Source organism: uncultured Fibrobacter sp. (assembly GCF_947305105.1).
Lineage (GTDB): Bacteria > Fibrobacterota > Fibrobacteria > Fibrobacterales > Fibrobacteraceae > Fibrobacter.
This window is the reverse complement of the sequence record NZ_CAMZCS010000025.1, coordinates 1-49,285: the sequence shown is the minus strand read 5'-3', so window position 1 is coordinate 49,285 and position 49,285 is coordinate 1. Positions and strand designations below refer to the sequence as shown.

The following is a 49,285-nucleotide window of genomic DNA, read 5'->3' as shown; positions in this document are numbered from 1 at the left end:
GCGGAGGCCTGCGAGACCGTAGATCTTGCTGAACGTACGGCAGCAGATGATGTTCCTGCCTTCGGCGATACGGCTGTTGAAATCCGGGACGAGTTCCGGCGTGTCTTCGATGAATTCGGTATAGGCTTCGTCCATCACGAGCACGCAGGTTTCCGGGAGGCTGTCGGCGAAGTCGATGATTTCCTTGGCGGTGAGGTCGGAACCGGTCGGGTTGTTCGGGTTCGCGAGGAACACGATGCGGGTCTTCTCGTTCACGGCGGCGCGCATGGCCTTGAGGTCGTAGTTGTAGGCCGGGGCCGGCATGTCGACTTCGATAATCTTCGCGTTCATCGCCATGGTGGCGAGCTTGTAGACGGCAAAACTGTGCTTGCCCATCACGGCTTCGGTGCCGGGGCCGAGGAACACCTGGGCAATCATGTCCAGGAGCTCGTTGCTGCCGTTACCCACAGCAATCTGTTCGCGCTTCACGCCACGGAACTCAGCAATCTTTCCGATGAGGTCGTAGCTGCCGCCATCCGGGTAGAGGTTCACTTCTTCCAAAGCCTTGCGGGCCTCTTCCATGCCCTTCGGGCTCGGGCCGAACGGGTTCTCGTTGCTCGCGAGCTTGTCGATTTCTTTCGGGTCGAGGCCGAATTCGCGGGCGGTGTAGGCGATGGGCTTGCCGGTCACGTAGAGCGGCTGGTTCAAGATGTGCTTTTGAGCGAGTTCGTTAATATCCATGATAAAAAGTGGTTAGTGGTTGGTAAATAGTGGTTAGGGATTGAAGAATCCCACTGATACGCTGAAAACTTAGAAAAATTCCGTAGGAAATTCGCTGCGTTGTGATATTGAGCATCGATGATTCATATAATTCGTTGAAATAAGGATTATTTATGTTGGAAAAAATGGTTTACATTGTCTATTGGGGTTCAAAGAGATTATATTTATAAACCAAATGTGAGGATATTGGCATGCGTGTATTCGTTACGGGCGGTACAGGATTCATTGGACACTATGTAGTCAAGGCGTTGCTTGAAAAAGGCCACGATGTCGTCATTGCGACTCGTCACCCCAACAAGATGCCTTCGCTGCGCTCCAATGAAAAGGTCTCTTTTGTAGAGTCGTCCCTTACGGATTTTGACAAGCTCGGCGAGGGCTTGGCAGGGTGCGACGCCTGCATCCATATTGCGCTTGGCTGGGGCGATACCCCGGGCGCCATCCTCATGAACGATACGCGTGCTACGGTGGCCCTCCTCGAAATGGCTGCCAGCGCGGGTTGCGAAAAATTTATCTTCACGAGCAGTACGGCGGCAATGGGCCGCATGCGCCCTGTGATGCGCGAAATGACCAGCAACTTGCCGATGGACCTCTACGGGGCGACCAAGGCGGCGGGCGAGGCTTTCGTGATTGGCTTTACGCATGGCTATGGCCGCTATTTCCCCGATGTCAAGATGAAACGCAATATCATCCGTCCGGGGTACACGTTCGGCAATCCGGCGTACATTGATGGTTGTTCCCAGCCCGACAGGCGCTTTTTCGACATGGCGCGTGCCGTCAAGGACAATCAGGACATCAATATCATCAAGAACGATGGAACGCAGTTCATCCATGCGAGCCAGCAAGCCGAACTCTACATGAAGGTTCTGGAATCCGACAAGAACGAGGAAATTTTCCTCGGGCTCGGCGAAGTATGGATTAGCTGGAAGGAAATTGCCGAGATGATGATTTCCCTGAAGCCTGGCTGCAAGTCCAAAATCGTGGAAACGGATCTCGGCTGGTCCGACGACCCGATGCTCTTTGATGTCAGCAAAATCAAGGACCAGTTTGGCTTGGCCTTTGATGCGCATGACTTCATGATGGACCACGTCAAGTGGACCTTTGATCAAGTTTAATCAAAACGAAGGATTTAGCCTTCGTTTCTTTTACCCACAGCGAGTTTTGTTCGTGTCTGTCCCGATGTAGTCGGGGTAGTCGTTGTCGAAGCAGGCGGCGCAGTAGTTCTCGCCTTCGCCGGTACATTCCTTCATCCCTTCCACGCTCAGGTAGCCGAGGCTTTCGACTCCCAGCATTTTCGCAATTTCGGGGGGTGTCATGGAACTGGCGGCAAGCTCGCCCTGGCTCGGGAAATCCATCCCGAAAAAGCACGGATGCGCAACAGGAGGCGATGCGATGCGGATATGGACTTCGAGGGCGCCTGCGTCGCGGAGCATCCTCGACAAAATCTTGAGAGTGGTGCCGCGCACAATGGAGTCTTCGACAACGCACACGCGCTTGTTCTTGAGCACCCCTTCGATGGGGTTGAATTTGAGCTTCACTTTTTGTTCGCGCACGTTCTGTGTGGGGTCGATGAAGGTGCGGCCCACATAGTGGTTGCGGAGGAGCCCGATTTCAAAACGGATTCCGCTGGCCTGCGAGTATCCGAGTGCTGCGGTTGTGGCGCTGTCGGGCACGGAAATCACGATGTCTGCGTCTACAGGGCATTCCTTGGCGAGCTGCTTGCCCATCTTGCGGCGGATTTTATCGCAACTTTGTTCAAAAATCTTGGAATCGGGGCGGCTGAAGTAGATATATTCAAAAATGCAGTGGGCGAGGCGGTCTTTGTGGGTGAACCGCTCGGAATGGAGACCGTTGTTTGATATGGTCAAAAATTCGCCCGGCTGGATATCGCGAATGTAGTGGGCGCCCAGCAAATCGAAGGCGCAAGTCTCGCTGGCTACGCACCAGGCTTTCCCCATGCGGGCGATGGAGAGCGGGCGGAACCCGAAGCCGTCGCGGGCCACAAACATCGTGTCTTTGCAGATGAAAACGAGGCAGAAACTGCCGGTAAATTTGGAAATGGCCTTCTTGATGGCATCTCCCAAGGTGTCGGCCTCGGTGCGTGCGATTTCGTGCAGGAGAATTTCGGAATCGGATGTCGTCTGGAAGATGTGCCCCTCGGCTTCCATCTCGGCGCGGAGCTCGTTCGCGTTCGTGATATTGCCGTTGTGGGCGACAGCGATCTGCCCCCATTTGCAACTCACGAGAATCGGCTGCGCATTGGCGAGCGTCGATGCCCCGGTGGTGCTGTAGCGTACGTGGCCAATGCCTGCAAAACCTTGCAGTTCATCGACATTGTGTTCGCGGAGCAGGGTGGATACAAGCCCCATGGACTTGCGGACGCGTACCTTGTCTCCATCGGTGACTGCGAATCCGGCACTTTCCTGGCCGCGGTGCTGCAGGGCATAAAGCCCCATGGTGATATTCCGTACAACGTTGTCGCCATTGTAAATGCCGATAACGCCGCATTCTTCGTGCAATTCGTCGAGCATAACGCCTCTTTGAAATGTTTGCTCCCCCTACCTCGAAGGTCACAGCCCACCCGGACGGGTGCAAGCAGGGAAGCGGTCGCGCGAAAATATAGGAATTGGGCATGGGCTCGGCTCGTGGGTTCCTTATACTTTTTTCTTGGACTGGAACCGCTGGATCCCTTTATTTATGCGGGTTTGAGGCGATTTTGGTATTACAATAAATGTAAGGGAGCCTGTATTCCCGCTTGGCTTTTTTGGCTCCGTTTGGGCTCTTGTTCGGTAAATATTGGGCTCTGGAAACGCTCATTTTGCCCCGAAAGGTGTATTACAAAATATGTAATACGTCCATATTGTCCCATGGCAGGGTCTCTTTTTTGACCGTTCGAATGTAAAAAGTCGAAAACATGAGAAAAAAATCACGGATTCCTTCATTTTTTTGGAGACGTTGACTTTGTTTAAAAAAAAGAGGTAAACTTATACTGAAATTTTGCAATAACTTGTCTTTGCAGAATTCACAATAGGGGGATGTACAATGAAAATGACATATATGTCAATTGCAGCCATTGCGACTGTTCTGTCTACGGCTGCGGCATTTGGGGGGACAACCATTAACTTATCGTTGGTTACGTCAGATACGGTAGCCCTGAGTGGCGATACGCTGACGGACACTTTGAGCGGCAATTTTAAAATATCGATTGCCGACAGCGCCACAGTGACGCTTAATGGTGTGACCATCAATGGGGTGAATGATAGTGTTTATTCGTGGGCCGGAATCACTTGCGAGGGATCCTGCACGATCATCCTAGAAGGCGAAAACAAGGTTACGGGGTTCTATGAAGGGTTCCCTGGAATCTTTGTGCCTGAGGATGATAGCCTCTATATTGAGGGTGAGGGTTCGTTGGAAGCTCGCAGTAACGGTTACGCGGCCGGTATCGGTGGCGGTCACAATATAAATGGTGGTAATATTGTGATAGAGGACGGGATGATCACTGCTTTGGGTGGCTTCGGTGGCGCTGGCATAGGCGGCGGTTACGAGGGAGCAATAAGCTCCATCGAAATTGTCGGCGGCACCGTCATGGCTACAGGTGGTGATTCAGCTGCCGGTATCGGTGGTGGTTTAGGTGGATCAGTCGGATTGATCTCTTTTGGCAAAAATGTGCCCAAAGTTACAGCGAAAGCTGGGGAAAATGCCCCGTACAGTATTGGACTCGGCGCAAATGCTCCCGAAGATACTAATGAAGTCAGTCTTGTAAATCTAGCGGGGGTCGAGTTCGAAAAAGGTGTTGCCGATAGCGTTTATTTATTCCAGACATATCTGGTGTATTTTGATGCCAACGGCGGTTTTCGCCTAGCGGGTAGCCAGATTGGTCCCCAGTATTTCTTTTACGATGCGCCCAAGGTAGAGCTTTTGCCGAATCCTTACTTCCGTAACGGATACACGTTTAACGGGTGGAATACGAAGGAAAATGGCAAAGGCGATGCTTATGCCGATAGAGATTCTGTCCAGAATCTCACGGATTCGGCCGGTGGTCGTGTGTGCCTCCATGCGCAGTGGCTTGCTAATAAGTATGTGATTCGCTTTGATGCTAACGGTGGCACCGGTACCATGGACAGTATGTCGGTTGCTTATGACAAAGAAGCGGAACTCTTAAAGAATAAATTTGTTCGCAAGGATTTCGTGTTCAACGGATGGAATACGATGCGAAATGGCAAAGGTGACCAATTCCAAAACAACGCCAAGGTGAAAAATCTGACCGATAAAGCCGATGCTACGGTGAAGCTTTATGCGCAGTGGGTTAAAAAGTTGAGCCATAGCGACATTATCGTTCTCTATGATTCTTTGCAGACTTACACGGGCGCGCCTCTTAACCCCGAGGTGGTTGTGATTGATGGTAAGACGGTACTTACCAAGGGGAAGGACTATAGCGTGAACTATTCCAGAAACAAGAATGCGGGTGTGATGACTGCGACCATCGTGGGCAAAAATGATTATGCTGGCGAAGTCACCGTGGCGTTCAAAATTGCCAAGGCCGATTCAAAGCTCGTGCTTGCTCCTAGAGCCTTTGACGACCTTGTCTATACAGGTAAGGATCAGACGCTTGTGAGGGCTGGCACGGCCAAAAACGGAACTGTCCTCTATAAGCTTGGGCTTGACGGCAATTATTCGGAAGATATCCCGACTGCTAGGTATGCAGGCAAGTACGTTGTTTACTATAAAGTGGTGGGTGACAAAAATTATAACGATGTAAGCGAAAACTTCTTGGTTGTGAAAATCGAAAAGCGTGCGTCGAAACTCGCAGTTATGCCTAGCGCCGTCAAGGATCTTGTCTATACGGGTGAAGAACAGTTCCTCGTGAATGCGGGTGCAGCTGAAAACGGCACCGTACTCTATAAACTGGGTAAGGACGGCGAGTACTCTGAAAAACGGCCGAAAGCGACTGAGCCGGGGACGTACACGGTTTACTTCATGGTTCAGGGCGATAGGAATTACAGCGATGTATCGGAAATGCGCTTGACTGTTGAAATTGCCGAGAAACCGACTTCGATTGGCCAGGCTAGAGTGTTTGCTGAACAATACGAAATGGAACGCAATTTCGATTTGAAGGGCCGCAAACTGCAAGGCCAGTCTATGGCTCGTGGTGCTTATGTCGGCAGGATGAAACTTGTAAAATAATTCCAAGGAAGGGTAAAAAGAAAGAACGGGAAAGAATTTCTTTCCCAGTTCTTTTCCGCCCTCATGTTTTTTCCTTTGAAAAAAATTAAACTTGAAGTGGGATTTTTTATAAAAATTCTTGTAAAATAAAAAAGGTTAAATTATGAAATTAATGAATTTGCCGATGGCTGTCGCAACAATCGCCCTCTCTGCTGCTGCGACATTTGCGGGAAATGCCTTGGACTTATCATTGGTTACGTCTAATACGGTTGTCCAGGATGGCGACACGTTGACAGACTCGCTAACCGGCAATTTCAAGATATCCGTTGCCGACAGTGCGACGGTGACGCTTAATGGTGCAATCATTGTGGGCGAGGATGACGAAGCCTATCCATGGGCTGGGATCACTTGCGAGGGCAATTGCACGATTGTGCTGAATGGCGATAATAAGGTACGTGGCTTCTACAATTCTTATCCCGGCATTTATGTGCCGAGTGGTAGTACGCTCACTATCAAGGGCGATGGCTCACTTGATGTAGGCAGTAATGGGAAAGGTGCCGGTATTGGTTGCGGCAAGGATATAGATTGTGGAAACATTGAAATCGAAGGGGGCTCTATTGTTGCCAAGGGGGCTTGGCAAGGAGCCGCTATCGGAGGTGCTCCTGGTGGCTCTGTCGGCAACATCACGATTAGTGGGGGTGTAATCGAAACCCGAAGCGATAGTTCGTTTGCTGCGGGGATAGGTTGTGGTGCTTTGGCGACTGCTGGTAATATTTCGATTGTCGGTGGTACGGTGAAGGCCGTGGGTTCCCATGCTGCAGCGGGTATCGGTGGCATTTATTGTTCTATTGAACGTGTCTTGATTAGTGGCGATGAAACTCATGTCGAAGCTGTGGCGGGGGCGCAGGCCACTTACAGTATCGGCATTGTTGATTCTTATTCTGAGAATGATATTATTAATCATGTCTTCATCGCTGGTGTAGAAACGGGCGAAATTACAGACAACAGGTTAGAATACCCCTTTACTGAAACTTATACGATTCATTTTGATAAAAACGGTGGTGAAGGGACAATGGAAGACCAAAGCGCTTTTTGCAAGCTTCAACAAGTGCTTACAGAAAACGCATTTACCAAGAATGGTTCTTTATTTGCTGGTTGGAATACAGAGGCCGATGGCAGCGGCACTCACTATGTTGATATGGCTTCTGTGCGGAATCTTGCGGCATCTGAGGGCGAAATTACGTTATATGCCCAGTGGTTCGGCGGAAATCTCGCAGAATTGAAGGGGGATTACAGGGCTCATGATGGTGACACGTTGACGGATTCGCTTGCTGGCTATTACAAGATATCCATCGCTGATGGTGCTACGGTGACTCTTGACAGCGTAATTATCGAGGGTGTGAATAACGATGCTTATAAATGGGCGGGAATTTCTTGTGAAGGCAACTGCACGATTGTTCTCATGGGTGCGAACAGAGTGAAGGGCTTCTATCAATCTTATCCTGGCATTCATGTGCCGATTAATGATACGTTGACCATCAAGGGAACTGGTTCGCTTGATGCCAGCGGCATTGCGGGTGCTGGAATTGGTGGCGGTCTAGAAATAGATTGTGGCAATATCGTAATCGAAAGTGGCATTATTACGGCATCGAGCCGTTATACGTCTGCCGGTATTGGTTCCGGTCAATCGGCTTCTTGCCAGGATATTACGATTAGCGGCGGAATCGTTTCTGTTAAGGCTGGTACATCTAGTGCGGGTATTGGAGGGGGTCTTCAGGGCAGTGTCGGTAATATCACAATCAGTGGTGGTACGGTAACTGCTGTTGGTAGCGAGAACGGTAATGGCGGAGGCGCTATTGGTGGTGGCTATAGGGGGAGTGCTGGATATATCTTGATTACGGATGGTGTGACTAAGGTAATCGCAAAAATATCTAATAAAACGTCGCGCACTATTGGCACCAGTGAAGGTAGTTGCGGTACAATAAGGGTTGCTGATATTGAATATCCCGATGGTGTTTCAGATACGCTCTTTATTTTCGAGACTTACGATGTGGTGTTCAATTCTAATGGTGGCGCTGGTTCTATGGATGGGCAACGCTTAATTTATGGAAGATATTTTGTTCTTACGGAAAATAAGTTTACTCGTAGTGGTTATGTGTTTGATGGGTGGAATACTGAAGTTGATGGTACAGGGCTTGCTTACGATGATAAAACTTCTGTCAAGAACCTCACAGATGTCGCTGGTGATATTGTGACGCTTTATGCGCAGTGGGCTGTTATTGTCAAACAACCAGCAAAACTTGTGACGGCTCCCAGCGCAATCAAAGATCTCGCCTATACGGGTAAGGCTCAGACGCTCATTGTGGCAGGCGATGCCGAGCATGGCAAAATTATGTACAAGCTAGATAAAGAGGGCAAATTTACTGAACAACTGCCAAAGGCGACAAAGGCGGGCGTGTACACGATTTATTACAAGGTGAAAGGCGACGAGAATTACGAAGATCTCGGTGTAGATAGCTTGTCTGTGAAAATTAACAGGCTTGAGTCAAAACTCGTGGCGGCACCGTCCCCTGTCAAAAATCTTGTCTATACGGGCCAGGAGCAGGATCTTGTTGTTGCAGGCAGGGTTGAACATGGCAAGATTCTTTATAAACTCGGAAAGAATGGCCAATACATGAATGTACTCCCGGCGGCTACGGATGCTGGTGAATATACGGTTTATTACCAAGTAAAGGGTGACGAAAATTATTATGGCATAGGCGAGAAGAGCTTTACTGTAGAAATCAAGAAGGCTCCTGCGAAACTCTTGGTGGCGCCAACTCCCAACAAAGAACTCTATGATCCGGACCGGGAAATGCAGCTTGTTTGGGAGGGAAAGGCTGAAAATGGTACGTTGCTCTATAAGGTGGGCGTGAATGGTACATATTCATCGGAACTCCCGACTGTCAGGAAATCGGGTGAATACAAGGTCTTTTACAAAGTAAAAGGGAACAAGAATTACAGCGATGTCGAAGAGGCATACGTGATTGTAAGGTTCAACGAATATAAATCGGCGCTTGCTCGCACGAGGCTGCCTGCCGAGCAATACAAGATGGCTCGCGACTTCGACCTGAAGGGCCGCAAGTTGCAGGGTAAGCCCACGGCCCGTGGCGCCTACTGTGGCCGGATGAAACTCGCTGAATAATCTAGCAGCACACAATAAGGGCGATGAGCCCGGCAAACATCGCAATCTTCACAGCGGATTGCGATTTTCTGTATTGTGCTTTGTGCGCCTGCACAAGCACATAGGCAAATATCGGTGTGAGCGCTATGCCCGTAATAATCAGGAACAGCGGTGGGTAGTTGTGCCCGAACACCTTGTCCATGTAGAATACCGGAATCGGTAACGAAATCCATGTGAAAACGATAATCGCGCCGGCAAGCTTCCGCGCCGTCGCCGAGCCCGCGATAAGCGGGAAGGTCATGATGCCCGCCTTCAAATCGCCCGTTTCGTCTTCCAGGTCCTTGTAGATTTCGCGAGCGGTCGTGAGTAGGAATGCGAATGGAATCGCGGGGATGATCGCCCAAAGGAATTCTGTATGGACGCAACTTGTATTGAACTGGAAAAAATGCTGTACGGCAAAAAGCAGGGGAGTCGTACACAGGAAGGCGACTATCATGTTTTTCAAAAGAGGAATATGCTTGAGCCACTTATTGTAGGCGATGAGGAGTAAGCCGAGAAACAGGAAAAACCATAGCGGGAAAGAAAGGTAGCATATTGCGGTCGGACGCTTCCAAAAGAAAAGCCCGTTGTCGCTGAAGGCTTGGATGAGGCTGTCTCCGCCGCCGCAAAGGAGCATCAGGACGAACAAGACAATCCACGCCCTGCGAGCGGCCTTCACCGAAACCTTTCCGGTCACGAGCGGGCGTTCGGGGCGGTTCATCTTGTCGCTTTCTAGGTCCAAAATGTCGTTCTGGATGTTTGCAAACCCGATGGCGAATGCAAATCCGAGCGATTGCAATACGAGGCTAAATATAGACGGATAATTTTTTAGCAAAGCATACCCAACTACAAGCGTGATTACGGCAATCACGATGTTCTTGGGGCGGGTCATCTTGAAAAGGGCGGCGAGCATCTTCTATTTCCCTGAATTTAAAATTCTAAGGTAGCTTTCGTAGCGGGCGCGGCTGAGTGTCCCGTTCTCGACGGCTTCTTTTACGGCGCATCCGGGTTCCTTGAGGTGCATGCAGTTGCTGTACTTGCATGTGAAAAGGTCGCCTTCGAAAAATCCGGGGAAAATCTTTGCGAGGGTCTCTGCTTCCATGTCCATGAGGCCGATGCTGCGTATGCCCGGGGTGTCGATGACGTAGCCTCCGCCGGGGAAATCCAGCAGGCTCGACGATGTAGTTGTGTGGCGGCCCTTGCCGTCGCGTTCGCGTACGTCACCTGTGCGGAGTTCTGCATCTGGGACGAGCGCGTTGATGAGTGTCGACTTGCCGACTCCGCTCTGCCCGCTGAAAACGGAGGATTTCCCTTCGAGGACTTTGCGCAAATCGTCGAGGCCTTCGCCGGTCTTGACGCTCACCGGGATAAACTTGTCCACGATGCTGATGAAGTCCTGGATGGCTTCGGGCATCGGCGCGTCCCCCAGCAGGTCCATCTTGGTCAGCACCATGACGAAGGGGAGGTTGTTCAGGTTTGCGGCAAGCAGGAACCTGTCGGCAAATCCGTAGTTGAATTCGGGTTGGACGACGCTTGCGACGATGATGACTTGGTCAATGTTTGCAGCGAGAGTCTGTTGCTTGTAAAAGCTGTCGCGCGGGCCGGGGCGGCGGAGTTCGCTTTTGCGGGGGAAAACGCGGACGACACAGTATTTCTGGGAGCCGACTCCCGAACCGTCGTCTTCGCCGTCGTTGACCTGGCCCAAAAGGATGCGGTCCCCGACGGTGGGGAATTCGCCCAGTTCCTTGGTCGTTGTCGCACGGTACATGGCCGTGACGACCGTGTAGGGGTCGTTTTCTAGGCGGACTTCGCAGGTGCGGCGGTGGACTTCCACCACGAGGCCCTTTTCGCAGTTTTCTTCGCCGATGTTTTCGATGGGATTCTTGATCCGCTTGATTTTGGGTTTCTTGAATTCTCTGCTGAAACGCTCCTTGACCGGGCGCTCGTCGACGACTCCGGTGTTCCATTCGCGCATAGCGTCAATGCGACGGGACCGGTGGTCACGTCTGGATGGCTTTGACGTGTGCTTTGCCTGGGCTCCTTCGAATTCGTCGTCTTCTAACATTCGGCTACAATGTAGCATTTTTAATGCTCCGATGTAATTTGCCGCCATCTAAAAAATTATATTGGGTGTATTCAGGTGCAATAAATGGATATCGTCATCAAAATCGCAATCGTCGCTGCCGTTATTCTGGTGGGGTACAATATGTCCCAGGCTATCACCGCATACGCCTCCATTTGCGACAAAGTGGACGAATTCCGCCACCTGATGGCGCAGAGCGAGTCTTCGGGCGCATCGATCCGCTATTCCAATTTCGGGCTCTCGTTAGCCATTTCTGTTGCTGTCGTGCTTCTCTCCTTTTTCTCGGGCCTTGTCTGGTGGATAACGCTGATTGTCGCGTGCAAGGCGGCGGTTTCGCTTTTCTGTAGCGACGCCATGGTGACGCGGATTATCCGCGAAGGGAGAATATCAAAGAATTTCTTTATCTTGGCCAGGGTGGACTCTGTTTTTAACGTGGTTGTTGGCCTTGCGTTCGCCATTATCTTGGTAATGTGACATGAAACGATTTCTTGCGATTATAGCTGTTTGCGCGGCCGTGGCCTTTGGGCAGACGGCCCCGTCAACGGATTTGGGGTCCTCGTCTACGACGACCGTCAATATCCATGTGCCCATATTCGTGGGGGGCGCCCTCGGCTTTGGTAGCGGTACGGGCGTGGGGAAGGAGCGCGGTCTTGGACTTCGCCAGATTGAACCGATGATTGGTTTCTGGTATCCCGGTTTCGGTTTCTTGCGCGCCGGTTACGGGTTCTTTGACTATTCCGAAAAACCGGACAATGGCAAGGAAACGGATATCGAGCATTCCGACTTCGATATCGAACTCGGTGTTCACCTTTTGAGTCAACTTTATATGATGGGTGGCTATTCCCGGTCTAAGGAATTGAGCGACCTCGGTGACGTGGCGTGGAACGAATGGGCTGCCGGTGTAGGTTCTATCCTGTCTCTTTTCGGCAAGGCGATGCTTTTTGCGGAAATCAGTTACCGCTGGGTGTCGGATCATTACGATCCGTTCCTGAACGAGTCTGTCGAAGGGACTCGTCTGCAGTTCAATATTGGCTTTGCCACGTATGTTTACTAGGCGGTTGTGTTTGTGATTGAACATGTCATGAAGAATGTGGCTGTTATGGGTGGTGCGTTCGACCCGGTACATAAGGATCATGTTTCTGTGGCGCGCCATTGCCTCCGTCGGGGCCTTTGCGACGAAGTCTGGTTTATCCCGAGTCCCGATCGCTGGGACAAGACGCTCTGTGCTTCCCCGGAAGACCGTTTTGCGATGCTTGAGTTGGTAACAGGAGATGACCCGCGCCTTGTTTTGTCGGACGAAGAAATCCAGCAGGGGGATTTTCGCGGGACGTATGTCTTTTTGCAGGGGCTTCAGGCTAAGTTCCCCGATGTGAATTTCCGTTTGCTTGTGGGGGCCGACAGCTACCAGGGCATCCCTCATTGGCGTGACCCGCTGAATTTTTACGGCACGAACTACAACGGCCATTTGCTCTTGCGCGATTTCGAACTGATTGTTTTTTCGCGTCGAGGTTACCCCAAGCCCGATCTTGCGGTACACGAGGCGAACGGTTATGCGCCGCTCTACTGGCTCGGCCCGGAAAACGGTTTTGACGGCATCTATTCTAGCACGGCTATCCGGAAGGCGTTGCTTTGCAGCAGCGACAAGCCGGAAGGTCTGGAACAGTGTGTGTACGACTATATTCGTGAACACGACTTATATAGGGTTTGATTTTTAAGGGGTAATCATGCAATTCGTTGATAACCTGCGACAGAAACCTTTTGTACAGAAGGCGGAAAAGTTCTTCCCGGCAATCGCTTTCCTGGGCGGATTCTTCTGGGATTCCGTGACGCTCGGGCAGATGGTCGAGAACAGTGACCTTATCTTCTTGCTTGCATACTATTCGGGTGCGCTCATCCTTGTGATTCTCCTGTCGGCGCACATGGAACACCCCGAAGGCTGGACCAGGGATCGTATCATGGCGGCCCGTGCGGCCGCGCCGCGCCCGCAAGCGAAGGCGGCTCCCAAACCCGCTCCTGTTCCGCCCAAGTCGGCACCTGCGGCAGTTGCGAAGGCCCCGTCTCGTACAGGCTTTGTTTCCCGTCTGAATCCCTTTACAAGGAAGGACGGGGATAGCCGTCCAATCATTCCTGGGCAGGTAAAGTCCGCCGTTTCCAAGGTGTCGAACCTCGCGAAGCCGGCGACCGGGATTGCTTCTGAAAAGCTCAAGACGGTCACGGATGCCGCCTCCGAAAAATTGAAAACGGCCTCTAGCCAGGCGAAAAATGTTGCCCAGAAAATTGCGAACGACGTTGGTTACGAATCTACGGCGATACCCGAAAACGCCATTGTCGTGGAACACCGTTTTTTGGACCGTGAATGGAGTGAAACTTGGAAGAACCGCTTCAGTTGGGCGGTGCAATTCTGCTTCGGTAGCTTGTTCAGTGCGCTTGTGGTATGCTATTTCAAGAGTAGCGGTTCCATCGCTTCGCTTATCTTGGTGATTTTGCTTGCGATCCTCCTTGTGGGTAACGAATTCTTGCAGAAGAAGTACGAAAGTTTCGGCGTGAGCCTTGCGTTCCTCTGTTTGCTCGGCACCATGTTTCTGAACTTCACCATCCCTTACCTTGTCCATAGAATCGGGCTTATTCTGTTCGTGTTCAGCACGCTCCTTTCGCTAGGGATATGCGTGTTTATCCAGAAGGTGTCCCGCCGTAGCAAGAAGGTGCTGATTGCGCCTATTGCCATCAGTGCTGCATTGATTACGGCTTATGTGATGAACTGGGTTCCCCCGGTGCCGCTCGTGCTCAAGCAACAGGTGGCCTGCATCAACTTCGACAAGACGGATTACAGTTGCGATGTCGATGCGCCGAGCTTTTTGCAGAAACTCGGTTTGAAGTCATCGTCGGTACACCGCGATGCCGACATGCCGCTTTACTACTTGAGTTCTGTGTACGCCCCGGCCGATTTGAAGGCCGAAATCGAGTACCGCTGGTATTACAAGGGCCCAAACGATGCGACATACAAGTTGACGGACAGGGTGTCTTCTGGGCGTATGCGTATCAATGGTGGTCGCGAGATGGGCTACCGCAGCTACAGCAAAAAGACGAACGCCCCGGCAGGCAAGTACCGCGTGGAAACGGCGTTCAAGGATGGCGCCGTGATCGGTGCGCTTGCCTTTGAAGTCAAAGAAGGAGCCCGCGATTCTTCGGGATACGTTCGAACCAAGCTTGAATGATTGGGTTGCTTTAGGACGATAGGATTATGCAGTACGAGAAAGCCCCATCGGATATGTTCTTCGAAAGCGAAATTCGCCCTGAACAGGACGGACGTTTTTTGCTGGATTCCCTGTGCGAGCGTTTTACCTATCATAGTCGCGAAGACTGGTTTGACCGCCTGACACGCGGGCTCGTGACGCTGAACGGCGAGGTGGCCACAGTAGAGTCCATCGCGCATCGCGGCGACAAAGTGGTCTACCACGTGGAGAATTATACCGAACCTGAGGTCCCGACCCACTTCACGACGGTTTTCGAGGATGACGAGTTTTTGCTGGTGGCAAAACCGGCGGGCGTTCCGGTTCACCATACGGGCCGTATTTTCTACAATACCTTTGCTGCGATTATCCGCAGGGCCTTTGACTGCGAGTCGGCCACCCCGATGCACCGGCTCGACCGCGATACCGGCGGGCTCATGCTATTTGCGAAGGATGCCTCTACGGCGTCCCGTTTCCAAAAGAATCTAGACCGGATTTTGTTGCGCAAGTTCTACTTGGCCGTCGTGCCTGCGGGCTTCCCCGACGGGCCTGTTCCTGAAGAACATTTTTTTGCGAAACTCGGTCGGCGTGTTTCGGTGGATAAGGATGGCGTCGTGGATTGCGAAATGCCGCTGCGCGAAGACCCTACCGACCCGATTCGGCTGCGCATGCACCATTTTTATGACGGCAAGCCTTGCCATACGCGCTTCCGCAAGCTATTCTCGGTAGAACACCCGGACTTGGGAATGCTTGACGTGGTCGAGGCTGAACTTTTGACCGGGCGCAAACACCAGATTCGTGCGCATCTACTGGAATTGGGTTTCCCCATCGTGGGCGACCGCCTTTATAGCCATGGGGGCGTCTATTACGACAAGATGACCCGCGGAGAGCTGACTGAAGAAGATTACCGGGTTTTGGGGGCGCACCACCAGATGCTTTATGCGTACAAAGTGCAGATTTTGCTCCCGTATTGGGACGAACCCCGTGAATTTGAAAATCACGACTTCCCGCCAGACATGGCAAAATTATTAGGAACAAAGCTGAGCTAACAGCAAGTGCAAAGCATTAAAAAAAAGCCCCTGTGCAGGGCCTTTGAAGATTAATGGATTGATTTAGTAGACGGGTGGCGGAACGAATTCGTACTTGCCGTCTCTGCATTGGAATTCACAACCGTCCTTGGTAATCCATGAGTTCTCTCTGTCTTTTTCATCGCAGGCGGTACCGATGATATCATTCGTTCTGCACTCGGCTTTGCTTGTCCCACCGCAATTTTTGCCTGTGCTGCACTCGTAAAGGCTGAAACGGTCCACCCATTTGCCGTCGACGCAGATATAGTTGATGAATCCATTGGTTTCTGCACCGGTGGAGTCCCGTCTGTGGAGATCTCGACTTCCGTCTTCTTCGGAGCAAGGCTCGTTAAGCCACTTGTCGTTGCAGAACTCATCGATGCCGAATTTCGTGCAGAGCTTGTAGTCGTCAAACCCGCACCTTTCTTTGGTGGTGTCGCAGTCTTGGGCCGGCTCCCAGAAACCCTTTGCGCAGAGGTAGGCCTCGTGCGTGAAGCAGTCCACGGCGTGTTGGCCTTCTTGGTTGAAACACCAAGGGTCAGAATCGCTGTCGGCAGGAATGTCGCTCATGTGGATGCACGTTTCGCCGGAGTTTGACGAATTGGGCTTTACTACCGATGACGAACTTTCGACGTTTTCGATGCTGGAACTGGACAACACGATGGACGAGGAACTTGCGGCATCAGACGATGTAATTCCTGCATCGGAAGAATTATCTACTACCGGAGAAGAACTGCTTTCGTAAGGCACGCCACATTCAGGAGTAAGTGCGGTACATGAGGGTGTGTTAGAAATGGGGTTGGAACTCGAGTCATCGCCGCAGGCAATCAGCCCGAATGAGACGATTAGGGTTACGCAATCGAATGTCTTGAACAAAATATTCTTTTTCATGTTTTTATCCTCCATTCGTATTACATTGTCGGGGGTGCCATAAATTCGTACTTGCCGTTCACGCACATAAAGTCACAGTCGTCCTTGTGAATCCACGTGGTGTCCTTGTTCTTGTCATCGCAGGCTGTACCGATAATGTCGCTTTCATAGCAATGCTGGAAACCGCCCGAACCGCAACCCCTGCCTTCGGAGCAGTAATAGTTCATGCGGTTCTCCCATCTTCCGTCTACACACATGTAGTCGATGTTGCTATAGCTCGTGGAATTCTCGTTGTCATATACCCTCAAAGCGCGAGAATCGCCGCCTTGGCAGGGCTCGTTGAGCCAGTCGTCTTTGCAGTATTCCCTGAGGTTAAAATCGTTGCAGAGCTTGTAGTCTGTGAACCCGCATTTTTCCTTGGTTGTATCGCATCCCGTCGCATTGAGCCAGATTCCGCCTGCGCACATCATGTAGAAGTTCTTGGTGCAATCCATCGCGACGTCGAATGCGGTTTCGCAGGGGTGCGGCTTTTTCGTGTCGCCAACGTCGGTAATGTGGCGACAGGTTTCGGTCTGGATATTGGTCCAGCGGCTATCTAGGCAAACATACACATCGTCGGTTTCGCAGTCGGGCTGTGTCGTGCCTTCTTGTTCTGGGGTGCATATCGGAATCTGGTAGGCGATTCCTTCGGCATCTCCAAGGTGCGGCATAGGCACGCACTGTTCTTTGGATCGCGACGAACTTGAATTCGCTGTCGAAGAGGAACTCCCCGTGCAATAGCTCGTATGGCCCATTGCGCATAGTTCTTCGAGCGTATAGCCACATTCCGGTGCCAAGGCATCGCATTGCACTCCAGCGGAGCTAGAATTTTCGTTAACGGTGCCACTGGATGCCGGTTGCTCATTCCCAGATGAAGCCGGTTGTGTGCTTTCGGAACTCGTCGTTTTCGAATCGGAAGAGTGTATCGTTTCGGACGATGCAGGAGTGGTCTCCGAAGTATTTATTTCATTGGAAACAATCGGCCCGCTGGAACTGTCGTCGCCACAAGCGACCAATCCGAACGCAGCAATTAATGTCGCGGCTCCGAACCGCGATAAAAGCATTTTGTTTTTCATTGTGGAACTCCTTTTTTTACTCTTTTATTCGTCGGCCAATTTTGGCACAAACTCGTACACGCCATTGCGGCATTGGTAATCGCAGTCGCCTTGGTGTATCCATTCGTTCGCCGCATCGTTTACGTCGCATGGCGTACGGACGATGGATACGTCTACACAACTGAATGATTGGAAACTGCCACGGTATTTTTCCCATTTGCCTTCGTAGCACATGAATATTGTAAAGTCTCTCGTGCTGTCGGATTTTTCTATGTAACCTTCCACGATGCTGCCTTCGACCAGGCAAGTATCTCCTATGGTGGGGTTGATTTCTTGCCAATACCCTCCGAGCTGGCATTCGTATTCGATGTTTCTTGCGCAATCGATGGTTCTTGTTCCCGCTTCACTTCTATTACAGCGAATGGATTCATATCTATCCCCGGCACCGATAATAACGGTACAGGATTCCGTTTTTTTCATGAGCGTCCAGTAGGATCCGGCGCACACGTACTCGTCGCCGCTTTCGCAGTCTGTCATTGTCCAGGGGGCGTTCGAGTTGCAAATCTTGCGTCCGCATTTCGTGGAATCGTTCTTGCATGGAATCTGTGCGACATTCATGCACTGGGTTTCTTGTGTCAGATACCAGGACTCGTTTTCACACTTGTACACGCCACCAGTCACACAGTCTTCTGCCATCATTCCTTCTTCACGGCATTCGTTGCAGGGCCTATAGGGGAGTGGGCAAAATGGCCCTTCGCAATTTCTGCACATGCTTGAGAAATCCATACATTTTTCCAAGAATCCTGCAGAACTTGAACTTACCGAAGCGGAACTGGACTCGTTGATGGATGAGGAACTTCTGACCAGCGAAGAAGAACTTTTGGTGTCGTCGGAGGAACTTTCGGGCAGTGTCGAGGAACTGCTCTCTATTCCGGCAGAAGAGCTTTCAATCACGGACGAAGACGAAGGGACTGTATCGACAGGCGTAAAGTCGCTAGACGATTTTGCTTCGGGTATATTGTTGGATGCCCCCTCCTGGCAAGAGGCGTTGACCGGTTCGCAGGAGCAATCGCTGTCGCAGGCTGCAAAAAAGACAAGGGTTGAAAGGCTAAGGATAGCGAAAACGGATTTCATGTTGTTTCTCCTCGTTATCTTTCGTTATACCATTCCGCATCCTGTTTCTGGACCGGGCATTTGTCTTCGGGAATATGGGCGTCGAGAGTGATGTGTACGATTTCAGGATGGGACTTGAATTCGCCGCAGTAGCGGAACAGGAACCGGATTCTCTTGTCCTGTGTTGTTTCGGTGCAGTTGCCTGCGGCGATGTCGTACACAATGACGGTATCGCGGGTAACAGCCCCAAGGAAATGCCCGATAGAATGCGAATTGCCCCATGTGTTCTGCATGTAGAGTTTGCAGCTGTCGCTTGCGGTGCCTTTTGCGATGGAATCTATTAAAGCGGCATTTTCCTTGGCGAAGGCGGGGAAGTAATACTCCAAGGCGTATATGTTCTGCTTGACGAATACGGCTGGCCACGGGACGTCGAATTCTGTCGTCTGGGCGGTCGGAGGAGTGCTCTGCGTGTTCGAATCATTGCCTTGTGGGGGCGGGACTGATTTCTCGTAGGCGATTCGGCTCGCAAGAACGCTGTTGTTCAGTTCCGGGTCCACTAATCCGAATTGGGCGATGTAGTATTCAAGCGAGGTGGTGTCCATGGCGGGGGTCTTTTGAGGATCTTCCGATGCGCTGGAATTGAATGCGAAATCGTCAGGATCTTTCGATGAACTTGATTGCGGTTCTGGTTTGGAACTGCTGGAGGAAATCGAAGAACTGGACGGGATTACGGAACTGCTGGATTTCGCGTCCGAAGAAGTTGCGCTGGAAGCTGGAGTCTTGATGGAAGACGACGATTCTGGAACAGACGAACTGGATTCGCTGGAACTGGACGATCTCAGATCGATGTCGTTTTTGGCGAGTTCGTTCGGCTCTTCGGCCGTGCCTGCAAGGCTCGAGGTGTCGGAACAGCCCGTGTAAAAACAGGCCGCAACCATGATTGCAAAAGCGAAAGGAACGGAAGACTTAAGCATTTTCATTTTCGCACTCCTTTACGTTTTTGGTCAGCGGGAACAGTTGTAAATTTAAGCGGTAAACTTGCTCGATGTTCTTGTCTTCGGCGGCGATGGAGATGATTTTTTGGCGGCATTCGTCCAGAACGGTCTCGATTTTGTTGTAGGATTCGCGAGAAAGGCCCATCGTGACTCCGCTGAAGTTGCGCTCGTTCACAGGGAGGTCGATTGCGGGGGTCGCGAGCTTGGACATCATCCGGTGCATTCCGCGGAGCGCAAGGCGCGTGGCATCGGGTGTTCCCTTGATGGATGTTTCGGCCAACACAAAGGCGTTGTTGCCGGATTTTTTCAGGAGCCCTGCTTTCGTAAGGAAATTCAGGCTTTGCTGTACCTCGGCTGCCGAAATGTCGGGGTAGCATTGCTTGGCGATTTCACCGGGGGTGGCTCCCGGCATCAGCGGGGCGAGTTCGCGCACCACCGGGTTTTGCCAGGAATCATAGAATTCGAACAGGTCTCCTTCCATCACGCGCACCTTGTGGACCTTGGCGATGGAAAGCATGCGTTCGTAGGCGGCCTTCTTCTTTTCTTCGGTGGGGGCCTGGCCAAATTCGACCATGGCGCGGAAATATTCCATTTCGAAGCCCACGAGACCCATGGCGCTGCCCGTGCGTTCCACCCCGATGCGGCTCAGCTTGCTTTTGCCTTCGCAGACCACCTTCATGTACGACGACGAGGAGAACCCCGCTATTTTCGAGAATTCACGCCACGAGAACGCGGAGCGATGCTTGCGGTCCTCGTAGTAGTCCAGCATGAACTGGCGAAAATCAGAATATTCAATAATCGGTTTCATCATTCAAAAATGTACATAGATATTTTCAAAAAGTCAATATGTTTATGCAACAAAAATTTAGAAATTTGAGAAAAATCACAATTTTTTAGCCTTGTCTGTGAAAATATTTTCTATATGCAACACTTGGGGCGTATATGCAACAACGCCCCGACTGGGTCGGGGCGCGTCGATGTAGTTTTTGAAGTTTTTTCGAAAATTATTCGCCGAGGCAGGAATCCATCGCGGCGATAATCTTCTTCTTGTCCATGTGCTGGCCGATGAATACGAGGCGGATGATGCGGTCGCCGTACTTATCGTCCCACACTTTTACGAGGTCCGGGTTTTCGCGGAGAATGCGCTTTTGCATTTCTTCGTTTTCGGAAGCGAACCAGGGGCCGAAATTCTGGGCAGAAGCCTGCTTGCCGGCCTGTTCGAACAAGAAACTGTTGTCGCGGTCGTCTTCGAACCACACAAGTCCTTTGGTGCGTATGATGCTTGTGGGGTAGTCGTCCAGCAAAACTTCGAAACGTTCGCGGATGAGCGGGCGGCGGCGTTCGTAAACGAACGTGCTGATGCCATATTCGTCGCCATGCGGATGGTCCTTGTCGTGGTGGTGGCCGCAGTGGCACACGCCGTGTTCATGGTCGCAATGGCTGTGGTCCTCGTGATCATGGTCATGGTGATGATGATGTCCTTCGGTCCCTGAGCTTGTCGAAGGGTCGTCGTGGTCATGATGATGGTGATGCTCGTGCTCGTCGTGGTCATCGTCGTCGTCATCGATGTCTTCGGGAGCCGTTTCCTTCATGAGTTCCTTGGCCCAGGCGGCAGAATTCCCGACCTTTTCGAAGTCGAACTGCTTGGTGTCGAGGATATCCTTCATCTCGACCTTGCCGTAGTTCGTCTCGATCATCTTGGCTTCGGGCTGCAATGCGCGCACCACGGCCTTCACGTGTTCGAGGTCGGTTTTGGACAAACTATCGACCTTGTTCATCACGATGGTGTTGCAGAATTCGATTTGCTGGATGAGGAGGTTCGCGATGTCTTCTTCTTCGAGGTCCTTGTCCAGGAGTTTCTGGCCGCCGGCGAATTCGTCGGCGAGGCGGGCGACGTCCACCACGGAGACGATGTTGTCCAGGTGGCAGGGGAGGGGGCGCCCGTCGCGGCTCCGCAGCTGGCTTCCGGCCATGCAGATGGTCTGGGCGATAGGGATGGGCTCGCAGATGCCGCTCGCTTCGATGAGGATGTAGTCGAACTTGTTCATTTCGAGGAGTTCGGCAATCTGTTCCAGGAGGTCGGTCTTGAGGGAACAGCAGATGCAGCCGTTGGAGAGCGGGACGACCTTGCCGGAATCTTCCTTGGTGATGTTTCCGCCCTTTTCGATGAGCGTCTGGTCGATGTTCACTTCGCCGATATCGTTCACGATGACGGCGACGTGGTAGCCTTGCTGGTTGTTGAGGACGAAATTGAGGAGGGTGGTTTTACCGGCTCCGAGGTAACCGGTGAGCAGTGTAATAGGTACTGACTTTTTCATGCGAGGAAATTTAACTTTTTTGCGAGGAAATTTAACTTTTTTGCGAGGGCTTGATTTGTTTGTTTTGAGAGAACGTGGGTGGGTATTGAGTATTCAGGGCTATTTTTTCTAATGTGTAATTATGAAGATTATGCGGGAGGGGACCCAGCTCGGAGTTGCGAAGGCCGCACGGTCCCCTCCCTGCACCCTCCCCTTCCTGGCGCAAACGCCAACCTTACGGTTCGGCCATAGCCATACAAGTATGGCTGCGGCGCTCACCTTAAAAGGTTGTGGCCGACGCTCCATTCTCAAGACGCTATCCCGTTATCATTATACCTAATCAGATATCTCACGATGTATAAGGTTAAGCTAGGCTGTTTTGCTTGCCGCTGCGACGCTCACTTGCTCACTTTAGCGAAGGCCGCACGGTCCCCTCCCGCATTTTAAAAAATTTTCCTTATGCTTTATAAAAGCATTTTCTGTTTTTTTCTACATTCGGGGGTATGGATATTAATGACTGGCGCGCGAAGATTGACGGGTTGACCGACGAACTGATTGCCCTCCTGAACAAGCGGGCGTCCTATGCCGAAGAGATTGGTAAAATAAAAAAGCGGCAGGGGCTCCCGGTTTTCGATGCTTCGAGGGAACAGGGCGTATTGGATGCTGTGGCAGAAAAGGCCCGCCTGGCTCATGAGTCGGGTGCTCCGCTCACTCCGGACTCGATAAAGAGAATTTTCGGAGTCATCATGGAAGAAACCCGCAAGGTGGAGGAATAGATGGCAGAAGGTCTTGCTACTCGGCTTTCGTCGGGGCGCATTGCCCTGGTCGGTTTCGGCCTGTTGGCCGGTTCCATCGCATCGGCTATCAAGCAGGCCGGTTTGCCCACGAAGATTCGTGCGGTGAGTTCTCCTTCGACTTTGAAGTGCGCCCAGGATCTCGGCTTGGTGGACGAATGTTTCGAATACGGCCAGGTAGAGGAGTGGGCCAAGGATTGCGACCTGATTTTGCTCTGTGCTCCGATTCTCCATATCCTCAAGACGCTTGATGCGCTGGGCCATGTTTCGTGGGCCGGTAACGAGAGCGCGAAGCCGTGCCTGGTGAGCGACATTGGCAGCACCAAGGTACAGATTTGCAAGGCCGGTGCAAGGCTCCCGCGGCCATTCCGCTTTGTGGGTAGCCACCCGATGGCCGGTTCCGAGAAGAGGACTTGCGAGTTCAGTGACCCGGCGATTTACGAGAATGCTTATTGGTTCGTCTGCCCGCCAGAAGGGACGGACGAATCGGTTTATGCTCCGCTCTTGGAGTTGGTGCGCTTTTTGGGAGCCAACGCGGTCGTGTTCCCTCCGGAACATCACGACCGGACCATGGCCTGGGTAAGCCACATGCCGCAGATGCTGAGTTCTACGCTTGCTGCGGGGCTGCCGGAGCGCCTGCTTAAGCATAATTACCAGCACTATGCGGGGCGTGCCTTCCGCGACATGACCCGCATTGCCGCGAGCGGTTGGGGAATGTGGCACGACATTGCTGTCACGAACCGCGATGAGACCGTGCTTGCCCTGCGCGAAGTCCGCGAAGGCTTGGACAAGACTATCGAGGCGATGAATTCGCTTGCTGTGGTGGACGGCGCAAAGCCGCTTGCCGAGGGCGAGAACGACCATTCTGAGGCGTTGGCCCGTATTTTCAAGGCCGGCAACGACGGGAGGGCGAGCTTGTTTGTCCCGGGCAGGAACGCCGCCGCGTCTTTTTCCGAAATTACCGTGCAGCTCAAGGACAAGCCGGGTGCGCTCCTCAGCGTAATGCAGCCGCTCGCCCAAGAAGGTTTGAATATCCGCGACATCGAACTGATGAAGGTGCGCGAAAATGTGGCTGGGACTTTGTTGCTCGCGTTCAAGACTCCCGAAGAGGCTGCCCGTGCCGTTAACGTGCTCCGCTACCTCGAGTACGAAGTCAAGGAACGTTAGTTTTCAATTTATTTGTAAAGAGATTGTTTGAAATGGATTTGTTGATTAACCCGGACCGCGAACGCACAAAACTAGCTCTCCTCATGGCGCTGCTCGTGAATGGGCGCACCGTCTTCGAGGATTTCGCCTGGGCAACGGGTGCCGAGCGCTTTGCCGCTACATTGAAGGAATTCGGTCTCGAGTACGAACAGCAGGGGCACCAATTGGTTGTGTCGGGAAAGGGGTTCCAGTATTCCGTGCCGACGCTGCTCCCGATTGATTTCCCGGAATACGAAAGCGTGCTTCTGTGGACGCTTGCAAGCAAGTCCTGCGATACGGTTTATACTTTCGCTGCCGATGGTGACGAAGCGGGCATTGCGTCCGTGAATGCCGCCAAGGCTTTGCTCCTGAAATATTTCAAGGTGAATGTGCAGGCCGACGAACCGGCCAGGTTCGCCTTTTGTTTCGACATGGCGGAACCGCCTATCCGCAAGGATTCTTTGGGCAACGTTCCTTACATCATGCGAAACCGCCTGCTTTTGCGCACGCTTGTCCGTAGCGAATACCTCGCATTCGAAGAAGCTTCCGTGGTGCGCGACCAGTTGACACGTATGCTCCAGTACTTCGGCGTAGCGCTCAAGTACGAAGGCCGTGGCATGGAACAGCTGAGCGAATTTGAACGCCGTTTGATGATGGCCCAAGGGAAAAAGATTGAACGCACTCAGGCAACGGAACTTTCGGAGACGAAGGTGATTACCGCCCGCGATTATTACATTCCCGGCGATTCGACAGAAGCATTTGCGATTGCCTTGCTCGTGACGGTCGGCGGCGTCCATAAAGATACGGTCGTGAAGGTCAAGAATGTCGACCTGAACGGCGGACGTGCAGGGGCGTTCGGTTGCCTCAAGCGCATGGGAGCCAATATCGAGACGGTCTCTCGCCGCGAAAAGTTCGGTGACGTGTTCGGGGATTTGGAAATCCGCCCGCTCGCTGCAGGCAAACGCTTGCAAGGCCGCCGCTTTTCCGAAGAAATTATTTCGACATCGCTTGAGGAGTACGCGTTGCTCTCGGTGGCGGCCTGTTTTGCGGGTGGCGAGACGATTCTCCGTTTGCCCAAGGAAGTGCGCGAGCAAATCCGGCCGGTAAACGAGTTCTTGGCCGAGAACCTGCGCAAGACAGGCGTCGAAGTTGGTGTTTACGACGACGGCATTGTCATTCGCGGCATGGAAAATATCGTCAACGGTAGCGATTTCGATGGCGGCGAGTGGCCGCAGGTCGGCCTCGCGCTTACGGTGCTTTCGCTGGCTATCCAGAACGATGAACCTGTCGGTCATGTCGAGGTTGTGGAACAGTGCTTCCCGGGAATTGTCGACAAACTCAAGAGTGTGCTGGTCCAGGAAAATTCTGAAAAGGAGGGCGCATGAAAACTCCGTTCAAAAGGATAGGCATTGTCGGATTCAAAGACAAGAGTGCGGATCTTGTCCTTGCTCTGGAACAGGTTTGTGCCTGGGCGAAGGAGCATCCTGAAATAAAATTCTGCGCCATCAATACGCTTGGGGCCCTCATCAAGAAGCCGATTGTCGCGGTCAAGCAGGCCGAGCTCCACAAGATGGACATGCTCCTTGCCATTGGCGGCGACGGCACGGTGCTTTCGGCGGCGCATATCGCGCTCGGCCACAATACGCCCATTCTCGGCGTGAACGTAGGTCGCGTCGGGTTCTTGGCTGAATCCCGCGTGGAAGGCCTCACGAAAACGCTTGACGATTTGCTGGCCGGGGATTTTTCGACCCGCGAACGCATGATGATCGATGTCGCTGTCTATCGCGGCAAGAAGTGCATTGCCCGGCAGACGGTTTTGAACGAACTCCACATCCGCCCGCACATGCCCGAACGCATGGTGAACGTGAACGTGGCTTACAACGGCACCCAACTTACCGAGTACTGGGCCGATTCCCTGCTGATTTCGACTCCGACCGGCTCGACGGCCTATAATCTGGCTGCGGGCGGACCGATTATCCATCCGAATACTCCTGCCGTGGTGCTGACCCCTGTTGCCCCGAGCAGTCTTTCGGTGCGCCCCCTCGTGCTTTCGCTGACCGATAAGAAGATGCAAATCAAGTCGGCCGTAGACGGCTCGCTGGACCTCGTCTTTGATGGGCGTAGCTTTGTCGAGATGAAACAAGGTGAACATGTGACTTTGAGCGAGAGTGCCTCTGTGACGACGTTCATCCGCATGCGCCATACGGGATTCGTGGGTGCTCTCCGCGAAAAACTCGGATGGACAGGTAAACCGAGACTTGCCTAATCCCCCTATTTACACTATATTGTAAAAAAAATATATTTCAAAAGTTTTGGGGCCCAGCCGGGGGTAGATGGTAGGTCGCCTTTTCATATTGCTGATCGCTATGGCGATAGCTTCTTGTTCTTCCGAGGATGAGAGCGGCACGGCTGTTCCCGTGGAATTCGTCGAATCAAGTTCATCCAGCCTGGATTTTGTTTTTTCTTCGTCCTCTATTGAATGGGGCCAGCCTTCTTCTTCGGCGGTCGAGGCCGTGAACGTGCTGCGTTCGGAGATGGTAAAAATGGCGTCGAATGGCGCGGTGGTCGTGCTGGGGACGAATCTGCCTGCGGCGAAGAAATCGGAACAGCCTCAAATGAGCGTTGGTTTCTCGTACGATTTTTCGATGGGCCGGCACGAGGTGACCTGCGGGGAATACAACTCGTTTGTCGATTTCATGGATGTTGGAAATGGCCGGATTGCCAGGCTGCCTTGCGAAAACGACTCGATCCCTGCCAACAATGTGACCTATTATGACGTGGTCTTGTTTGCCAATGCCCGGAGCCGCCTGGAAGGTTTCGACACGGCTTATACCTACAAGGGGGCCGTCTACGATAATGGTGGACATTGCGTTGGCCTGGAAAAACTGGCGTTTCGCCCGGAGGTGGTGGGATACCGCTTGCCGACCGAGGCGGAATGGGTGTTCGCCGCCCAGAATAATTGGGATTCCGGCAAGGGGTGGAATTCTGGCAATTCGGAATACGGTGTGCACAACGTCTGCACGGCGCAAGATGTTGCCGGAGAGATCCCGTCGATGTCCCTGTGCGATATGGCCGGGAATGTCATGGAGTGGACGAACGATTGGCTCGGGTCTTTCTGCGATACGGTGCTCGTGAACTATGTCGGCGGGTCTGACGGGGGCGGCCTTGCCGAGAGAGTCCTGAAGGGGGGCAGTTTCCGCAATGCGGCTGAGTCCATGTCCTTGTACAGCCGTGGCGATGTCTATACGGTGACTTCGTCGACGCGTGCGGACTATGTGGGGTTCCGCCTTGCTCTTGGAGCCATTCCGAATGCAGTCCGGATGAACAAGAATGAGAAAAACAGCACGAAGAATGTTTCCGTGATCGCGAATTCGTTCGCGGTACAGAATCTTACTGGCGCTTACGAGGTGAAGCTCGTATTCCGGAATGACCTGACGGGAAATTTGGCCTTTATCGACTATTTTGATGGGTCTAAAGTGGAAGTCGTTGAAATCCTCGATACCATCGACTCCTACCATCCTGAAATTTCGCCCGACGGGAAAAAGGTCGCCTTTTGTACTCGGCCGGAGGGCGTTGGAGGAAAGTCCGAACTGTACGTCCGCAACCTGAGCGCATCCGGGAGCAACCTTGTCAAGTTGAACGTCGAGTCGGCGGCTATCCCGCGCTGGAGGGTCACTCCGGAAGGCGATACTGTAATCGTCTACGTGACCGATGCCGGAAACAACAGGAATGACGCTGAGTTCCTGGCCCGCAGTACGTGGCAGGTCCCGTTCACGAACGGTCAGTTCGGGATCCCGGTCAAGCTTTACGACGGAAATTTCCATGGCGGGGTGAGCGAGGACGGCCTGCTTGCCGTGACGGGTTCTCAGCTTCTCCGGGCGCATGTGGTCGGAGCGGAGGCGGCTGCCGATTTCGTGTGGTACAATGGGGAGCAGGCTTGCAACGTGAGCCTTTCCAAGGACGGGACAAAGCGCACGCTCTTCCTTGACTTTGGCGGGAAAACGGGGCAGGGAATCGTGGGGCATCGCTACGGGTCGCATGAGCAGCTCCTTGTGGCCGACGCCTCGGGGAATATCATACAAATGCTTCCGGCTCCGATAGGCTTTTCCTTTGACCATACCGAGTGGACGTACATCCCTCATTCCTCAATCACGTCTTCGGGTCTTGTGGCTGCATCCTTGGTCAATGCCGATGGAGCGCATGAGAAGCTGGTGCTGGTCAGCCTTGCGGACGGCCATCTGACGGAACTTGTCGATGGCGATGAACTTTGGCACCCCAACTTGTGGGTTCGTCCGGTATCGCTTCCGGACCCGTCGCTGATGTCCTTGGACAGTGCCGGAGTCTATCTGCTTCCGTTCTATTCTAGGGAGGGGGAGATATACAGGCTGAAAATGGAAATCTTCTGGAAGTACATCGGTACGTCGCAGGTGATCGTCTATGGAAGTTCCCGCGTGGAACAGGGTGTGGATCCCGATGTCAGCCCTGAATGGAACATGCTTAACTTGGGTGTCATGGGCGTTGACGTGAACCGCGAACTGTATTTTGCCAGGAATTACGGGATGAACCATTCGGGTAATTTGAAGGCGATGGCTTTGTCGTTGGATTTTGATAATTGGCGCCCGGAAGTGAATAACTTGGACAATGTAATCATCTATCCCGGCTATACCTACGATAGAAATCATGATTTCTGGAAGACCGGTATCCCTCCCGACTTGCCGGAGAGGGTGGAATACTCCTATGCCCCGAGTGCCGAGATAAGGAACTTGTTCTCCAAGAGTGGAGCGGCGCTCGTTGCGTCCGGGTCCTGGAAAAAGGACGGCGTCGAGGTGCTGGGGGATTCCATGGTTACCCCGGAGCGCATGGCTTATATCAATACGGCGATAGACGATATCATCCGCCTGGCAGATGAATGCGCGCAGAGACAAATTCACTTTATCGGGATTATATTCCCGCAGTCTCCGCAATACCGCAAGACGGGGAGTTTCGGTCTGTATGGAATTCAGCGTTCCGTGGCCGAAACGATAATTCAAAGATTTGATTCCCTTGCGCTGGTAAACCCCTATTTCCATCTGATGGACGAGAACAAGATGGGGGCGCATGACTATTCCGACAAGGAGGCCGCCAACCGGGACCATTTAAGCAAGGCCGGAGCGAACAAGTTGACCCGGCGGCTCGATTCGTTGTTGAAAACGCTTGACTTTAGTAAAGGTTTGTAAAAGCGGATTCTTGTAAATACTGCTTTTCCAATTTACGGAAATCGATTTGTTATAAAGGTCCATGTCCAGGGTGATTTGTTTTACAGTTTATGTAAAAGAAAGGATATTGTTTTACATAAATTGTAAATGATAGCGGCCTCTATTTTTACAAAATGGCCGTTTTTAGCGCTATTTAGCTGGTTTAACATTTTTTGTAAAGTTGGCATGTTCTTTGCTAATTGCCTAACAAAATTAAGCGTAGCGAGAAAAAATGCCTATGAAATTTTCAAAATGGACCGGGTTAGGTAACGATTTCGTGCTCCTGGAACCGGGGCAAACTCCTGATTTCGGCAAAGGTTTTACAGAAAACGTCATTCGGCTCTGTGACCGCCGTTTCGGCATCGGCGCCGATGGAGTCGTCATCGTGACTCCGATGGATGGCGAGGGCTGCTTAGTCATTGACAAGGCTGGTGTGGGTCCCGCGTCTAAGACGGTTGCGAACGGCATCGATTTCGAGATGCGCATCTTCAATGCGGATGGTTCAGAAGCGGCCATGTGCGGGAATGCGACTCGCTGCGTAGCCAAGTTCATTGTCAGCCGCGGGCTTGCGAAATCAAGCGATACAAAAGAATTTCACTTGCACACCAAGAGCGGGCTGGTGAAGCCTGCACTTTTGGACGATGGGCGCGTGTGCGTCAACATGGGAGAACCGAGGAATTTCTTGGGCTCCATCAAGCTCACCGCCGACAGCTACGACTTTACCGCCGAGACGGTCTCGATGGGCAACCCGCATGCGGTCATCTTCGTCGACGACATCGAGAAGATCCAGCTGGAAAAGTGGGGGAGCATCCTGGAGGTCGACAAGCAGTTCCCCGACAGGTGCAATATTGAATTTGCGCAGGTGGTGGCGCCCACCCAGATCCGCATGCGGGTCTGGGAACGGGGTTGCGGCGTCACCATGGCCTGCGGCACTGGTAGCTGCGCAACCCTCGTTGCGGCCCAGCGCACGGGCCGCGTGGGCGCCGAGGCCGACATCGTACTGGACGGAGGAACGCTCCACATCAAGCACGAAGAAGACGGCCCCGTCCTCATGACCGGCCCCGCACAAGAAGTTTTCAAAGGAGAAATTGTAATGAGAGGCTAGAGAATAGAGGCTACCTTTGACCACTTAGTGCTTTAGCACTTATGTGGGCATGGCCACCTTTAGGTGGGAGACTAGAGAATAAGAATCACGCACTTTGTGCGTCAATAAAAGACGGCGAAGCCGTGATATTTCTCCCTAGATCCTATCCCCTAGATCCTAGCCCCTAGATTCTAACCCCTAACCCCTAACCACCAACCATTAACCCCCTAGATTCTAGTCTCTAGATCCTATCCCCTAACTTATGAACGAATCCTACATCAACTCCTTCTACGACCGCCTGCCTGGCAGCTACCTTTTCTCCACCATCGCCCATAAAATCAAGGAATACCAGGGCGTGCATCCCGAGGCCGACATCATCCGCCTGGGTATCGGTGACGTGACGACTCCGCTTATCCCCGAAGTCATCAGCGCCATGCACAAGGCTGTCGACGAGATGGCCGTCAAGGACACCTTCCGCGGCTATGGCCCCGAACAGGGCTATGACTTTTTGCGCGAGGCCATCGTCCGTGGGGAATATACCGCCCGCGGTATCGAAATGGACCCGAACGACATCTTCGTGAGTGATGGTTCCAAGTGCGATGTGGCCAACATCCAGGAGCTCTTTTCAGAAAATGTAAAGATTGCCATTCCGGACCCGGTTTATCCGGTCTATTTGGATTCCAACGTGATGGCAGGCCGTACCGGAACGCTCCAGGCCGACGGCCATTTCTCCGAGGTGACCTACCTTGCTTCAACTGCCGAGAACAATTTCCAGCCGGACTTGCCCAAGAATCCGGTGCAGCTCATTTACCTGTGCAGCCCGAACAACCCGACGGGTACGGTTCTCAGTCGCGAGACTTTACAGAAATTTGTCGACTTTGCGAACGAGACGGGTGCGTTGATTCTGTTTGACGGCGCCTACAACTGCTATATCCAGGACGAAACGCTGCCGCATTCCATTTTCGAGATTCCGGGAGCGCGTACTTGCGCCATCGAATTCCGCAGCTTCAGCAAGACGGCCGGCTTCACAGGCGTGCGCTGCGCCTATACGGTCATCCCGCACGAACTTTCGAAGCTCCATGCCATGTGGAACCGCCGCCAGTGTACCAAGTTCAATGGCGTGAACTACGTGACGCAGCGAGCCGCCGAAGCGATTTATTCTCCGATCGGTTGGCAGCAAACCAAGGACGTCATTGCCGGTTACATGCGCACCGCGAAAGTCATTCGCCAGGAACTCACGGCTGCGGGCTACACGGTGTTCGGCGGCGAACATGCCCCGTACATCTGGTGGAAAATCGCTGATGGCGAAAAGTCCTTCGACTTCTTCGACCGCTTGCTCTCCACGTGCGAGGTGGTGGGCACCCCGGGCAGTGGATTTGGCCCCTGTGGCGAAGGATATTTCCGCCTGACCGCCTTCGGTGACTATGAACGCACGAAAAATGCACTCCAGCGAATCAAGGAGAAATTGTAAAAAGAGGCTAGAGAATAGAGACTTGAGGCTAGTGAATAAGATTCACGCACTTCGTGCGTTAGTAACAGACGGCGGAGCCGTGAAATTTCTCCCTAACCCCTAGTCCCTAGATTCTAGCCTCTAGATCCTAGCCCCTAGATCCTAGCCCCTAGATCCTAGCCCCTAGATTCTAACCTTTAGATCCTAACCCCTAAATCCCAACCCCTATCTCCTATTTACTATCTTATGTCCATGCCTTCTCCTGTAAGATCCGAAATTTCGGTGGTCCAGAAAATCAGCGTCGCGATTATCCACGAACGTAATGTGGAGAAATTGCTTGAAAACGTATTGGGCATTCTGGAATCCGAACTTGGCATGTTGCGCGGCACTTTTGCGCTGCTCTTTGGCGATACTCTTAAAATCGAGGCGTCACGCGGGCTTGACGAATCTGAAAAACAGCGTGGTTCCTATCGCATGGGCGAAGGCATTACGGGGCATGTGGCCGAACGTGGCATTAGCCATGTGATTCCTGATTTGCGCAAAGATTCCAGGTTCCTGAACCGCACGGGGAGCCGCCATTACGAATCTCAAGTCGCTTTTATTTGTGTGCCGTTGATTCACGACGGCCAGGTGATCGGTACGCTCTCGATTGACCGCCCCGTAGACGGGACGACGGATTTGGACCGCGATGTCGCCTTGCTCGAAATCATCGCCAATATCACGGGCGATGCAGCGAACGAATGTATTGAACTGCATAACGAACGCGAGGCTATGCTCGAAGAGAACCGCAAACTCCGCGATATGCTTTCGAACAACCCGGGCGAACTTGTGGGCAACTGCCGCGAGATGCAGATTGTTTACGAACAGGTGCGCCAGGTGGCCCCGAGCGATGCGACCGTCCTCATTCGCGGCGGTAGCGGTACGGGTAAAGAGATGATTGCCCGCGCCATTGTGAATTTGTCGGCAAGGAAGGACAAGCCGTTCATTACGCTCAACTGTGCGGCTCTCCCCGAAAACTTGGTGGAAAGCGAGCTTTTCGGCCATGAGAAGGGCGCCTTTACGGGTGCGGTGAACCGCCGTATCGGCCGTGCCGAAGCGGCCAACGGGGGCACGCTCTTCCTCGACGAAATTGGCGACCTGACGATGCAAACGCAGGTCAAGTTGTTGCGCTTCTTGCAAGAACGCACTTTCAGTCGCGTGGGCAGCAACGAGGAATTGCATTCCGACGTGCGTTTTTTGGCGGCCACAAGCCGCAACTTGGAAGAATTGATTGCGCAGGGCAAGTTCCGCGAAGACCTTTTCTACCGCTTGAACATTTTCCCGATTGCCATGCCCGACTTGGCGAAGCGCAAATCCGACATCATCTTGCTTGCGGAACACTTCATCGAAAAGATGAATTTGCGTTACAACAAGAAGGTGCAACGCCTTTCGACGACGGCCATCAACTTGCTCATGAGCTACCATTGGCCGGGCAACGTGCGCGAACTTGAAAACTGCATGGAACGTGCGGTGCTCACGGCAACCGACGACTGTGTTCACAGTTATAACTTGCCTCCGTCGTTGCAGACTAGCTTGAGTACGGGCCAGGCGGGTTCGCACAATACGAAGGTGGCTCCGCTTGAGGTGATGTTGAACAATTACGAACGTGAAATCATCACCGAAGCCATCAAACGCAATAACGGTAACCTTTCTGCCGCAGGCCGCGATTTGGGCGTGTCCCCGCGCATGATGAACTACCGCATGAACAAGCTCGGAATCAAGTCAGGCCACTAGTGTTTGGTTTTTATCGCTTTGCGTCGGTTTGCCCGACGTTAAAAATCGCCAATATCGCCTATAATACGGACGAAATTATCCGATGCGCCACCGAGGCTGTCAAGAATAGTGCCTGTTTTGTGGTGTTCCCGGAACTATGCATCACGGGTTACACTTGTAGTGACCTTTTCCACCAGGAACTGCTGCTCCAGAAGAGTCTGGAAGCTTTGCAGAAAATTGCCAATGCCTTTGCCGATAGCGATGTCGTAATCGCGGTGGGGCTCCCGCTCCGCATGTTCGGTGGCCTTTACAACTGCGGCGCCTTCTTGCAGAAGGGTAAACTCGTTGCAGTAACGCCCAAGATCCACTTGCCGAACCAGCGCGAGTTCTACGAAAAGCGCCATTTCTCGAGTGGCCGCGACTTGCTGCGTGGGGGAGTAGGCGGCAGTGCGCTCCGTTGCCATCTGGATTGCTTTGGCTATGTGCCGGTGACGAACTTCTTTACGGTAAAGGGGAATGGTTCCGAAATCCGCGTGGGCGTAGAACTCTGCGAAGATTTGTGGACGGCAGTCCCTCCGAGCGGAGAACTGGCCTTGGCGGGAGCGAACGTGATTGTGAATTTGTCTGCAAGCGATGCGCTGGTGGGCAAACGCGATTACCGCCGTAACTTGGTGATGAGCCAGTCGGCGCGTTGCATGGCCGCTTACGTTTACGCTTCTGCCGGTGTCTATGAATCCACGACAGACATGGTCTTTAGCGGGCACCTGATGATTGCCGAGAACGGGACGATGATTGCCGAAAACAAGCCGTTCTGCCGTGAATCCGCAATCATCTACGCCGATGTGGATGTGGAACGCATGAACATGCTGCGCTTGAGCGAAGGCTCGTTCCAGGATTTCGATGGCCGGAGTGTGTATGCGCGGGCGGCGAGTTTCGAGGGGATTCGTTCGACGGATTCCCTCAAGTACCGTTTTGTGTCGCCGACGCCGTTTGTGCCTGCATCTATCGAAACTCGCGACAAGTCCTGCACCGAGATATTCAATATCCAGTGCGCAGGACTTGCAAAGCGACTCGAAGAGTCGCTTTCTGCCCGCGCTGTCATCGGGCTTTCGGGCGGTCTCGATTCAACGCTTGCATTGCTCGTCGTTGCAGAAACGTTCAAGCTTTTAAAGCGCCCCGCCAATCAAATTCTCGCACTGACGATGCCCGGATTTGGCACGACGAAACGCACTCATGACAATGCGGCCTCCCTTGCGAAACTTTTGGGCGTAGAACTCAGGACCGTCGACATCCGTAAGGCTTGCTTGCAACACTTTACCGACATCGGCCATGATCCAGAAAAACTGGATGTGACCTACGAGAATGTACAGGCCCGCGAACGCACACAAATCTTGATGGATATTGCAAACAGCGAACACGGAATCGTCATTGGTACGGGCGACCTTTCTGAAATTGCACTCGGCTGGAGCACTTACAATGCCGATCACATGTCGATGTATGCCGTGAATTGCGATATTCCGAAAACGCTCGTGCGCCATGCCGTGAACTGGTATGCGGACCATGCCCGGAAATTCTCTGCCGACGAAGAAAAGGCCGCAGAACTTGCATCGGTGTTGCGCGATATCCTCGATACGCCGGTTTCGCCGGAACTTTTGCCCGCCGATTCTCACGGGCAGATTGCCCAGAAAACCGAAAGCATCTTGGGCGCTTACGAAATCCACGATTTTTATCTATACCATTTTGCAAAGTACGGTGCGCCGCCGCAAAAACTTTTGTTCCTCGCAAATTACGCCTTTGCGGGCAAATACACCGAAGAGGAATTGCAGAAAGCTCTCAAGGTTTTCGTGCGTCGTTTCTTTACGCAGCAGTTCAAGCGCAGTTGCATTCCCGATGGCCCGAAGGTCGGTACGATTTCGCTCTCGCCCCGCGCCGATTGGCGCATGCCCAGCGATGCGAGCTACAGCGACTGGATAGAAGCCTAACCGGCAACCACCAATTTTATACCGATTGCAATAAGAATAATCCCGGCGATAATCTCCGGGATTTTTGTCTTGAATTTTTTTGCGGCATGGCGGCCAGCTTCGTAACCGATGACTCCCATGGCAAAGCTTGCTAACGCGATAGCCGATGTGGCAAAGACCATGTTTGCATTCACAAAGGCGAACGAAATGCCTACAGCAAAAGCGTCGATGCTTGTGGCCACAGAAAGGAGAAGAATATTTGTAATCGAGAGGTTCTTCGCAGCGATTTTTTCACCTTCTTCTTCGCCGGTATCTCCGCGGACGGCTCCCCAGATCATGCGCGCCCCTAAAATGCAGAGGATGGTGCAGGCGATGGGAGTCCCGATGGCGTTGAACCAGCGTTCAGCAAAGCTGCCGAGAAAATACCCGAGGAGTGTCATCACGCCTTGGAAAACGCCGAAACTGACCGCTTGGAGCATGGCCCGGCTGTAAGGAATGCCCGACTTGGAAAGCCCCGTGGCGATGGCGACTGCGAAACAGTCCATCGCTTCGACAATTGCGATGATGATGATTTCTACGATTCCCATGTCTTAAAAATTAGGTTGTCTTTTTCTTGTTCTCTTCGAGTTCTGTCGCCATCTTCTTCATTCCGGGGAAATCCCATTTCCCGGAACCGAGCTTCGGAATTTCGTTGACGCAGAATACCGAGCCGGGGAGCATCAGGGGAGGCATGCCCGACTTGCGCAAACTGCGTGAAATTTCTTCGGTATCGAGGTCTCCCTTGACCAGCAGTACGATACGTTCGCCCTTCGACGAGTCGGCAACGGCCGTCACTGCAAATTCCGAACCTTCGAGCACCTTCGTTTCGGCTATGCGGAGTTCTACGGCGGTAAGCGAAATCATTTCTCCGCCGAGTTTCGCGAAACGGCTGTAACGTCCGAGAATCAACACGAATCCGTCCTTCGTGATGGAGCACTTGTCGCCCGTCTTGTACCAGCGGCGGCCATCGATTTTGAGGATGACATTGTCGGTCTTTTCTTTGTCTTTCAGATAACCTTTCATCACTTGCGGGCCGGTCACGACAAGCATGCCCTCTGCGCCTTGCGGCAAGAATTCGTTCGTTTCGGGGTCGATGATGGCGCATACGGCACCCGGGGTCGGGAGCCCGATACTTGTGGGGTCGCTGCATTTTTCCATTGTGAGGAAGTCGTCGAGCAACACGTTGGGCGCATTGATTGTCGTAAGCGGCGTAAGTTCCGTGCAGCCGTAACCTTCGTAAATGTCCTTGCCGAACTTGAGCTTGAACGCTTCGCGCATTTCGGGGCGGAGCTTTTCGGCACCGGCGATAATGTAGCGCAGCGAATCAAGGCACATCGGGTGGACCCAGCGGTTGATGGCGATGGCGCGCAGGAACGTGGGCGTACCCATCATGATGGTGGTCTTGTACTGGGCGCACACGCGGGCGAGCGTCTTGATGTCGGTCGGGTCGGGGCAGAGCACCATCGGCACGCCGTCCAAAAGCGGCAAGATGAAGGTGAGCGTAAAGCCGAAGGAATGGAACAGCGGGAGCAGCGCCGTCATGACGTCCGTGCGGCAGAGCTTTATGACGTAGTCACCCTGCTGCGCATTCGAGATGACGTTCTTGTGCGTAAGCTCGACACCCTTGGGCGTGCCTTCGGAACCCGAACTGAACAGGATGACGGCATCGTCGTTCAACTTCGCTGCCGAGAACCAGAGCCTGCGCAGGAGTCCTCCCGGACAGGCCATGATAATCGCTGTCGAAAGGATCTTGCTTACTGTAGAAATCTTTGCTTCTTCTTCGTCCAGGTATATCATCGCGCACTTGCCCGCAATCTGCGAGAAGGCGATGTTCTTTGCGCAGAGCTTGTCGAAGAAGGCGTGCGTCGTGACAACCGTTTTTACGTCGGCCTTGTCGATGCAGCCGAGGATGGTGTCGACCGGAGCGGAATAGTTCAGGTTCACGCTAGTCTTGCCTGTGCCGAGAATCGAGATGATGCCGAGGGCGGCATCCCTGCTCGTGGGCAACATGAAGCCAACGTGCCTGTCGCTCTTGGTGGCGGACTTGATGATGCGACCGAAATAGTGGCAAAGGCGGATCATGCCGTAGCCGTTCACGTGGTTGCCTGCGGGGTCAATGAGGATTGGGCGGAAACGGCGCTTGCGCATCGCCTTGAACCAGAGCGGGACAATCGTTTGTGAATGGTCCATCGCGACGTTCCAGATGTCGGTCCCCAGGAATTCCAGTTCCTTGTGGATGGTCTCTTCGGGCGTGTTTGCCGGAAGCATCTTGCCGTATCCGACGCTGATGACGCGGTTGAATGCCTGCGGGCGGTTCACGCTTTCGGAGGCGTGGCTGTAGCGGCTGCCCCACAGCCCTTGGATGTAGAACGGGACTACCGGGGCGTTCGTGTCTTCGAAAGCCTTCGAATAGTCGAGCGAGAACGACGACATGAACGCTTTCTTGGAAACTTCGCCTTCGGGGAAGATGACGACGGCTTCGCCCTTCTTCAGTGCTTCGTGGATGCGCTCCATTGCGGGGGCGGGGTCGCGACGGTTGATGTTGATGAAGAACTTTCCGTGCGAGAACCAGCGCTGGTACCAGTCGGCGAACGTGTTGCGGTTGCTTGCAATGCGGAGCGGCCTGGGCGATGTCATCTGCAGCACGGCCCAGTCGATAAAGCTGAAATGCGGGCCCACGAGAATGACCGGGCCCGATTCCGGAATGTTCTGGACGCCAACGACCTTGACGCGGTAGCGGAATACGAAGGCGAATGCGAAACGGAGCGCGGCGCGCAAAAGCGGCATCGGGGTGTGCCGGAGGTTCATGATGAAGCTGAGGGCGAGGATGACTGCCAGAATCATGAAGCAGTAATCCAGCGTCACCGGCGTGAATATCAGGAGCAGTGTCTGTCCGCCCATGACGAGCACGAGGAACGCCATCTGGATCATGTTCGCAACGGCGTGGATGCGCCCTGCCGTGTCGGGCCGGGTGAAGTTCTGGATGACCGTGCGCAAGATGACAAATGCGGAACCGGCACAGAAGCCGATGATGCCGTAGAGTGCCGCCTGCAGCCAGCCGTTGTGTACAAAGGGGAGCGCGAACATGGTGATGGAGGATGCTACAGCCGAGAACGGGATGAGGCCTGTTTCGACAAAGCCCTTGGATGCCCAACTGGCGGAGAGCGATCCGAACACGTAGCCCATGGTGACGATGAACATCGAGATGGGGATGACCGCCGTGTTGAGCATGTCCGTCATGTTCTGGATGAGGATGAGGAAGATCTGCGTTACGCCCCAGAATGCGGAAAGGCCCAGGATGGAAAGACGGACGATGGGGTGCCTCCAGGTGGCCGCGAAGTTACGGCGGGAGGAGCGCATCCGGAGCTTCGTCTGCATCTTTCCCACCTTGATGCAGAAACAGCAGATGCTAGCAAGAACGCTCAGTCCGAGGTAAATCCAGAGGGTGAGATCGATGCTGACGGGGGAGTCCGGCCTGCCGGAAAGGCCCATCGCAAAGAATGCTGCGCCTGCCGTACCGAGCACAGAAAGGGCCATGTACCAGGCATTGATTTTCACCAGATCTTCGCTTTCGACCATCTCCTTCATGATACCGAGCTTTGCCGGAGTGAGGATGGCGAGGAAAACGCCGTAAAGACCAAGCAGGCCGTAGGCCACCCATTCGGCGCCTGCCACATAACAAACAACGATGGCGATAACGGCCGCAACCATCCCCACCGACGACCAGGCCATGACACGGCCCTTGCGGAAGTGTCCGGCGAAATAGCTTGCTGCCGGCATCATGAAAATGCTTGGCGAGAAGATGGCGACCTGAAGAAGCATGCTGCGCCACCAGAATGCGGAGCCCTCGAACGAGAACGACAGCCAGCGCTGGAAGTGGACGAACAACCCCATTTGCACAAAAATACTGCAAAAGACGAATATCAGGAAGGCAATAACGTTCGGGTATTTGCTCAGCTTCATAAAACCTCTATAAGCGAACCCAAAAATAGTATTTTGTAACATTCCCTCTATTCTTCCTGTATTCAGCCTCGTTTAAATTTATTTGAGAATTTGCGCTTAATGGTCACTTAGCGTTGTTTTGGGGACTTATTGGGTGAAACTTGCATCTTTGTTATATTTTGCGTATGCGGTTATGGGTCATTACATCTCCAGATGATTTTGCCTCGGAATACGACGATATCGAGGAAATGTTCCGCCGTGGGCTCACGCGGCTGATTTTAGATAAACGCTCTAGGTCGGGCAGGTGTGCCGGTACCGATGAATACGAACGTTGGCTGCTCGGGCTCCCGATGGAATGCCGTGACCGTATTTGGTTGGCGGGTACGCCAGACACGGCCGAACGGCTTGATGTGCGCGGTTGCATTTGCGATGCGCGGCTGTTGGCGGGGGATGTCCCGGAAAGCTGGAAACGCGTAAATTGCGTTGCCCGTGTCTCGAGTGTCGACGAGTATCTCCATTTGCCCGGATGGGTTTCGGGGGCGTTGGTGGGGCCGGTATTTCAGCCTTTTTCGGCAATTGAAGCTGTCGAAACGCTCGGCCTGGAACTGGCTGGAAAATTCTTCGATTCCGAAAATCTTGACCGTCGGCCCGCGTTGATTCTTAGTGGCGGAGTCGATGTGGATTCGATGGACGACTTCAAAAAACTGGCTCCCGCCGGGGTCGCGAGTCTCGGGGGAATCTGGAATTATGCCGACCCGGTAAACGCTTTTGTCAAGTTGAACCGGACCTGTGGGAACAATCCGTTGTGAAAAATTTTTCGAACAAGCGGAAAATCAGTAAATTTTTTCGATGAGTTTGTTTTTATTGGATTTTTTTTCTTATCTTATACAAGAACTGGAGGTTTAGATTTGTCCTGGAATAAAAAAATTTTTCTTTTGATTAGCCTTTGTTTGTTCGGCTTTTCTCACTCGTTTGACTTGAAACCTTTTGGTCAGTTCTATTTCCCGACCGATGCGACCATTTCTAGGGATTCAATGGATATTGCTGCGGAACAGGAATGGGAAACAAATTTTGTGATCGAGGCGGGTATCGAGGCCCTTTTCTCGGCCGAATTCAGCCCGATGCGTTACGGTGCCGGTATTGGCTTCCGCAGTGCGCAGCAAAGTGATGGTTCCGAGGCGGCTCCGGCGTCTATCCCTCTGTGGGCGGTGCTCTCGTTTGGCCGAATCGTGAGGGAAAGTATTGTTTCGCCTTACTTGTCGGTGAGGGGCGGCTATCTTGCTCCTGTCACGCTCGACGGCAACTGGTGGGAACGCCCCTTGAATTACTTCGCCAATTGCGGCGTGGGCGTTGTCTTGCCGATGGGCTTTACGGTGGAAGCCAGTGTCGATTATTCTTCGATGCAAAAATCCTTTACGGATGACGACATCAAGTTCAGGGTTTCTTCGCTCCGTATAGGGCTTATGCTTGCGCTGAATATCGAAGTTTCTCGCGACAAGATTTACAAGCAGACCTCTGAATAATTTCTATTAAATCGCTTTTTTGAGTGCCATTAGGTTTGCCCTAATGGCCTTTTTTTTGATTCTTCCGGTACACGCCTGTCTTGACGGTCCTTGTTTCTTTGTGGCCGTCTTCGAACTTGAAGAATATCTTCCAGATATAGATGCCCGTACCCACCTTGCGCCCCTTCTCGGAACGCTGGTTCCAGTGCAGGAATCCTAGTTTGGCGGCTTCGTTGGCATTGCCGCGCTTGGGGTCTTCCATTTCGCCGTTGTAGCCGAATTTCTGCTCGAAATGCGTCACGTAAGTTGCGATTCCGTCGAAAATGTAGACTTCGGCCGTGTAGGGAGATTTCGCCTTGACGCTGATGGCCGATATGCTGTCGGGGAGGGCTTCCCAATCGGAACCTTCGGGCGGTATCCATTCTTGATTTTTTCCTATGCCGCTGATCACTTTCACAGGCTTGACTTCGTCGAGGTAGAACATGCCGTCTTTCCCTTCGATTTCGATACCGCCGCGACCGAGCGCGTTCCCGACAAGGTCTTCGTAGGGGGCTTCGGGGTCGGTGAACAGGCAAAAGCCCGCATTGATGTTATAACCGTCGAGGATGAGAACCCACTGTTGCCCGTTGTCCCGGATTTGTGGCGCATGTTTGAGGCTGATAGGTTGCGATGCCGTGTCTTTGCAAGAGGTCGAGTAGCGGAATATTTTTTCCCAGGCGTTCTCGTCGCCGATATTTGTGACCGGTTCGGAGAGCCGGACAATAAGTGTGTCTGGCGGTGTATCCGTTTTCGGGTCCATGTATTCCGTAAGGCCCATCTTTCCGGGGTTCTTGGTTGCCTTTGTGGGGACAGCTCCGACTTTGTCGGTGAGCATGACATATTCCATCTTGTCGGAATGGATCGTTGTAAAGCCGAGGAAGGGCTTGCGCACGGAGTCGGCCTTGGTCAAGCCATACTTGTACGGGGTGTTGATGTAGCCCTCGAACCATTTCCCGTCTGTGCGGTTTTTCTTTATCATTCCTTCGGGGACGAATCTCCATTCGCCACGGTTCGAATTCCAGAACACCGAGTCGATGCTCGAGATATTGTCGTCGCGTTCTTCTTTGAAGTGTATGCGCACATAGTCTGCGTGGCCGTCTAAATCCTTGTCGTAAATTTCGGCGGTGTCGGCAATGAGCGAGTACACAATGGAGTCGCGGGGCGAGGGCGTGATTGTATCTTCGAGTGTCGTATCTGCAATGGTTGTGTCGTTGGCCACGTAATGGATGCGGCAAGCGTCTGTGGAGAGTGTCCTTTCGCTTGGGTTGCGGACCGATGTGCCCCTCGCGTCGGTAACACGAACGTAGTAATCGAGCCTGTCAAAATCTCGGATGTTGGCAGGGAATTCTACAATCCAGTAGTCTTTTTTGGCGGAGTAGGCGAGCGCCACTTCTTGGAAGAAAATCATCTTCGAATCCCTGAAGTAGAGCACGACGCTGTCGATTCCGTCGCTATCCTTGATATTGAAAATGAAAGACTTTATGTCTGTCGTCGAATCTTCGCATGCTATAGAAATAGGCTCGATGGTGGGGATGTCGTTATCGACAAAGATGGTGTAGGGCTCCTTGGATGGATTTTGAATCTTCGGGGTCTTGCCGGTTTGCCCGAGGTTGTCGCCCGCGATAATGTAGAACTCCAGGCCGGGTGCAATGACGAGGTTTGCAGGAACCGTAAATTCCCAAAGGCTGTCGTGTACATTTTGCAGGGCAAATATCGTAAAGATGTCCGTCGTGCCGGCGGTACGCATATACAGGTTTGCGTAACTGATGCCGACTTGTGTCCTTATGTAGGCGCTGATGGTGAGCGGGTTATTGGATTCCTGGGAATTTTTGATAAGTTCCCACGTTTTTTCGGTAAGGGTAATCGACGGTGGGATGGATTTTTCGCTCCATTGGGCCGAATCTTTCGTAGTGATTTTGTTGAATTTTGTGCTGAGGATAATGTCGTGCGTTTCGCCGTTCTGGACTGTGTCGGGAGTCTGGTAGCAGACTACGTATTGGGACAAAACGTTGTCGCGGATACCGGCGTAGAGACCGGCCAGTTCGCTAGCGTCGCTTGCAAGCGAGAATGTGCCGCCTGTGCCTTCGGCCAAATTCGCCAGCGGGTATTTGCTGTCGCTCTCGAGCGCAATGGAATAGATGGGCGTCTTTTTCGTATTGGCTTGTTCGATTGTGCCTCTTATGTCTCTCGAACCGCTGTTGTTGTCGCCATCGGAGAAGACAATGACCACGGTTGCGTTGGTCTCGTTCACGATTTGTTCCAAACCGACGATGGTTCCCGTGATGATGTTCGTCATTTTGCCATCGCCCTTGATTGAATCGACAGCCTGGAGCAATGAACTCCTGTTCGATGTCATGGTCTGGTGGACTACGGTGGAATCGACTAAGACAGAATCTTTTGTGGCAGAATCCACTTGTACCTTGAAAGCGCCCTTGAACCCTACAATAGATGTCCTGTCGTAGGGGCCCATGTCGTTGATAAAGGCTCGAATGGCATCTTTTGCTTTTTCCATGCGGTTGTTCGTTAGCATCGAGGTGCTCTCGTCGACGACAATCACAACAGAAACGCCCGTAACGTTGTTTATACTGGTCACTTGGGGCTGAATGGCTTTACCATCTTGAGTCAATGTGAAATCTTCGGAAACAAGCCCGTAAAAGGAATGGCCGGAATTCTTGTCTGTAATAGAGATTTGTGCGCAGACTTCGGGGTAGTTGCTAATGTCCAGCTTGGAAATGTTTAGCAAAGGTTCTGCCGATTCGTCGTTCGTGAAGGTGGCTTTTACAGAACAGAGCGAGTCGATTAAGGTCACGGACGTTCTGGAATTCTTCGGGGAAGAAATTGTCATGTCGCCTTCGGTGTTCACCCAGGATTTGAACCTATATCCACCGTAGGGCCATGCGGTGAGAATCGTTTCGACTCCCGGAGCGGTGTACACCTTGCCAGCCGGGTTTACGGAGCCTTCTTTGGCGGTCAATACGTTCAACACGTATGGCGTCGAAATCCAGGCTTTGAACGACTTGTTCGGGATGTTGTTGGCGCTATCCCGGAGTGTCAAATAAAGGGGGACGCCGGCTGCGCCTTTCACGGTGAAACTTGTGATGCCGCTGACTGCGCTTGTGGATTGTGCTTTTGCAAACGTCGAGTCTGTTCCGTAATCGCTGAAAATGCCGCCGATTGGGTCGATGGGCTCAAAACTGACTAGGTAGGTGGCAGTATCGGGAGGAGTCCAGCTGAAACGGATTGTTGAATGAGTCGATTCTCTGTAGTAGTTTTTCTGGAAGTTGAAAGTCTGCTTTGCCTTGGTGAGCGGGTACACGGAGCTCTGTTTGAACCTTGCTTTCAGTTCGGCATTGGCCGATGTCGTGATATACGTGTTTGGGGCTTCGGCGTCTTCGATTACAGGGGTGCCTGCTACGATTTGCCAATCAGAAAAACGGTAACCGTCGCTTGCCTCTGCGGCGATGGTGTACTTTGCTCCGGCGAAGGCTGTTGCGTACCCGCTGTCCGGAGTCACCTTCCCGTTCCCGTCAGAGCGGAGAGCGATGCTGTACGCTTGCGTGGCGTAGCTGATATAGAACGGGTTTTCTTTTTTATTGGGTCTGCCGACGATGATAGATACGACCTGCCCTTGTGTGAGCGTCACAGTTTCGCTTAATGTCCCGCGGAATTTCTTGGAATAAGAAATCGTCTTGTAATCGGTGCTCGTGTACCGGAAGTAATATAAGGAATCGCTCAAAAAATCGTTCGATGCGACAAAGGTGTAAGAACCGGCGCTGGGCGCTGTAAAAGTGAACCGGACTCCGATATGCCCGCTGGTGACACGCTTTGCGTACAAGTTGTCTGCAAAGTTGTAACCGACAGGAACATTGGTGATCGTGTAAATCGGGCCCGGATTGAATACGGCCTTTATTTTGCAGTCGGTCTTTACGTCATAAATTTTTGTTGTATCCTTCTTGCTGTCCAAAATAGAGCATGTGCCCGAAGTGACTTCCCAGTGGTCAAAAATATTGTTCGAATCTGCGACGGCGTAAATTCTGGTCGTGTCGAGTTCTATAATTCGGCTGTTCGATAAAACGGCTCGGCTAGACGAATCGACGTAAGCCGCTCCGTTCCCTGAGAAAGACGTTGTTACGGTGTTTGCCTTAAGAACCCAAAGGAAGTTTGAATCCTTCATGTCGTGATTGGGGTAATAGGCGAGAGCGTTGCAGTAGTAATTGCTGCTGTTGGGCTGCGCACTGAAAATGCACTTCACTTCTCTTGAGTTCGTATAAATGCAGTTTTCTTTAGTGGTGCTTTTGGTAAAAGTGGAATCCCCGGCGAAATAAAGGACCGAAGTGGGCTGGCTCGTTTTGTAGACAAGTGCATATAGCCCACCTTCGTTGGCTTTGTATTTTACCCGAATGCCATATAGCGAGGCTGCGGTAATCTTGACGCTGTTCTTGTAAAAAATGAATTTTGTCGGCTGGTCGGTAAGTTCGTAAATAGGGAGGGTCTGGGTGACCATCTTGATTGTCGCGTCGTTCGAAGCCAGGATAAATCCAGAGGAATCTGCGGTTTCATCGGTGAATACTCCCGCTCCAGAGACGAGCTCCCATTTGACGAAGTTTTCACCTACGTTGAGTTTTTTCCTGGCGGCAATGGAGAGCGTATCGCCGGCGGAGGCGTTGTAGCGCGTTGTATCCCCTTCTATTGTAACCGTCGCAGAGGCGGTAACCGCAATAAAAGCAAGCAAATACAAGATTTTTCTAAAAAAAGCCGCCACATAGCCCCCTATCTCAAAAGAAACGTATCAACAAGTAAGTCGTTGTATTTTAAATATATAACTTATTTTTTCGTGCTGTCGCTAAAATATGTTTTGGCATGGAATTTTCGCAGAAAATAATCCTTCGTGGATAGCTATATTATGTGACGACAGATTAAGGATGGTTTTATGTACAAGAATAATCCGGTTGCCGCGATTTTTGCGCTGGTGTGCCTTTGTTTCGCTTTCGTTTGGGCCGGTCCGGTCAAGACGGTGCCTTGGAACGGCTACGTGGGGGCGGTGAGTTTTACTTTCGACGATGCGCTCAAGAACCAGATAGACAACCTGAAACCCATCCTCGAAGAACTTTCTAGTGTTAAAGTGACTTTTTTTGTCACTAACATGAGCAATGGGCTGCAAGGGAATGCGGCCGGTTTTGCGGCTCTGGCCAACGCGGGTCACGAAATCGGGAACCACACGCAGTCGCATGGCCACATGACGGGGCAGAGCGAGTCGGAACTGAACAGCGAAATCGTGGATTTTGCAGGGACTATCGAAAAAACGCTCGAATCGGCCGGGGCGAAGGTCAAAGTGGTGTCTTTTGCGGCCCCGTTCTGCGAAACAAACGAATCTGTACAGAAAATTATTGCCAAACGCCACTTCAACAATCGCAACTGTGGCTGGCACGGGCGCAACATGTGGGAAACGCAACCCGAGATGTTCAATATCCAGGCAAAGATTTGGACGCGCTCCGGGGCAACCTTGCCCGAAATGCTTTCGGCGATGGACACGGCGGCCTTTATCGGCGATTTTAGTGGCGCAAATCCGTGGGATGTTCAGGTGACGGGCGGCTCCTGGCTTGTGGTGCTGAACCACGGCGTCACCGACGATACGGGGGACGATTACTCCATCAATCCTGGCGATATCAAGAAAATTATGCAACGCGCCATTGAAAACAAACTCTGGACGGCGAGTTTTGGTACGGTTTCGGCCTACTACCGGGCGCATTTCGTCATCGATGCGGCAGAATCGGTCGCGGCAGATGACGGGTTTACGGTCAGTTGGAAAATCCCAGACGAGCACATGCCCGAGAAGGTGCTGCTGCGCGTGAAAATCGATACGCAAGGTGTCGGGGAAGACGCCGTCGTGGAACAGGGCGGCGTCGTTATCGCTCCGGAGTCCGACGGGACGTTTGTGGTAGACTTCATGGCGACTAGCCTCAAGGTGCGGAAGGCACGGGCGGGGGAGGTTGGCGGCGGGGATAAACCCGATTCGACGGTTACGGCGGATTCGACGGCTGCGTCGGATACGGCGTCGGCCGCGGACACGTCGGCCGTGGGAGATTCGTCGGGGACAGTGGGAATTGTTCTGGCCCCGTCGGTGCCTGGCGTTACTTCTGCAAGCTATGCGGTTTTTGACTTGAACGGCAACTGCCTTGGCACGTCGAACGGGTTCGTCGTGCCAGACCGTATGCCCAAGGGCGTGTACATTGTCCGTGCGACGGCTGCTGGCGCTGCCCCGGTGGTGAAAGTTGTCCGCAAGTGAGATTTTTACTATATTTAAGGCACTATGCTGAAAGAAGAATTTGAAGACGAATTTGAAAACGACGACGAAATGGACGAGGCTGCCCTCGAGAAATTCGACGAGGATCCCGAAGAAGGTTTTGTCCCGCAGGTCCGTGACTACAGCGACCGCCGCATCCTGATTTGGGAAGAGGACGAGGCTCGCCGGAACGCCTGCCTCGAGGTGCTGTCTGACCTCCTCATGGGGGCGACCCTCAAGGCCGTCGCCACCGAGGCCGAAGCTCTCGAACAGATCGAGGCCGACGACTGGGATACGTTCGTCGTGGATTTCTACACCGAAGGCGTGTCCGAAAGCGATTTCATCAAGCGTGTCAACAACTATCCGGGCTCTATCCTGGTGGCCTTGTCGATGGGCCCGCTCACGCTCCCCGATGAACGCGACCCTGCCAAAACGGAGTATTTGCGTCGCCTTTTCGACATTGAACGCTCCGGTACGCAGCTTCACGCCTAGGCCCCCGCGCCAGCTGGACCACTACCAGTAGTCCATTCCCCTGAAAATTATCCACCCGGCCCACCCGCCGGGTGATTTTTGTATATTTATAGACGTAGTAAGGATTGTTTTAGTATGGGATTTTATTTTACTGGCGTTTTAAGCCATGATTTGGATTGTTTTTTGAGAGGAACTTTCGTGCTGCGCTAGCACGGGTGTTCTTTTTTATTTGAGTTTCAATTCCTCCTACCCCCAAAAATATCCCCGGCTTTATAAGCCGGGGATTCTGTATTGAGAGTATTCGTGGAGGTGAGGGGAGTCGAACCCCTGTCCAAAATCACTTCCATGTCCATTCCTACAAGCTTTCCCTTCGCATTTAAGGTCTCGTCTTATCCACGCCCAAGAAGGTCGGCGCAGAGTTTGACCAGCCTAGTGAATCTCGGACTCTAGCCCCAGGCATGCGAGAATCCTATCCCATATTGCGTCCGGACGTACATCCCGATGGGAGCGGAATGAGGCCCGGCGTTGCCGTTAATTAGGCAGCGAGTGCGTAGTTTTCGTCAGCACTTATTTTTTTTCAGACTTTTTAACGAGTGCCCCCGTCTGAGACCTCGGCTTGCAACTAACACTTCGGCGACCCTGTCGAAACCAGATCACCCCCAGTCATTAGTGGTTGGGTCCAAATATACAAAAAAATGGTGAAAATGCAACACAATGCCGAAATTTGACGAATTTCGCCATTTTAAAATTTGAGAAAAAAATGTACTCTTGTTGAAAATAAATTATATATTTTGTCTGCAATTTCATTTTCGATGTTGTTGGATTGATGGAGAGGATTGTGGTGGGGAAGTCTATAAAGATTTTATTCTTTTTGTTAGCACTTGCTACGAGTGCGAACGCAAGTGTTACAATCGAAGGCGATCCCAATCCCTATAACGTGAATGTCGGCGATACGCTTTCCGTCACATCCCGGAAGAGCCTCCAGGTCGGCGAGAACTTCGTCAAGTGGGAAATCGTCTCCGGAACGGGAACCTTCGTCGACGAGACCGAGGACTCGACCGGCTTCATCCCGTCGTCCGACCCTGTCGTCATCAGGAGGGTGACTCGAAACTTGCCTGTCACCGAATTGTCCGAAACGACCACCAAACTCTACATCAACCAAAGCAGCGCCATCATCCCCCTGTATTCGATTTACGGTATCCGCATGTATTTCGAATCCGGCGAGGGGAGCCAGTATGTGATTGTATTTACATATCAACAGACGTTAGGCCAATTGCCTTTTTATTATGACTCCACTTTCAGCGATGTAAATCCCCCCAGCTCGGTATCCACCCCCTTTAATGTTACCAGGGATTGTCGAACTACTCTTGACAGAAGTCGATATTGCTACATCAGGACGCAACCCCATACAAAGAACTATTTCTTAATCTATGCGGGCAACTATCCCAACGCCAACATGAAGGATTCCGTAACCGTCAGGGTCGCCCGTACCTATACCCTGGATGTTACGCATTCAGGCAACGGAACGGCGTATGTTGACTCCCTGGGGACGGGAATACTGTTTGCCGGGGTCCAGTCCTACAGCAGAGTCATCGATACCGACACCTCCAGGATATACGCCATTCCCGGGAACGACAACGTGTTCGACCGCTGGGAGGTCGTGTCCGGCCAGTGCTCCA

The 49,285-nt window shown here is 52.6% G+C and carries 35 protein-coding genes and 1 other RNA gene; 22 read left to right on the top strand and 14 right to left on the bottom strand.

Annotated elements, in window-relative coordinates:
* Positions 1-720: histidinol-phosphate transaminase (locus Q0Y46_RS11095; protein ID WP_297947395.1), on the bottom strand; the 720-nt coding region annotated here is incomplete at its 3' end.
* A 230-nt stretch (positions 721-950) separates the two neighbouring features.
* Here Q0Y46_RS11095 and Q0Y46_RS11090 point away from each other — a divergent pair.
* Positions 951-1,871: an NAD(P)-dependent oxidoreductase gene (locus tag Q0Y46_RS11090; RefSeq protein ID WP_295681266.1), complete on the top strand. Its 921-nt coding sequence runs from the start codon at positions 951-953 to the stop codon at positions 1,869-1,871.
* Between the two features lie 30 nt (positions 1,872-1,901).
* Here the strand turns inward: Q0Y46_RS11090 and purF are convergent, their stop codons facing one another.
* Entirely contained in the window at positions 1,902-3,287 is a 1,386-nt protein-coding gene (gene purF / locus Q0Y46_RS11085) for an amidophosphoribosyltransferase (RefSeq protein WP_295681268.1), read from the bottom strand.
* Between the two features lie 511 nt (positions 3,288-3,798).
* Here purF and Q0Y46_RS11080 point away from each other — a divergent pair.
* On the top strand, positions 3,799-5,940 hold the full coding sequence (locus Q0Y46_RS11080; RefSeq protein ID WP_295681271.1) for an InlB B-repeat-containing protein: 2,142 nt from the start codon (positions 3,799-3,801) through the stop codon (positions 5,938-5,940).
* 142 nt (positions 5,941-6,082) lie between these two features.
* A complete protein-coding gene (locus Q0Y46_RS11075; protein WP_297947392.1) occupies positions 6,083-9,103 on the top strand; it encodes an InlB B-repeat-containing protein in 3,021 nt (1,006 codons plus the stop codon).
* 1 nt (position 9,104) lies between these two features.
* Here Q0Y46_RS11075 and Q0Y46_RS11070 read toward each other — a convergent pair whose 3' ends face one another.
* Entirely contained in the window at positions 9,105-10,034 is a 930-nt protein-coding gene (locus tag Q0Y46_RS11070) for a geranylgeranylglycerol-phosphate geranylgeranyltransferase (protein WP_297947390.1), read from the bottom strand.
* 3 nt (positions 10,035-10,037) lie between these two features.
* Positions 10,038-11,186 carry a ribosome small subunit-dependent GTPase A gene (rsgA, locus tag Q0Y46_RS11065; RefSeq protein ID WP_297947388.1) on the bottom strand — a complete coding sequence of 383 codons (1,149 nt, stop codon included), beginning with the start codon at positions 11,184-11,186 and terminating at the stop codon, positions 10,038-10,040.
* A gap of 84 nt (positions 11,187-11,270) precedes the next feature.
* On the opposite strand from rsgA, the gene Q0Y46_RS11060 reads away from it, so the two are divergent.
* Genes Q0Y46_RS11060 through Q0Y46_RS11040 form a run of 5 tightly spaced genes read left to right on the top strand, consistent with a single transcriptional unit; the run spans position 11,271 to position 15,483 of the window.
* Positions 11,271-11,678: a hypothetical protein gene (locus Q0Y46_RS11060; RefSeq protein WP_297947386.1), complete on the top strand. Its 408-nt coding sequence runs from the start codon at positions 11,271-11,273 to the stop codon at positions 11,676-11,678.
* 1 nt (position 11,679) lies between these two features.
* On the top strand, positions 11,680-12,258 hold the full coding sequence (locus tag Q0Y46_RS11055; protein WP_295681283.1) for a hypothetical protein: 579 nt from the start codon (positions 11,680-11,682) through the stop codon (positions 12,256-12,258).
* Positions 12,259-12,270: 12 nt separating this feature from the next.
* A complete protein-coding gene (locus tag Q0Y46_RS11050; protein WP_297947384.1) occupies positions 12,271-12,912 on the top strand; it encodes a nicotinate-nicotinamide nucleotide adenylyltransferase in 642 nt (213 codons plus the stop codon).
* A gap of 16 nt (positions 12,913-12,928) precedes the next feature.
* Complete coding sequence (locus Q0Y46_RS11045; protein WP_297947382.1) at positions 12,929-14,419, top strand: DUF2914 domain-containing protein; 1,491 nt, start codon at positions 12,929-12,931, stop codon at positions 14,417-14,419.
* Between the two features lie 26 nt (positions 14,420-14,445).
* Positions 14,446-15,483, top strand: a complete 1,038-nt coding sequence (locus tag Q0Y46_RS11040; protein ID WP_295681292.1) for a pseudouridine synthase — start codon at positions 14,446-14,448, stop codon at positions 15,481-15,483.
* Between the two features lie 63 nt (positions 15,484-15,546).
* Here Q0Y46_RS11040 and Q0Y46_RS11035 read toward each other — a convergent pair whose 3' ends face one another.
* The 6 genes from Q0Y46_RS11035 to Q0Y46_RS11010 form a co-directional block, all read right to left on the bottom strand.
* Positions 15,547-16,392 (bottom strand): hypothetical protein, encoded by an 846-nt coding sequence (locus Q0Y46_RS11035; protein WP_297947380.1) that lies wholly within the window; start codon positions 16,390-16,392, stop codon positions 15,547-15,549.
* A gap of 20 nt (positions 16,393-16,412) precedes the next feature.
* On the bottom strand, positions 16,413-17,486 hold the full coding sequence (locus tag Q0Y46_RS11030) for a hypothetical protein (protein WP_297947378.1): 1,074 nt from the start codon (positions 17,484-17,486) through the stop codon (positions 16,413-16,415).
* Positions 17,487-17,510: 24 nt separating this feature from the next.
* Positions 17,511-18,599 (bottom strand): hypothetical protein, encoded by a 1,089-nt coding sequence (locus tag Q0Y46_RS11025; RefSeq protein WP_297947376.1) that lies wholly within the window; start codon positions 18,597-18,599, stop codon positions 17,511-17,513.
* Between the two features lie 14 nt (positions 18,600-18,613).
* Positions 18,614-19,558, bottom strand: coding sequence for a hypothetical protein (locus Q0Y46_RS11020; RefSeq protein ID WP_297947374.1), 945 nt, complete (start codon positions 19,556-19,558; stop codon positions 18,614-18,616).
* A complete protein-coding gene (locus Q0Y46_RS11015) occupies positions 19,545-20,381 on the bottom strand; it encodes a TIGR02147 family protein (RefSeq protein WP_295681301.1) in 837 nt (278 codons plus the stop codon). The genes Q0Y46_RS11020 and Q0Y46_RS11015 overlap by 14 nt, the downstream gene beginning before the upstream one ends.
* A 196-nt stretch (positions 20,382-20,577) precedes the next feature.
* Positions 20,578-21,891, bottom strand: a complete 1,314-nt coding sequence (locus tag Q0Y46_RS11010; protein WP_297947371.1) for a GTP-binding protein — start codon at positions 21,889-21,891, stop codon at positions 20,578-20,580.
* Positions 21,892-22,373: 482 nt separating this feature from the next.
* Between Q0Y46_RS11010 and Q0Y46_RS11005 the strand changes: the two genes are divergently transcribed.
* From Q0Y46_RS11005 to Q0Y46_RS10965, 9 genes are all read left to right on the top strand, one after another.
* The gene (locus tag Q0Y46_RS11005) at positions 22,374-22,646 is read left to right on the top strand and encodes a chorismate mutase (RefSeq protein WP_290960615.1); all 273 of its coding nucleotides are present in this window, start codon (positions 22,374-22,376) and stop codon (positions 22,644-22,646) included.
* The gene (locus tag Q0Y46_RS11000) at positions 22,647-23,831 is read left to right on the top strand and encodes a prephenate dehydrogenase/arogenate dehydrogenase family protein (RefSeq protein WP_297947369.1); all 1,185 of its coding nucleotides are present in this window, start codon (positions 22,647-22,649) and stop codon (positions 23,829-23,831) included.
* Between the two features lie 32 nt (positions 23,832-23,863).
* Positions 23,864-25,234: a 3-phosphoshikimate 1-carboxyvinyltransferase gene (locus Q0Y46_RS10995; RefSeq protein WP_297947367.1), complete on the top strand. Its 1,371-nt coding sequence runs from the start codon at positions 23,864-23,866 to the stop codon at positions 25,232-25,234.
* Positions 25,231-26,115, top strand: coding sequence for an NAD(+)/NADH kinase (locus Q0Y46_RS10990; RefSeq protein ID WP_297947365.1), 885 nt, complete (start codon positions 25,231-25,233; stop codon positions 26,113-26,115). The genes Q0Y46_RS10995 and Q0Y46_RS10990 overlap by 4 nt, the downstream gene beginning before the upstream one ends.
* Positions 26,116-26,215: 100 nt before the next feature.
* Entirely contained in the window at positions 26,216-29,065 is a 2,850-nt protein-coding gene (locus Q0Y46_RS10985; protein ID WP_297947362.1) for a TIGR02171 family protein, read from the top strand.
* A 256-nt stretch (positions 29,066-29,321) separates the two neighbouring features.
* Positions 29,322-30,188, top strand: coding sequence for a diaminopimelate epimerase (gene dapF / locus Q0Y46_RS10980; RefSeq protein WP_297947360.1), 867 nt, complete (start codon positions 29,322-29,324; stop codon positions 30,186-30,188).
* Between the two features lie 241 nt (positions 30,189-30,429).
* Complete coding sequence (locus Q0Y46_RS10975) at positions 30,430-31,638, top strand: LL-diaminopimelate aminotransferase (RefSeq protein ID WP_297947358.1); 1,209 nt, start codon at positions 30,430-30,432, stop codon at positions 31,636-31,638.
* A 225-nt stretch (positions 31,639-31,863) separates the two neighbouring features.
* Positions 31,864-33,390: a sigma 54-interacting transcriptional regulator gene (locus Q0Y46_RS10970; protein WP_297947356.1), complete on the top strand. Its 1,527-nt coding sequence runs from the start codon at positions 31,864-31,866 to the stop codon at positions 33,388-33,390.
* Positions 33,390-35,351 carry an NAD(+) synthase gene (locus tag Q0Y46_RS10965; RefSeq protein WP_295681318.1) on the top strand — a complete coding sequence of 654 codons (1,962 nt, stop codon included), beginning with the start codon at positions 33,390-33,392 and terminating at the stop codon, positions 35,349-35,351. The genes Q0Y46_RS10970 and Q0Y46_RS10965 overlap by 1 nt, the downstream gene beginning before the upstream one ends.
* On the opposite strand, the gene Q0Y46_RS10960 is transcribed toward Q0Y46_RS10965, so the two are convergent.
* Both Q0Y46_RS10960 and Q0Y46_RS10955 read right to left on the bottom strand, forming a co-directional pair.
* Positions 35,348-35,917 carry a manganese efflux pump gene (locus Q0Y46_RS10960; protein WP_297947353.1) on the bottom strand — a complete coding sequence of 190 codons (570 nt, stop codon included), beginning with the start codon at positions 35,915-35,917 and terminating at the stop codon, positions 35,348-35,350. The genes Q0Y46_RS10965 and Q0Y46_RS10960 overlap by 4 nt on opposite strands.
* Positions 35,918-35,927: 10 nt before the next feature.
* On the bottom strand, positions 35,928-39,332 hold the full coding sequence (locus Q0Y46_RS10955) for an MFS transporter (protein ID WP_295681322.1): 3,405 nt from the start codon (positions 39,330-39,332) through the stop codon (positions 35,928-35,930).
* A gap of 164 nt (positions 39,333-39,496) precedes the next feature.
* On the opposite strand from Q0Y46_RS10955, the gene Q0Y46_RS10950 reads away from it, so the two are divergent.
* Entirely contained in the window at positions 39,497-40,120 is a 624-nt protein-coding gene (locus Q0Y46_RS10950; RefSeq protein WP_295681325.1) for a hypothetical protein, read from the top strand.
* Positions 40,121-40,246: 126 nt separating this feature from the next.
* Entirely contained in the window at positions 40,247-40,834 is a 588-nt protein-coding gene (locus Q0Y46_RS10945) for a hypothetical protein (RefSeq protein ID WP_297947351.1), read from the top strand.
* Positions 40,835-40,874: 40 nt separating this feature from the next.
* Here Q0Y46_RS10945 and Q0Y46_RS10940 read toward each other — a convergent pair whose 3' ends face one another.
* A complete protein-coding gene (locus Q0Y46_RS10940; RefSeq protein WP_297947349.1) occupies positions 40,875-45,584 on the bottom strand; it encodes a VWA domain-containing protein in 4,710 nt (1,569 codons plus the stop codon).
* Between the two features lie 198 nt (positions 45,585-45,782).
* Here Q0Y46_RS10940 and Q0Y46_RS10935 point away from each other — a divergent pair, with 198 nt between their 5' ends.
* Entirely contained in the window at positions 45,783-47,138 is a 1,356-nt protein-coding gene (locus Q0Y46_RS10935) for a polysaccharide deacetylase family protein (protein ID WP_297947347.1), read from the top strand.
* Positions 47,139-47,162: 24 nt separating this feature from the next.
* A complete protein-coding gene (locus tag Q0Y46_RS10930) occupies positions 47,163-47,627 on the top strand; it encodes a hypothetical protein (protein WP_295681334.1) in 465 nt (154 codons plus the stop codon).
* A 280-nt stretch (positions 47,628-47,907) separates the two neighbouring features.
* Here Q0Y46_RS10930 and ssrA read toward each other — a convergent pair.
* Positions 47,908-48,267, bottom strand: a transfer-messenger RNA (tmRNA) gene (ssrA, locus tag Q0Y46_RS10925).
* Between the two features lie 210 nt (positions 48,268-48,477).
* Here ssrA and Q0Y46_RS10920 point away from each other — a divergent pair.
* Positions 48,478-49,285, top strand: an 808-nt coding sequence (locus tag Q0Y46_RS10920) for a hypothetical protein (RefSeq protein ID WP_297947345.1), incomplete at its 3' end; no start/stop codon positions are given.

Bases quoted from the DNA above. Each gene is read 5' to 3' on its own strand.
- Q0Y46_RS11090 (WP_295681266.1), top strand. From the start codon at position 951: ATGCGTGTATTCGTTACGGGCGGTACAGGATTCATTGGACACTATGTA.
- purF (WP_295681268.1), bottom strand. From the start codon at position 3,287: ATGCTCGACGAATTGCACGAAGAATGCGGCGTTATCGGCATTTACAAT.
- Q0Y46_RS11080 (WP_295681271.1), top strand. From the start codon at position 3,799: ATGAAAATGACATATATGTCAATTGCAGCCATTGCGACTGTTCTGTCT.
- Q0Y46_RS11075 (WP_297947392.1), top strand. From the start codon at position 6,083: ATGAAATTAATGAATTTGCCGATGGCTGTCGCAACAATCGCCCTCTCT.
- Q0Y46_RS11070 (WP_297947390.1), bottom strand. From the start codon at position 10,034: ATGCTCGCCGCCCTTTTCAAGATGACCCGCCCCAAGAACATCGTGATT.
- rsgA (WP_297947388.1), bottom strand. From the start codon at position 11,186: ATGTTAGAAGACGACGAATTCGAAGGAGCCCAGGCAAAGCACACGTCA.
- Q0Y46_RS11060 (WP_297947386.1), top strand. From the start codon at position 11,271: ATGGATATCGTCATCAAAATCGCAATCGTCGCTGCCGTTATTCTGGTG.
- Q0Y46_RS11055 (WP_295681283.1), top strand. From the start codon at position 11,680: ATGAAACGATTTCTTGCGATTATAGCTGTTTGCGCGGCCGTGGCCTTT.
- Q0Y46_RS11045 (WP_297947382.1), top strand. From the start codon at position 12,929: ATGCAATTCGTTGATAACCTGCGACAGAAACCTTTTGTACAGAAGGCG.
- Q0Y46_RS11040 (WP_295681292.1), top strand. From the start codon at position 14,446: ATGCAGTACGAGAAAGCCCCATCGGATATGTTCTTCGAAAGCGAAATT.
- Q0Y46_RS11035 (WP_297947380.1), bottom strand. From the start codon at position 16,392: ATGAAAAAGAATATTTTGTTCAAGACATTCGATTGCGTAACCCTAATC.
- Q0Y46_RS11030 (WP_297947378.1), bottom strand. From the start codon at position 17,486: ATGAAAAACAAAATGCTTTTATCGCGGTTCGGAGCCGCGACATTAATT.
- Q0Y46_RS11025 (WP_297947376.1), bottom strand. From the start codon at position 18,599: ATGAAATCCGTTTTCGCTATCCTTAGCCTTTCAACCCTTGTCTTTTTT.
- Q0Y46_RS11020 (WP_297947374.1), bottom strand. From the start codon at position 19,558: ATGAAAATGCTTAAGTCTTCCGTTCCTTTCGCTTTTGCAATCATGGTT.
- Q0Y46_RS11015 (WP_295681301.1), bottom strand. From the start codon at position 20,381: ATGAAACCGATTATTGAATATTCTGATTTTCGCCAGTTCATGCTGGAC.
- Q0Y46_RS11010 (WP_297947371.1), bottom strand. From the start codon at position 21,891: ATGAAAAAGTCAGTACCTATTACACTGCTCACCGGTTACCTCGGAGCC.
- Q0Y46_RS11005 (WP_290960615.1), top strand. From the start codon at position 22,374: ATGGATATTAATGACTGGCGCGCGAAGATTGACGGGTTGACCGACGAA.
- Q0Y46_RS11000 (WP_297947369.1), top strand. From the start codon at position 22,647: ATGGCAGAAGGTCTTGCTACTCGGCTTTCGTCGGGGCGCATTGCCCTG.
- Q0Y46_RS10995 (WP_297947367.1), top strand. From the start codon at position 23,864: ATGGATTTGTTGATTAACCCGGACCGCGAACGCACAAAACTAGCTCTC.
- Q0Y46_RS10990 (WP_297947365.1), top strand. From the start codon at position 25,231: ATGAAAACTCCGTTCAAAAGGATAGGCATTGTCGGATTCAAAGACAAG.
- Q0Y46_RS10985 (WP_297947362.1), top strand. From the start codon at position 26,216: ATGGCGATAGCTTCTTGTTCTTCCGAGGATGAGAGCGGCACGGCTGTT.
- dapF (WP_297947360.1), top strand. From the start codon at position 29,322: ATGAAATTTTCAAAATGGACCGGGTTAGGTAACGATTTCGTGCTCCTG.
- Q0Y46_RS10975 (WP_297947358.1), top strand. From the start codon at position 30,430: ATGAACGAATCCTACATCAACTCCTTCTACGACCGCCTGCCTGGCAGC.
- Q0Y46_RS10970 (WP_297947356.1), top strand. From the start codon at position 31,864: ATGTCCATGCCTTCTCCTGTAAGATCCGAAATTTCGGTGGTCCAGAAA.
- Q0Y46_RS10960 (WP_297947353.1), bottom strand. From the start codon at position 35,917: ATGGGAATCGTAGAAATCATCATCATCGCAATTGTCGAAGCGATGGAC.
- Q0Y46_RS10955 (WP_295681322.1), bottom strand. From the start codon at position 39,332: ATGAAGCTGAGCAAATACCCGAACGTTATTGCCTTCCTGATATTCGTC.
- Q0Y46_RS10950 (WP_295681325.1), top strand. From the start codon at position 39,497: ATGCGGTTATGGGTCATTACATCTCCAGATGATTTTGCCTCGGAATAC.
- Q0Y46_RS10935 (WP_297947347.1), top strand. From the start codon at position 45,783: ATGTACAAGAATAATCCGGTTGCCGCGATTTTTGCGCTGGTGTGCCTT.
- Q0Y46_RS10930 (WP_295681334.1), top strand. From the start codon at position 47,163: ATGCTGAAAGAAGAATTTGAAGACGAATTTGAAAACGACGACGAAATG.